The organism is Thermobacillus sp. (assembly GCF_003390775.1).
Classification (GTDB): Bacteria; Bacillota; Bacilli; order Paenibacillales; family Paenibacillaceae; genus Thermobacillus; species Thermobacillus xylanilyticus.
In genome coordinates this window covers 57,672-113,918 of record NZ_QEWA01000035.1, presented here as the reverse complement: position 1 = coordinate 113,918, position 56,247 = coordinate 57,672, and the positions used below count along the sequence as shown (strand labels likewise).

Below are 56,247 nucleotides of genomic sequence, written 5' to 3'. Positions count from 1 at the left end.
ACCAGCGACATCGTGCCCGAAGCAGTGATTCGCGACGAAACGTACCAACGCGCGTTTGACACTATCTACAAGACGGTCGGCAGCCTGATGGACACGCCGGCCTACAGGGGACGCGCATCGACGCCGGATCTCGGGCGGACGTTCCGGGCGCTGTTCGGGGAGATCATTCATGATCTGCTGCAGCGCAAGGACATCATGTACAGTCTGGCCCAAATCCATGTGGCGGACGCTTACCTGTTCCAGCACTCGGTCAATGTGGCCGTGCTCGCCGGCATCATGGGCATGGCCAAAGGATACAACCGGAATCAGATCGAGGAGCTGGGCGTCGGCGCGCTGCTCTTTGACATCGGCATGACCAAGGTGCCGAAGGAGCTGCTGCACAAGACCACACCGCTCACGCCCGAAGAACGGGCCATTGTCGAGAAGCATACGACGGAAGGGTTCGACATGCTGCGAACGCAGCATGACATCTCGCTGCTCTCCGCGCACTGCGCGCTGCAGCATCATGAAAGGTATGACGGCTCCGGCTATCCCCGAGGCCTAAAAGGCAATGAAATACACGAATACGCGCAGATTATCGCGATTGCGGACGTGTATGACGCGCTCACGTCGCCGCGCTCCTATCGCAACCGCTACTCGCCGTCCGAGGCGATCGAGTATTTGTTCGCAGCCGGCAATACGCTGTTTGACCTGGAACTGATCAAGCTGTTCTGCCGGCATGTGTCGGTGTATCCGGTCGCGACGACGGTCATGCTCAACACGGGCCAAATCGCCGTTGTGACGGCCAACAACCCGCTCGCCGTTCACCGTCCGGTTGTGCGCATCCTGCGCGAAGCCGACGGCCGTCCGGTGTCCACACCCTACGAAATCGACCTGAAATACGACATGCAGCTCATGATTGTGAAAGAGCTGTGATCACGTGAAAGACGGCGCAAGCCGGTTTTCTTTTTTTTGTCCCGGGGCCAGAACGAAGGCTTATCCGCATTGTCCGTGTCTTCCCCCGCAGCTTCTGCATACGTTGGAGGCGAGGGGAGGGATCGCGATGCGCAAACCGTCAAAGCCGAAATCCGCGCGGAGATGGAGACTGAATTCCGCGGCGAACCTTCAGAGCCCGAACAGTCCGATTCTGGATCGGTTGACCGTCGTATGGGTGCAGTCGAACGGCGTGCCCTTCGATACGACGGGGTTTATTGCCCGTCTGTACCGAAACGGCGTGCTTGTGCAGACCGCCGCCTTCGACCGCTTCGGCGTCGTCCGGTTCAGCGGCGTCGCCACGCTCACGCGGGTAAGCTATACGCTGCGCGTGTTCGATTCGAACGGGTTCCTGTTCCGCACGCGGACGATACCCGCGGGCGTCGAGACATTCGCCGTCATCGGCTGATGCCGAGCGGCAAGCCCCCGCATGCAGCCGTGCCGGCCCGGACCGGCGCGGCTTTCCCGCCTTAACTGCCTCAACCGCCGAATGCCGAGCGGAACGCCGCGCTGAGCCGCTTCGGTTCCACGTCCCAAAGCGCCGCAATGTCCGGGCAGACGTTCGCTTCCCACCAATCGGCCAGCTTCTTCCGGTTGTCCCGATGCTCGTGAATCCAGAGCAGATTTTCCGCCACCTTGCGAAAATAGAGCTTCTCCGCTTCCTCGACTTTCTCCGCCGGAATGTACCGGTTCAGCCGTTTGATGGTGCGGTACAGTTCAACGCTGCAGGCGCGTCGGATTTTGCGTGCGGAAGGATAGGCGGCTTCGTGCTTGCCTCCCGGCTGCTGCAGTCTCATCAGTCCGATCACCTCGCCATGCTGCGGCTTGCGCCGCTGGTTCAGCCTGAAGCATTGTATGCATGGCGAAAGGCGGCGGGCACATGGCCGCGCCGCCGGGACGCAACATCATTGCACGCGAATGTAGCCGACCATCGGGCCGTTCTGTTCGAGATCCCGGTGCGTCAGGCAAACGATCGGGTAAGTGCCCGCGTGTTCGGGAGTGAAGCGGACGACCGTCGTTTCTCCCTTGCGGACGATGCCGCGGACGCCCAGCCCTTCGATGACGAACGGATGGCTCCCGCCGTTGACGCCGGTGATCTGCAGCTCGACCGGCTGCCCGCGGCTCACGACAATATGGCCGGGGTCCCAGCGGTAAACTTCGATTTTCTGCCCGTTCGGCCCGGTGCTGCTGAACTCGCCCGTCACCAGATGGTAGACGCTGACCTCTTCGGGCTTGCCGCTCGCCAGAATCGCCTGTTCCCATCGCAGGTAAGCCAATGCCAGGATGACCGCCGCCGTCAGCGCGAGCGCCAGATAGAACTTCCGTTTATGAATGAAATAGACTTTGGACATGGCCCGCCACCTCTCGCATAGAATGTTCATGGACAATCTATGCGCGGTCTTGTCCGCGCATGCCTGAGCTGCGGAAAATGCCCGGGCCCCGCGCAACCCCATCGTTCTGGAAGTCTGGTGTGCGGGTGTGATAGAATACGGAACAGATTGCGATTTTCGGAGGTGCTGGCGGATGGAACACTGGATTACCGAATTCATGGAATCATACGGATACTTTGGCATTCTGCTGCTTATCGCGATTGAGAATCTCTTTCCGCCCATCCCTTCGGAAATCATTCTGACCTTCGGAGGTTTCATGACGACGACGTCAAGCATGACGATCTTCGGCGTCGTGCTGGCTGCGACCCTCGGCTCGATGGCGGGCGCCATCCTGCTGTACGGCGTCGGGCGGGTGCTGTCCGCGGAGCGGCTGGAGGCGATCGTCGTCCGCTACGGCAAGATTCTCCGGCTGAAACCCGAGGATATCCGGAAGGCGGACGCCTGGTTCGACCGGTACGGCTCGTGGGCGGTTTTCTTCGGACGGCTTGTGCCGCTTGTCCGCAGCCTGATCTCGATTCCGGCCGGCAGTTCCGGCATGAACTTCACGACTTTTCTCGTGCTTACGACGGCCGGCTCGCTCATCTGGAATACGGCGCTCGTCAGCATCGGCGCCGCCGTCGGCGCATCGTGGGAATCGATCGTGCACTATATGGATGTCTACTCGTATATCGTCTACGCGCTGATTGCTTTGGGCGGTATTGCCTTCATCGTCTGGTTCGTGCGCAACCGCGTGCTGAAAGAGCGCAAGTAGCCTTTCGGACCGGGCCGGGCGGGCGGTTGAGACGGGCGGGCGGCTCTGGTAACATGGATGGAAGATTGAGGGAAGGATGGCGATCCACAATGGCAAAATCGGTGGCGGACAAGCTGGGACGCGGCATCTCGCCGCGCGCGTTCATGGACGGCATGACGCAAAACAAGGAGACGTTCGTCTCGCTCTATGAGCATTTCGCATGGCCGAGCGAGGAAGACCGGGAGTTCTTCGAATCGCTCCGGTTTCGGGACGATCTGCGCTGCCTGATTCTGATGGCGGACTGGTGCGGCGATTGCGTCAAAAACATCCCGCCGGTGTTCCGGGCGCTGGAAGCGGGCGAGGTGCCGATCGACGTGCTGATCAAGGAAGAGCATCCGGATACGATGCAGCAGTTCCTGACGCTCGGCGGCGAGTCGGTGCCGGTCGTCATTTTCGCCGATACGGGCGGCGCGGTGCTCGGCACCTGGGGGCCGCGCCCCGGGCACGTGCAGGAAGTGATGGTCCGCTTCAAGCAGGAAAATCCCGACCGGAACGCGCCCGGCTATCAGGAGAAACTGGCCGCGGTGCGTGAAGAGATCAAGAGGAGGTACGGAGAGGGCACGGGTTACCAGGCGCACGTCCTGAGGGAAATCCGCGAGCTCATCTCCGGTTTCTGACGATGGAAGACATTCGCATTGAGACGTTCACGCTCGGTCCGCTTGAGACGAACGCCTATCTGGTAATGGATGCGGAAGGCGCCAAAGCTTTCGTGATTGATCCCGGCGTCGGTCCGAAGCGGCTGCTGGAGCGCATCGAAGCGCTCGGCGTCAAAGTCGAGGCGATCGTGCTGACCCATGCGCATTTCGATCACATCGCGGGGGTCGAGGAGGTGCGCCGGGCTTGCCATTGCCCGGTCTATGTGCACGACCTGGAGGCGGACTGGCTGACCGATCCGCGCAAGAACGGCTCCGCACGGTGGCCGGACGTGACGCCGCCCGTCGCGGCCGAGCCGGCCGAACACGCGCTTGAGGACGGCATGAGCCTCAAGCTTATCGGCCGCGAATTCCGGGTCATCCATACGCCGGGCCACTCTCCGGGCAGCGTCAGCCTGCTGCACGGCAGCCATCTGTTCGGCGGCGACGTGCTGTTCCGGATGTCGGTCGGCCGGACGGACCTGCCCGGCGGGCGGACGGAAGACCTCGAGCACTCGATCCGGAACAAGCTCTACAAGCTGCCGCCCGAAACGCGCGTCTACCCGGGACACGGCCCGCAGACGACGATCGGATTCGAGATGACGCACAACCCTTACGTTCCGGCGCTGCCGCAAAGTTGATCAGGAACAGGAACCTCGCCGCCCGTCGGGCCGGCGAGGTTCTGCTATATTGCGGGCTTCCCGTTCACCCGCCGCAGCATGAACAGTCCGACCGCGCCGGAGAGGAGAAGGGTCATCCCCGCCAGCGCCGTAACATATGGGTACAGGATCGGGTAGAACAGCGACGGCCAGACATTCAGCACATTTGATTCATATCCGAAGGACATCGGCGTCGCGAAGTTGGCGAGCCGCGTCCGGTAGAGCGGGTGCGTGTGCTCGCCGTATGCGAACGTTTCTTCCTCGACGGTGCCGTCTTCCGACACCAGAAGGACCCGCCAGCGCAGTTCTTCCATCGGGGAAGGCGCGTTGTCCGCATGCCCGTCGATCCGCTGCACAATGGCCAGCCGGACCGTTCCCGTCTTGCGGTCGGTCAGCTCGGCCAGCGCGAGATAGCCGTGGTAACGGTTCGAATCGCGGTAAGCGGGGCGGATGACCGCATCCGCGGCAATGGAATGGTCGCGCCCGTTCACTGTGATGCGGATCGGGCCGTGCCGCCGCTCCCCCGTCGGTTTCGTGAATTCATCCCGCAGTTCGATCCGGTTGCCACGGAAATCGAACACGTAAGCTTCCCCCGTGAATCCGTCGGGCTCGATCGGAATCCGCTGTATCGCATACTGGTTCCTTGCTTTCTCGGCAAGCGCGTATTCCCGATAGTGGGCGTAGAGCATCGGCGCGGAGACGGCCAGGAGCAGCACGCCGACCATGATCATGACCCAGACGCCAATGCGCATGACCCTGTCTGCCTCCTCGTTGAAAGGTAACGATCCTTCGCCTTACATGCCGGGATTGTGCCCCATATGCGTCATCGGCTGGCGCTCGAACGCGACGATCCAGTCTCCCTGAATGGCCGCATAGCCGACATCCCCCTCGACCACGAGGCCGTACAGATTTTTCACATCGAGAAATTCCCGCCGTTCGCCGTTCTCGAATTCCAGCGTGATGTAATAGTCCGTGCGTGAGCCGAAGCCGTGATGGACGGCGCCGTCCGCATGATGATGCATGTTCGAGCTTCCCGTCACCTCCATCCGTTTCGCCGCGACGCGGGCGTAGACGGTCCGACGGGGCGCGCGGGTGTTGCGAATGTGGCGGGCAATTCCGACGGCGACTATGGCGAAGAAGGCGGCGAACCCGATCAGGATGATGACCGGCATCAAGGTGAACATGAAATCGAAACCGCCGAACGGTCCCGGAGAGAACGGATCGTGCATGGACTTCCTCCTGTTTCCGGTGCTGTCATTTATATACGCCGAATGGAGAAAAACGTTTCAGCGGGCTGTCTGTGAAACTTTTCCATTCCGCGCTCGTCTAACTTTGCAAAATCATTCGTTCTCGTAATGGAGGTCCAGGCATGCGATCGAAAAGTTTCGTTCGGTTGTTGTCCGCCTTGTTGGCGCTGTCTGTTGCAACCGCGGGTTACCCGCTCAGGGATGCGGCCGCGGCGGAAAAATTTTTTGCCCGTCACGCCTATACGGACCCTTCGACCGGCGAGGTGTTCTTCGATGTGATCCGCAATTCCGAACCGTACCAGCTCGTCGTGTTCCGCACGGCGGACGGCGAATGGATGCGTCTGCCGGACGGTGTGCGCGGCATCGGGCTTGACGACCGCACGGGCTGCGTCCGCGTATCCACCTATTCGGCTCCGTTCCATGACGTCTGCTATGACGCCGCGGCGGACGCGTTGGTCTACACCACGGCGTTCGAGCCTTCCCCGAGCGGCAAATGGGGACTGAAAATCGTCTCGTTCTACGAATCTTGCGTACCGACGAATGTGCATACCTCAACGCCGCAGTCGAGCATCCATTACGGTTCCCACACCTCGCAGAAACAGCATCTCCTCTTGTTGAAAAACAACGCGACCGGCGAGATCCGGCAGCTTGCCATAAGCGACAGATATCCGGACTATCGTTGGCTGGCGGACGGCACCCTGCTGCTGCAGAAGTTCAGCGAGACGGATCGGCAGAACGAACTGGTGCGCATCAATCCGGCGACCGGCGAGGCGAAGCGGTTCATGCTCGCTTCCCTGCGGGGGTACAACGCGGAGAACAATTTGCTGCTCTATGTGATGAATGAGCCATCGCGGAAGCTGCGAATTTACGATTTCCGGACCGGGAAGTCCCGGCTGGCGAAGGAAGGCGAAACCGAGCTGTTCTATCCCGAGACCGAAGTGTCGCGGGAAGAGCGTCCGGAGCCTCCTTCCTTGCCGGAGGATCTCGATCTTGACGCGCTGCCGGTAGCCGACACGGGGATCCGGCATGACTATGCCGCGGTGCTGACGCTGGACGGTGCGGATGTGCAGCTGCCCTTCGCGTACGTCGGACTGGACGGAGAGGCGTATGTGCCGCTCAAACCGTTCGTTGCACGGGGATGGACGACGCGGCAGGAATCGTCGGATGGCGGCCATGAATATGTCGTCGATACGGGCCGGGGCGAACTGCGGCTGAACCGCGCGAACAGCATATCGCTGAACGACCGGTTGTATCTTCAGCTCCGCCTTATCCGGTCGCTCGGCCATGAAGCCGAATTGAGGTGGCTGCGCTGAAAATTGCAACACTTGGACCGATCTGCGAAAATGGGAAGGAAACTGTCGGCTGACAAGGATGGTGTGCATGAGCAGATCGGACAACGCATGGAATACGGAGAAGGAAAAGGGGGCGGAACTTGCCGAACCGGTCACGGCGCGTGAGGCGGCTTCCGCCGAGGCGCTGACGCCGGAGCAGGAGGCGGCCGAACGCGAACGGATCGTGAAGCTGATCGGCGCCGACCTCGGATTGCCGGCCGGGAAAGTGGGCGCGGCGGTCCGGTTGCTGGACGAAGGGAACACGATCCCGTTCATCGCCCGCTACCGCAAGGAAATGACGGGCGAGCTGGACGAGCAGCAGCTGCGGGACATTGCGGAGAAGCTGAGCTATCTCCGCAATCTGGAGGCGCGCAAGCGCGAAGTGATCCGGCTCATCGATGAGCAGGGGAAACTGACGGACGAGCTGCGGGAAGCCATCGCACGGGCGGTGAAGCTGCAGGAGGTCGAGGACCTGTACCGTCCCTATCGCCAGAAGCGCAAGACGCGGGCAAGCGTCGCGAAGGAGCGGGGGCTGGAGCCGCTCGCGGAATGGCTGCTCAGCCGGCCGCGGCACGGAACGCCGCTTGAGGAGGCGGCAAAGTACATCCATGAGGAGAAGGGCGTTCCGACGGCCGAGGAAGCGCTGCAGGGCGCGATGGACATCATCGCGGAACAGCTCGCGGACGACGCGCAGATCCGCGCCTGGGTGCGGAGCCACACGCAGACCCACGCGGTGCTGGTGTCCGCGGCGAAGGACCCGGAAGCGGAGTCGGTCTACGAGATGTACTACGACTACCGCGAGCCGGTTCGCCGGATGCCGCCGCACCGCGTGCTCGCCGTCAACCGGGGCGAGCGGGAAGAGGTGCTGAAGGTGTCGCTGGAGCTCGACCCGGCACGCATCCTGGACTATATCGGACGCAGGATCGCGCTCGACCGGCAGCCGGAAGCCGTGCGCGATGTGCTGCGCGCTGTGGTCGAAGACGCCTACAAGCGGCTCATCGCGCCGTCCATTGAACGCGAGGTGCGCGCCGAAATGACGGCGCAGGCGGAGGAGCACGCGATCGGCATATTCGCCGCGAACCTGCGCAGCCTGCTGCTGCAGCCGCCGGTGAAGGGGCGGGTCGTGCTCGGCATCGACCCCGCCTACCGCACCGGCTGCAAGCTGGCCGTCGTCGACGAGACCGGCAAGCTGCTGGCGACGGACGTCTGCTACCCGACGCCGCCGCACAACAAGACGGCCGAGGCGGAGAAGCTCGTGAGCGGGCTGATTGACCGTTACGGCGTCACGCTGATCGCGATCGGCAACGGCACCGCCTCGCGGGAGACGGAGCAGTTCGCCGCCGATCTGATCCGCAAGCGGCGCGATGCGGGGCTGGACGCCGGCGGACTGCAATACGTCATTGTGAGCGAGGCGGGCGCCAGCGTCTATTCGGCTTCGAAGCTGGCGGCCGAAGAATTCCCGGACCTCGACGTCGCGGAGCGCAGCGCCGTGTCGATCGCCCGGCGGCTGCAGGACCCGCTTGCCGAGCTTGTCAAGATCGAGCCGAAGGCGATCGGCGTCGGGCAGTACCAGCACGACGTCAATCCGAAGCGGCTGGACGAGAGCCTGGGCGCCGTCGTCGAATCGGCGGTCAACCATGTCGGCGTCGACGTCAACACCGCGTCGCCTCAATTGTTGTCGTATGTCGCCGGCATCAACGCGGCGCTCGCCCGCAACATCGTCGCGTACCGCGAAGCGAACGGCAAGTTCACGGACCGCAGCCAGCTTCGGTCGGTGCCGCGGCTCGGCGCGAAGACCTACGAGCAATGCATCGGGTTCCTCCGCGTGCCGGACGGCGCGCAGCCGCTCGACCGGACGCCGATCCACCCGGAATCCTACGGCGTCGTCGACCGGCTGTTCGCGATGCTGGGGCATACCGTGCACGACCTGGGGACGGAAGCGCTGAACGCGAAACTGCGGGAACTCGATCCTGCCGAAGCCGCCGAACGGCTCGACGTCGGCGTCCCGACGCTGCGCGACATCATTGACAGCCTGCTGCGCCCGGGACGCGACCCGCGCGAGGAGCTGCCGCCGCCCGTCTTCCGGACGGACGTGCTCCGCATCGAGGATCTGACGCCTGGCATGGAATTGAAGGGCACCGTGCGCAACGTGATAGACTTCGGCGCGTTCGTCGACATCGGCGTCAAGAACGACGGGCTTGTCCATATTTCACAGATGAGCGACCGCTACGTGAAACATCCGCTGGATGTCGTGTCCGTCGGCGATACGGTGACGGTCCGCGTGCTGTCGGTGGACGTGAAGCGGGGGCGCGTCAGCCTGACGATGCGCTCGGACGAATGATGGTTCTTTCGTGCGGGAAGCGATTTGTGATAGAATAGAATCAGAGAGTGAAACCATCGGAATACAAGGAGTGAGAGAGATGAGTACTGAACAAGCGTTCCGTCAGGCTGAACGGATTCCCGCCGACTTCGGCGAAGTGATCCGCACGCGCCGGTCCGTCAGGCATTACGATCCGAATTTCGTGCTGAGCCGGGAAGAAATCAAGTCGCTCCTGGCCGACGCTGTGCTGGCGCCGTCGTCGAACAATCTGCAGCCGTGGCGCTTCCTCGTGATCGATCAGCCGGAAGACAAAGAGAAGCTGTATCCGATCGCGTACAACCAGCGGCAGGTGCTCGAAGCTTCGGCCACGATCGCCGTGCTGGGCGATATCGAAGGCTACAAGCGGGCGGGAGAGATCACCCGGATTGCGGTCGAGCGCGGCTATATGACCGAGGAATTCGCCGCGCAGCAGCGGGAGCGGCTCGTCTCGTCCTACGGCTCGATGAGCACGGATTCGCTCAAGCGGATCGCCCTGATCGACGGCAGCCTGGCGTCCATGCAGCTCATGCTGGCGGCGCGGGCACGCGGCCTCGATACGGTGCCGATGGGCGGATTCGATCATGAGCAGTTCATCGAGGCGTTCAATGTGCCGGACACGTATGTGCCGGTCATGCTCATCGCCGTGGGCAAGGCGGCAGCCGAAGGGCGCCCGACGGCGCGGCTCGCGGTCGACGATGTGACGGCCTGGGGCAGTTTCTGATAGTGCGATAAACGACAAGGCCGGCCGGCATCCCTGTGATGCCGGCCGGCCTTGTGCGCGGCAGCGGGTCTGTCACGGAAGCAGGCCCGTCTGCCGGTCACCGTCGTCCTTCAGGGGTTTGGAACGATAGAAGAACCAGCAATCGTTCAGCAGCCGGATCTGCCGGCTGTCTTTCTTCTGGAAAGCCCGCATCAGTTGATTGCACAGCCATTGCGGCATGACGATCGTCCTCCTCCGGATATGCCATGTCTCGTATAACATATGGAGTTGGGCGGATGTCCGTGCAGGTCCCATTTGCAACCGGGCATCATGCCGGCCGGGCTGATGCGGCTTTGATCACGCGCCGTATTCTTCCTCGTACCATTGCTCGAGCTGGGCCAGGAGCGCCCGGATCTCCGTCAGCAGCGAGATGAGCGGATAGGACTGCTCGCGGATCTCGGCGAAGCGCTGTTCCAGCCGGTTCATGAAATCGAGTCCGCTGATGACGGAGGCCGAAGGATCGTGCAGTTCCAGATCGGAGCATTCGGCGGAGACATGCGGAAGCTGCGGCACGTTGTCGGCGGTCAGCTTGCCGATCTCCTTGTGCAGCCGCAGCAGGAGCGCGCTCAGTTGATAGGCGTGGCTCGCCGGCATTTCGACGTATTGCAGGCCGTCCGGTCCGTGCAGAATAACATAGCGCATCGTCGGCATTCGATCGTTTCCTTTCTTCTTCACGGTCGTTCGTTCCATGCTGCCGTCGGGGACGGGGCCGGTGGCAGGCGGTCGGCGGTTTGACGAAACGTGGCAACGCAATTTTCGCCTTTCAGGCATTTTTGAGCTCGCAACGAAAGGATGAATAACGTGTCTAAGTTGCGTTGTGAATTCGATATGCCATCGATTCGGTTAAATAAGTGCTGTCCGTTTCGTTAAAGATAAACCCGCGGCCAAATTGCCGTTGCAGGCAGCCGCAAGGCCGTCGAGCCCCGCCGCCCGGTCCTTAACAGAATGGCAAAACTACTTGACAGTGTAACGCACGGCATCTTATAAATTCAAGTATATTCATGACGGACGGCGCCGCACGAAAGCGCCTGCGGGAAAGGAATGAACCGGTGTGGACGACGATGCGCTGCAGGCATGGGTCGAGCGGATATCGCTGGAAAGCTTCGGCTTGCCGTTCCGCCACCGGGCGACGTTCAACCGCAGACTGCGCTCGACGGGCGGACGCTATTTTCTGAAGACGCACAACATCGAGATCAACCCGAAGCAGCTGGAACAGTTCGGCCCCGAAGAGACGGCCAAAATCATCAAGCACGAGCTGTGCCACTATCATCTGCATTTGATGAACCGCGGATACCGCCATCGTGACCGGGATTTCATGGAGCTGCTCGCCAAGGTCGGCGGCAGCCGGTATTGCCGCCATCTGCCGGGCAGCAGGCCGCGCGTGACGAAGCCGCCGCGCTATATGCTGAAATGCGTCTCCTGCGGGACCGAATATTTGCGGAAACGCCGGATGGATCCGCGCCGTTACGCATGTGGAAAATGCGGAGGAAAATTGCGTTTGTTCATGCTTGACTCGAAAATCGAATCGTGATAAATTATAACTTGTCGCCGCGAAACGTTCCCTGATAGCTCAGTTGGTAGAGCACTCGGCTGTTAACCGAGTTGTCACAGGTTCGAGTCCTGTTCGGGGAGCCATCATCATGGAGAAGTACCCAAGTGGCTCAAGGGGACCCTCTGCTAAGGGGTTAGACTGCGCAAGCGGTGCGAGGGTTCGAATCCCTCCTTCTCCGCCATTCTTTGGTTGATTCGGCGGCAGCCTGACGGAAGACCGTCCGACGGTCTTTTTTGATGACAGCGGCTTTGGCTGCCGCTCACATGTTCGGCCCGTTGGTCAAGGGGTTAAGACACCTCCCTTTCACGGAGGTAACAGGGGTTCGAATCCCCTACGGGTCACCATGAGCCATTAGCTCAGTTGGTAGAGCACCTGACTTTTAATCAGGGTGTCGTAGGTTCGAGTCCTACATGGCTCACCAGTTTTTTTCTTCCGCCGGATCGGCGGACGCGGCATCGAGCCGAATCGAATATGCGGTAGTGGTGGAATTGGCAGACACGCTATCTTGAGGGGGTAGTGGGCATCGCCCGTGGAGGTTCGAGTCCTCTCTACCGCACCATTCGCAAATAAGAAGAACCCGGACAGGGTTCTTTTTTTCATGCTCAGAAGTAATCGTTCAGGATGCGCCGGATCTGGTTCTTGTCCGCAATCTCCGGTCCGAAATGGGCGGCCTTTCTCGCGCCGTTGTTCCACGGGGGGACGCTGAAGGCGTCCGTGTATCCCTTCAGCTTCCAGTACGACATTCTAGTGAACGAAATGCCCGTGTTGTCGGAATGGACATGGTTGATCCAGATCGGCTGACGGACGCAGATGAATTCGCGCGGCAGCGTCAGCGCGCTGCGATAGCCTTGGGACAGCTGAAGCCGCAATCCGGCCCTGTAGGCTTCCGCCGGATAGACGGTGGTCAGGAAGCTCGGCGCCCAGAAGAAAAACCGGGCCATCCGGTTCTGGACGGAATCGTAAGCATAGCCGTACTGCGGAATGAGCACAACCGGCGACTTCTTCGGAACATGGCGCTCCAGCAGGCTGACAAACGATCGATGGTACATGTCGTCGCTCTCGAGATTCACTTCGTACAGCAGATCGTATTCCTTGACAGCCTCCGCCACTTTCGCTTCATAGACCGGTTTCGTGACGAACGATACATGACCGGGGAGCGGAGGATGCTGCGCGAGGGCCGCCTGAATCAGCGCTTCGGACTGCGGGCGATAGAGCACGAACGCCTGAAACCGCTGCGAATCCTGTTTCAGCAGGCTGCGGAGCGTGTACCGCATGAAGATGCCGATTCGGCTGCGGATCCAGTCGGCGGTACCGGCCGCATCGGAAGAGTACCGGTTGTTGAACGGTATGACGAAAACAATTTTCTTCTTCAATGAGCATTCCCCGCTTTGCGTTTTTCGATCATCATATGCAGACAGACCGCCGGGAGGTTGGACACGCGGCTGGAGGTTGTAAGCGGCGGGCGGGGATGGTAGGATAGAGTGGACTGAGGATGAGGAGGGTGAAGCAATGGGTGTGCCGACAGGCGTATGGGTGGCGTCGATCGTCATCCTCATTTTGCTGGCCTGGATGACGTTCTGGGTCACGAACAAGGCGTATTCCCGCAAGTGGGAAGATACCGAGGATCCGAAATTGTAAAATCGGTGAACGATCTCAAGTTCCGCCGTACGGCCCGCCGCCGAGCGGCTTTTTTTGCATGTAGTTGTATGTACAACTTTGTCGAATCCAACTTTATAATTGCCAACTTGTACGAACAAGTGCTACAATGCAAAAAGAAAGCCTTTACAATGAAGGAGGAGATGAGCCGCGCATGCTGGAAGCGCTGAAAGAAGAGGTGCTCGCCGCGAATCTCGATCTGCCGCGGTACGGCCTTGTCACATTCACTTGGGGCAATGTAAGCGGCATTGACCGGGAGAGCGGGCTGGTCGTCATCAAGCCGAGCGGCGTACCGTACGAGAAGCTGAAGGCGGACGATCTTGTCGTCGTCGATCTGGAAGGAAACAAGGTGGAAGGCGCGCTCAAGCCTTCGTCCGACACGCCGACGCATCTGGCGCTGTACCGGGCATTCCCGTCGATCGGCGGGATCGTGCATACGCACTCGCCCTGGGCGACCGCGTGGGCGCAGGCCGGAAGGGGCATTCCGGCGCTCGGCACGACGCACGCCGATTATTTCTACGGCGAAATTCCGTGCACGCGCCCGATGACGGAGGAGGAAATCCGCGGCGCCTACGAACTGGAGACGGGCAACGTCATCATCGAGACGTTCCGGACGCGGGGCATCGATCCGGCGATGGTGCCGGGCGTGCTCGTCCACTGCCACGCGCCGTTCGCGTGGGGCAAGGACGCGCACGAAGCGGTGCACAACGCGGTCGTGCTGGAAGAAGTCGCGAAGATCGGCCACCGGACGCTGCAGCTGCGCGAGGTCGGACCGATGGATCAGGCGCTGCTCGACCGGCATTTCCTTCGCAAGCACGGAGCGAACGCTTATTACGGCCAATCCGGGCCGACAGCCTGAGGAACGGGAGGAGCGGACATGGGGAAAAAATACGCGATCGGCATTGACTACGGCACGCAATCGGGACGCGCGGTACTCGTCGATCTGGCGGACGGGACGGAAGTTGCGGACCACGTGACGCCGTATCCCCACGGCGTCATTGACGAGAAGCTGCCGGGATCGGGCGTCAGACTCGAGCCGGACTGGGCGCTGCAGCATCCCGACGATTACATTGAAGTGCTGCGGCGTTCGGTGCCGGCCGTGCTGGAAATGTCCGGCGTCGATCCGGACGATGTGATCGGGATTGGCATCGATTTCACGGCCTGCACGATGCTGCCGGTGGACGCGCAGGGCACGCCGCTCTGCATGCTGCCGCCGTACAGGGACAACCCGCACAGCTGGGTGAAGCTGTGGAAGCACCATGCGGCGCAGGACGAGGCGAACAAGATCAACCGGATCGCGGAAGCGCGCGGCGAGAAATGGCTCAAGCGGTACGGCGGCAAAATTTCGTCCGAATGGATGATCGCCAAGGTGTGGCAGATTCTGGACGAAGCGCCGGAGATTTATGACGCGGCCGACCAGTTCCTCGAAGCGACGGACTGGGTCATCGCGCAGCTGTCCGGCAACATTCTCCGCAACAGCTGCACGGCCGGCTACAAGGCGATCTGGCACAAGCAGGAGGGCTACCCGAGCCGCGAATATTTCAAGGCGCTCGACCCGCGCCTTGAGAATCTCACGGAGACGAAGCTGCGCGGCGAGATTGTGCCGCTCGGCACGCGCGCCGGCGGGCTGACGCCGGAGATGGCGAAGATCACGGGCCTCAAGGAGGGGACGGCCGTCGCCGTCGGCAACGTCGACGCGCACGCGGCCGTGCCGGGGGTCGGCGTCACCGAGCCGGGCAAACTCGTCATGGCGATGGGCACGTCGATCTGCCATATGCTGCTCGGCACCGAAGAGCGTGAAGTCGAAGGCATGTGCGGCGTCGTCGAAGACGGCATCATTCCGGGATATTTCGGCTATGAAGCAGGCCAGTCTGCGGTCGGGGACATTTTCGAATGGTATGTGGAGGAAGCGGTTCCGGCCTATGTGAAAGAAGCGGCGGAACGCGAAGGTGTCAGCGTGCACGAGTGGCTCGAAGCGCGGGCGGCCAAGCTCAAGCCCGGCGAGTCGGGGCTGGTCGCGCTCGACTGGTGGAACGGCAACCGGTCCGTCCTCGTCGATGCCGATCTGACGGGCGTCATCGTCGGCTGCACGCTGCTGACGAAGCCGGAAGAGATCTACCGGGCGCTGCTCGAAGCAACCGCGTACGGCACGCGCAAGATCGTCGAAGCGTTTGACAGCAACGGCGTCGAGGTGAAAGAGCTGTACGCCTGCGGCGGGCTGCCGCAGAAGAACCGGCTGCTCATGCAGATCTACGCCGACGTGACGAACCGCGAGATCAAGGTGGCGGCGTCCCGGCAGACGCCGGCGGTCGGCGCGGCGATGTTCGCCGCGGTCGCGGCGGGTTCGGCGGCGGGCGGTTACGATTCGATCGTGGAAGCGGCGAAGAAGATGGCGCGCGTGCGGGAGGAATCGTTCAAGCCGATTCCGGAAAACGCGGCGATCTACGACCGGCTGTACAAGGAATACACGGCGCTGCATGACTATTTCGGACGCGGCGGCAACGATGTGATGAAACGGTTGAAAGCATTGAAAGAGGAGGTTACCCGTCATGCTTGAGACGAGAAAATATCGGTTCTGGTTCGCGGTCGGCAGCCAGCATTTGTACGGACCGGAGACGCTGGAGCAGGTTGCGGAGAACGCCCGGGCGATCGTCGCGGGACTGAACGCAAGCGGCGCGCTCGGCTATGAGCTGGTGCTGAAGCCGGTGCTGACGACGCCGGAGGACATCCGGCGCTTCATGATCGAAGCGAACGCGGACGACGCGTGCGCCGGCGTCATCACGTGGATGCACACGTTCTCGCCGTCGAAAATGTGGATCGGCGGGCTGTCGGTGCTCAAGAAACCGCTGCTGCACTTTGCGACGCAATACAACCGCGACATCCCGTGGGATTCGATCGATATGGATTTCATGAACCTGAACCAGGCCGCCCACGGCGACCGCGAGCACGGCCATATCCACGCGCGGATGGACGTCCGCCGGTCCGTCGTGTTCGGACACTGGGAAGACCGCGGGGCGCAGGAGCGGATCGGCGCGTGGATGCGGACGGCCGCTGCCTGGGCCGAAAGCCGGACGCTCAAAGTGCTGCGGATCGGCGACAACATGCGGCAGGTGGCCGTCACCGAAGGCGACAAGGTCGAAGCCGAGATTGTCTTCGGCTGGTCGGTGAACACCTGGGGCGTCGGCGATCTCGCCGAACGGGTGAACGCCGTGAGCGAAGCCGATGTGAAACGGTTGCTCGAAGAATACGGATCGCGTTATGATATCGTCGCGGATACCGAGGAGAAGCGGGAGGCGATCGCCTACCAGGCGCGGATCGAGCTCGGCCTGCGCTCGATGCTCGAGGAGGGCGGTTTCTCCGCGTTCACGACGACGTTCGAGGACTTGCACGGTCTGCGGCAGCTGCCCGGCCTCGCGGTGCAGCGGCTGATGGAAGACGGGTACGGCTTCGCGGGCGAAGGCGACTGGAAGACGGCCGCCCTCGTGCGGCTCATGAAAGTGATGGCGGGCGGCAAAGGCACGTCGTTCATGGAAGACTACACCTACCATCTCGAACCGGGCAACGAGCTGGTACTCGGCGCGCACATGCTTGAGGTGTGCCCGACGATCGCGGCGGACAAACCGCGCATCGAAGTGCATCCGCTCGGCATCGGCGGCAAGGAGCCGCCGGCCCGGATGGTGTTTGGCGCCCGGGCGGGCGCGGCGATCAACGCGTCGATCGTCGATCTCGGCAGCCGGTTCCGCCTGCTCGTGAACGAAGTCGAAGCGGTGCCGGTCGAGCGTCCGATGCCGAAGCTGCCGGTGGCGCGTGTGTTGTGGCGTGTTCTGCCGAACCTCAGGGATGGCGTCGAGTCGTGGATTCTCGCCGGCGGCGCGCACCATACCGGCTTCTCCTATCATGTGACGGCCGCGCAGATGGCCGATTTCGCCGAAATGGCCGGCATCGAGTCGGTCATCATCGGCAAGGATACGCGCCCGGACGCGCTGCGCCGGGAGCTCGTGCTCGCCGATCTGGCGTGGAAGCTGCGCAAGTCGTGAACGGAGGCAAGGCGGTGTCAACGGAATGACGCGCGGCGATCTGCCGAAATATTTGCAATTGAAGCAAGAGATTCTGTCCTGGCTGCACAGCGGCGAATGGAAGCCGCACGAGCTGCTGCCGTCGGAGAATGAACTGGCTGCCCGGTTCGGCATGAGCCGGCAGACCGTTCGCCAGACGTTGAACGAACTGGAGCAGGAAGGCTATCTGTATCGCCAGCGCGGCAAGGGAACGTTCGTGGCGCCGCCGGACTTCATCAAGGCCGGGGCGGCCCAGGCCGCCGTCGGCATGGTGACGACGTATATCTCGGACTACATCTTCCCGCACATTGTGCGGGGAGCGGAAGCGGTGCTGCGCGCCCATGGCATGGGGCTGTACCTGTCGAGCACCGACAACGACAAGCAGCGGGAACAAGGCAGTCTTCAGATGATGATGAACCGGGGAGTCGGCGGCCTGATCGTCGAGCCGACGAAAAGCGCGGAAGGCAATCCGAACCTGGAGCAGTTCCTGGCGTTCCGGTACCGCGGCATCCCGGTCGTCATGATCAACGCCCGCTATCCGGAACTGGACTGCCCGTGCCTGGTCTTGGACGACGAAGCCGGCGGATTCGCGGCGACGGAACATCTGATCAAGCTCGGGCACCGGCGGATCGCCGGATTTTTCAAAACGGACGACCTGCAGGGCACGCGCCGGATGAAAGGGTTTCTGCGCGCCATGAAGCATTACGGCGTGCCGATGCTGCCGGACGGCGTCGTCACGTACGCCTCGGAGAACAAATGGTCCCGTCCGGCCGAGGCGGCAGCCGGGCTGCTGCGGCGGAACGGCCGGCCGACGGCGTTCGTCTGCTACAACGACGAGCTGGCCGTCGCGCTGCTGCCGGCGATCCGAGCAGCCGGACTCGCCGTGCCGGACGATTTGTCGATCGTCGGGTTCGACGATTCGACGCTGGCCCAGGCGGCCGAAGTGAAGTTGACGACGCTGACCCATCCGAAGACGGCGATGGGCGAGCGGGCGGCGGAGATGCTGCTCCGCCTGATGGCCGATCCCTCGGCCGAGGCGGAGGACGTGACCTACGCGCCCGAACTGGTCGTCCGCGATTCGACGCGGGCGATCGGAGAAGAGACAGCGGTATAGCGGGAATGCGGGGACGGGGCTGGTCGAGAGTCGGAATGCGGCTTTTGGCCAGCCCTTGTTTTGTGCCCGCGAAGCTGTAACGCGGATACCGCGTTACAGCTTCGTTTCGAGTCCGGTGGTTGCGTCTGTAACGCGGATACCACGTTACAGTGTCGATTCGAGTCCGGTGGATGCGTCCTGTAACGCGGATACCGCGTTACAAAGTCGGCCCAAGTCGTTGATGCGGTGAATGAGGCTAAAGCCAATGGACCGAGCAGGAGAACGGCAACGGGTCTGGAATATATTCACAACAACTTGAAAAGGTTCCGGACATCGAGAGGAGCACCAGCCGAAAATCCGTTCACACCCATGACCGTTTGGAGGTACGCATGCTGAAATATACCATCTGCTTCATCCAACAAGAAGACCGCTTTCTGCTGCTCAACCGGGAATACCCCGTCTGGATGGGAATGTGGAACGCGCCCGGAGGCAAGCTTGAACCCGGCGAGACGCCGAGGGCGTCGGCCTTGCGGGAGATCGCGGAAGAGACGGGCCTTTTGCTTGATGCCGTCGACTTTCGGGGCATCGTCACCTGGTTTACGGGCGGGCGGGAGTTCGGCGGCATGTACGTGTACCATGCCGAACTTCCTTCCGATGACCGCACGGACATTCCGATCCGAACGCCGGAAGGTATTCTGGATTGGAAGCAGACGGATTGGATTCTGCATCCCGAGAACATGGGGATCACGCCGAACGTGCCGCATTGCGTCAGGCTTTTGACCGCCGGCGACGGTTGTTTCGAGCTTCGCTGCCATTATGAAGGCGACCGTCTGATCCGCACGGAGGAACTGGAGCTCGACCGGAGCTTCGAACACCTGACGGATCGGAAACGAATTGAAGAGATGATTCTCAGCCGATAAGCAATCGGAGGGTAACAAATCACGGCGGCCGCGCCGCGGACAACTTCCGGCGACAAGACGAATGGAGGCGGACCTGCGTGCAAGCGCGGGTGCCGCCTTTTAGCGTTCGGGCACCCCCTCCCCCGTTCATTACGCGTACATAATACTTGTGCTAGAATAGAAGAATATGACACGGACGGGGATGAATATGTCGAAAAAGGTCACGATGCAGCAGATCGCCGATTATTTGGGCGTCTCGAAATTTGTCGTGTCGAAGGCGCTTTCAGGCAAGGACGGCGTCAGTCCCGCGACGAAGGAGCGGGTCATCCAGGCGGCGTCGCAGCTCGGCTATTTCGCCCAGCGGGGCGGCGCCGCAAGACAGGAGAAACCCGGACAGCTTCCCGCGGGCGGCTCGAAGCCGTCCGTGCTCGTGTTGATGCCCAACATCCGTTTTCAAACGAAGGAATCGGTCTACTGGGGACGCATCCTCGACGGCATCTCGATCCGGCTCGAAGAGCGGGGATACGGCATGGTGATCATCTCCGAGTACAGCATCGACGGGCTGCTCCACGTGCTCAACCCGAACGGCCTGCTCGGCATGATCGGCGTCGGCGAAATTTCAACCTCGCTGCTGCTCGAGGTGCACCGCTGCGGTCTGCCGATGGTGCTCATCGACCATGAAGATCCGCTCATCCCGTCGGACACCGTGTTCGTGAATAACTACGACTGCATGTACAAGCTTACCCAGTACTTGATCGGCATCGGACACCGCGACCTGCTGTTCGCGGGCAACATCCGGTTCTCGCGCAGTTTCTTCGACCGCTGGAACGGCTTTCGGGGTGCGCTCGAGAAGCACGGTATCCCGCTGCGCGACGACCATCTGATCGGCCTTGAAGGGATCAGCGGGTACTCCGGACAATTCGCGGACTGGGCGTCCTGCTGCCGCGCGGAAGGCAAGCTGCCTTCCGCTGTCGTCTGCGCGAACGACAGCATCGCCATCGATGCTCTTCAAGCGTTCGGCGAAATCGGGCTGTCCGTGCCGGGTGACCTCTCGCTCTGCGGCTTCGATGACATCGAAGATGCGCAGCGCGTCCGACCCGCGCTCACGACCGTGCACGTGCCGAAGCAGGCACTCGGCCGCAAGGCGGTGGACCGGCTGCTCGAGCGGGTGGCATCGCCCCGCGAACCGCATGAGAAAATCCTGATTTCCGGCGAGATGGTCTACCGCGAATCGAGCCGGGAAACGATCGGACGCAAGAGGAAATGATCCGCACACCAAGCCGTGACGGGAGGCGGGAACGCCGTGCGCAAATGGAATCCGGCAACCAGATTCCGCGATCTGCCGATGGAGCGGAAGCTGATTTTGATTTTCCTTTTTCTGGTTATCTTGCCGATCATGGCGCTCAGTCTGATATCCTATGACCGGTATGCGCGCACCATCGAGGACAACACCACTTCGTACGTGGCGGAACTCGCCCGCAAGCTGATCGTCAGCCTGGACGACTACATCTCCGACATGGAGCGGTTGACCGCGCTGCCGGGCGCCATCGAGGAGATTCAGGACAGCCTCAGGGCGGCCAACGAATTCTATTCTCGTCCCGATCTGGAGATCGGGGACAGCCCTTATATCATTCCGAGCCAGAAAGGCACCGCGCTCGAAATTCAGCGCCGGGTGGAGGAGAGCATCTACTTTCTGAACAGCGTCAAGGAAGGCGCAACGTCGATCTATCTGTTCGACAATTTCGGCAACGGCTATTACCGCGTGCAGGTCGGCGGCGTCCGCTCCGACATCATGACCACCTATCAGCAATGGCTGGAGCGCGCCCGGCGGGAGGGGACGAACGCCGCGCTCGTCAGCACGCAGGAATACACGAGCAATCACAACCGCAAACGCTACGTCTTCACCGTCGTCCGCCAAATCTATACGCCGTCGCTCGAACTGCTCGGCCTCGTCGCCGTCGACGCGAACATCAGCGTCATCGAGCGGTACGTATCCGAATTGGACAGCGTCACCGGCGGGGAGACGATGATCCTCGACGAGAACAACAACGTCATTTACGACAGCGGCATGCGGCATCTCGCCCAGAACCGGTCGAACGATCCGGTCGTCGCACAGGCTGTCGGAAGCCGCGGCACGTTCCGCCACGACGCGGAAGACGGCCAGCGGATCGTCATTTACGACCGCTCGAACAAGACCGGCTGGAAGGTCATCATCTCCGTTCCGGTCGGCGTGCTGATGAAGGACGCGGTGGCGAACCGCAACTTCACGCTGGCGACGGCGCTGCTGACCGGTTTCCTCGCGCTGGCCGCTTCGGTCGTCATTTCGTTCGCCCTGACGAAGCCGCTGCGCTCGCTGATGCAGCTCATGAAACACGTGCAGGCCGGCAATCTCGAGGTGTCGTTCCCGGTCCGGCGGCAGGACGAAATCGGCATGCTGGGCTTTCATTTCAACCGGATGATCGGCCGGATCCGCGAGCTGATCAACGACAACTACCATATGCAATTACGCCGCAAGGAAGCCGAACTGCTGGCTCTGCAGAGCCAGATCAACCCGCATTTTCTGCACAATACGCTGGAGTCGATCCGCATGACGGCCGAAGTCGACGACAATCCCGAAGTGGCGGACATGATCCAGCTGCTCGGCCGGCTGCTGCGCTACAGCGTGAACACGGCTGGCGAGATCGTGCGGCTGGAGGACGAGCTCATGCACCTGGAGACGTTCATGCGCATCGTCGAGTACCGCTATCCGGGCCGGTTCAGGCTCGAGGTCGCCGGCTGCGATCCGTATCGCGAAATGAAAATGGTCAAGCTCCTGCTGCAGCCGATCATCGAGAACGCGGTGCTGCACGGCTATGACGAACGCAAGGAGCGCATGACGATCGTGCTCTCGTGCGAGGCCGAGGGCGATCGCATCTTCTTCCGCATCCGCGACAACGGCGTGGGGCTGGACGCCGAAACGCTGGAGCGGCTGCGCGGCGTGATCGACACGCCGCCGGGCGAAGGCGGCGGCTCGCGCGGCTTCGGCATCGGCCTCCGGAACGTGAACGAGCGAATCCGGCTGTTCTACGGCGAGGGCTATGGCATCGACATCGCCAGCGAGCCGGGCGCCGGCACGGAAGTGACCGTGACCCTGCCGAGCCGGCTGCAGACGTAAGCAGCGTGAAACAGGAGGTCTGACGCATGCTTCGCATCGTAATTGCAGATGATGAAGAACGGATCCGTCGCGGACTGGCCAAGCTCGTCCGCTCCGCATCGGAGGACTATGAGGTTGCCGGGGTCTTCGCGAACGGCGCGGAACTGCTGAAGTTCCTCAAGGAAGAAGGGGCGGATGTTGTCATCACCGACATCCGGATGCCGGTCATGGACGGGCTTCAGGTTGCCGAGAAGCTGCAGGCCGAGCATCCCGGCGTGCGCTGCGTCATCGTCAGCGGATACAGCGATTTCGACTACGCGCGCACCGCGATGCGCCATCAGGTGCGGGACTATCTGCTGAAGCCGGTGGACAAGGCCGAACTGTATCGCGTGCTGCGGGAGATGGCGAAGGAAATCGCCGAAGCGCGAAGGCAGACGAAAATATTCCGGCGGCACAGGCTCGAACGCGCGCTTGCCGGCGAAGCATCCGCGGAGCCGGTCATCCCGGACGATGCGTTCGCGGTCTGGTACGTCGTGCGGACGGAAGCGGCGGTCGGGCTCGATACGCTGGAGGCGGCGGCGAATGCCGAAGACGTCAGATCTTGCGCGATCGCGGTCCGGGACCGGACCTACGGCGTGCTGCTTGAGCTGGACGCCGGCGCTTCGCTGACGTCCGCGCCGGAGCGCGCAGGCTTCGCGCTGGCCGCGGCGCTGACGGAGCACACGGGCGCGGCCATCGGCGCCTCGCTGCCGTTCCGCGGGGCGAAACGTCTGCGGGAAGCGTTCATTGAAGCCGAGCTGGCGGCCGGCAAAGCGTTCTACCGGTTCGAGCGGGCCGTCTTCGTACCGGCATCCGAAGCGGTGTCGCAGCAGGCCAGGCCGGCCCGCCTCAGCGACTGGTACAAATCGTGGGAAACGGAGTATGTCCGCAGCCTGCAGATTCTCGACGGGGAGAAGATCGAGCAGGAACTGAACGCCTTCTTCGAGGAGATGCGCAGGCGGCAGGAAGCGCCCGGCGTTCTAATGGAACTGCTGATCCGGATGCTCGAGCTGGCGGAACGGGAAGTCGGCGGGTTCGCCGAGGAAGCGGAGGAACTGTTCGGTCCGGCGGACCGGCGGCTCGAGGAACTGTCCCGGTTTTTCAAATACGGCCCGCTGCGCCAATGGTTCACGGAACGGATGATCGAGGCGATCGTGCGCATCCGCGAGCGGCGGAGCGGCAGCGTGCGCGCGGTGGATGCCGTGAAGGCGATCATCGCGTCAAGCTACCATGAGGATCTGGATCTCGGGGGACTCGCGGAGCGCGTGTATCTCACGCCGAGCTACCTGAGCCGGCTGTTCAAGCAGGAGACAGGCGTCACGATCACCGATTACCTGATAGGCGTGCGGATCGAGCAGGCGAAGAACCTGCTCCGCAGCCGGCCGGACCTGAAGACGTACGAAGTCGGCGAGCAGGTGGGCTATCCGGATTCGGCCTATTTCACCAAACTGTTCAAGCGGATTGTGGGCATGACACCCAACGAATATCGTCAAATCGTCAGATAGCATCCGGGCGGTTGCGCTATCAATTGTTAGAAAAGTTAGGATAACAGAGGACAAGAAAAGCAAACACGTTGCATTTTTGTAAGCGGTTTTCACCGCTATAATGAAGCCCGGAACCGATCGAAAGCGGCGATTTTGCCGAAGCCGGTCGGCCACAACACGGAAACAGGGGGACTCGCGCATGAAAAGAAGATTCGCCATGATGTTGTCTGTTCTCGTGGCGCTGTCGCTCGTCCTTGCTGCCTGCGGCGGCTCGAAGAACGATGGCAACGGCGGTACGGACAACACCGCGGGCAACGGTCAGTCGAATGCGGGCGGCAACACCGAAATCTCGGGCGAGATTGTGTTCGCGACGCACCGCACGGACCTGGTCGACAACGGTACTTACGACAGGTATGTGGCGGAGTTCAACAAGCAATACCCGAACGTCAAAGTCAAATACGCTCCGTACACGAACTACGAGCAAGACATCCGCGTCAAGCTGACGGCGGGCGACGCCGGCGACGTGCTCATGATTCCGACGAACATCGCGAACTCCGAGCTCGGCGATTTCTTCGCTCCGCTGAATGACCTCAACATCTTCGATCAAGTGCGGTTCGCGGATTTCAAGGCGTATGACGGCAACTACTACGGCGTTGCGACGGGCGCTTCGACGAACGGCATCGTTTACAACAAGAAGGCGTTCGAAAAAGCGGGCATCACGGAAATTCCGAAGACGCTGGACGAGTTCTACGAAGCCTGCCAGAAGCTGAAAGACGCCGGGATCGTGCCGATCTACATCAACTACGGCGCGCAATGGCCGATGAGCCAATGGGGCCGCAACAGCCTGGCGCATTTCTCCGGCGACGTCAACTTCGAGAACAATATGGTGGAAATGGACGCGCCGTTCCAGCTTGACAACGCGTGGGGCATCGGCCTGAACATTGTCCGTACCCTGATCGAGAAAGGCTATACCGAAGAAGACCTGGCTACGAACAACTGGGAAGCTTCGAAGGTAGAAATCGCGACGGGCAACGCGGCAATGTACTTCCTCGGCAACTGGGTCATCAACCAGATCATCGAGCAAGGCGGCGCGGCGCCGGAAGACATCGGCTTCTTCCCGTTTCCGCATGACAACAGCGGCACGGTGAACGCCGTTCTCGGCCCGGACTACTTCATGGGCGTAAGCAAGGACAGCAAGAATCTTGAAGCCGCAAAGGCGTTCGTCAAGTTCATGATCATGGAATCCGGTTACGACGCCGATTCCGGTTTCATCCCGATCAACAAAAACAACGAACCGACGCTGCCGCAAATGGCAGAGTTCATGAGCTACAATCCCAACATTCTCGAATCCGTACCGTCGGATTCCCGGTTCAACGAGATTGCGAACAAGGCGCAGATTCCGTTCACGGGTGAGGAAATCCAACAAGCCGCCGTTGCGAAGGATCTGCAGGCCGAATTCGACAAGTTGAATCAGAAATGGGCCGCAGCCAAGAAAGAACTCGGCTATTGATTCGATGAACGGGTAACCGGCGTGCAGACTGGGGCTGACCGTCAGGGCGATGCGAATCGCGCCTGAAGGCAGCCTCAGGTTTTTCCAATGACTAGACTTATGCAAGCTTCACACTTGTCATCGGCTTGTCATTCACCGCATAACGGATGCGCCTTCCGGGAGGACGGCGCTGACCGTTATGGCTTGATCCTGGCATGAGGAGGCGCGGCGCCTTGAATCTCAGCTACAAAACCCAGCGGATCATCATCATCACCAGTTTTCTCGCCTTGCCGCTCGTTTTGCTGCTCCTTTTCACCTACTACCCGTCTGTCATGCTGGTCTACTACAGCTTCACGGACTGGGACGGCTTCGGCTTTGACGTGAACTTCGTCGGGCTGAAGAACTACAGGGAGATCTTCTCGAATCCGGAATACTTCCAGATTCTGCGCAACAACCTGTACTATTTCATCGGCGGGCTGGTCCAGACGGCGCTGGCGCTGTTCTTCGCCGTCATTCTGAACTCGAAGCTCAAGGGAAGGAATGTGTTCCGGGTCATTCTGTTCCTGCCGTACATTCTGCACCAGGTTGCGATCGCGATCATGTTTCAGACCGTGTACCACACGTCCTACGGCTCGTTGAACAAGCTGCTCGAAGTGCTCGGACTCGAAGCGTGGAAACAGCAGTGGCTCGGCAATCCGGCGATCAACGACTGGGCGCTGGCATTCGTGTCCCTCTGGATGTACATGGGCTACAACATGGTCATCTTCATCGGTGCGCTGCAGTCGATCTCGGATGATTTGTATGAAGCGGCGCGCATCGACGGTGCGAACGCCTGGCAGAGCTTCTGGCACATTACGATGCCGAGCATCAAGAATGTCGTCGAGCTGATGCTCATCCTGACGCTGAGCGGCGCCCTGCAGGCTTTCACCGTGCCGTACATCATGACGCTCGGCGCGAACGACACGTCCACCTTCCTGATGAAGACGCTGGACGTCGCCTTCAAATTCAATCAGTTCGGTCTCGCATCCGCGCTCGCCGTCGTGCTGCTCTTGATGGTCGCCGTCGTCGTGCTCATCCAGCGGCTGATTCTGAGGGAAGGCGGGACGAGAATATGAAGGCGAAACAACTATTTTTCGACACCATGAAATATATCGTGCTGCTCATCGGCACGTTCGTCGTGTTCTTCCCGCTGTACTCCGTCTTCGTCGGCGCGTTCAAGACGCGGCAGGAGTTCTATATCAACCGGCTGTCACTTCCCTCGACCTGGAATTTCGAGAACTTCTCGATCGCATGGGAGAAAGGGGATCTGGCGCTCGGCCTCGGCAACACGCTGTTCATCCTGATCGTCTCGATCGTCGGCAACGTGCTGATCGGGTCGATGTCGGCCTATGCGCTCGGGCGGTTTGATTTCAAGGGGAAAAATCTGATCATCGGTTCGTACCTGGTGGCCGCGGTCATTCCGCTCATCACGACGCAGGTCGTCACTTACTCGGTCATCAAGGCGCTCGGCCTGTACAATACGTACGGCGCGCCGATCGTGCTGTATCTGGGGGCGGACGTCATCCAGCTCGTCATCTATCTCCAGTTCATCCGCAACATCCCGTACGAACTGGACGAAAGCGCGATGATGGAGGGCGCGTCGCTGTTCAAGATTTTCCGGAGCATCATTTTCCCGCTCCTCGGACCGGCGACGGCGACCGTCGTCATCCTGAAGTTCATCAGCATCTACAACGATTTCTACGTGCCGTATCTGTACATGCCGGACAGGGGCTTGCGCACGGTGGCGACGGCGATCCAGTCGTTCGTCGGGCCGAACGCGGCGCGCATGGAAGTGATCTCGGCGTACATTCTGCTGATCTTCATTCCGACGATCGTGATGTTCCTGTTCATGCAGCGCTATATTTTCTCCGGCGTCACGAGCGGTGCGGTCAAATCTTGATCGCGGGCTGAAGCAACAGGCTGTCCCATGGCGGGGCAGCTTTTTTTCTGGGCATTGATGGGGCAGATCAATAAATAAGCTCCGGCGAATCGCTCGCCGGAGCCTTTATACGGCTGACGCTCGTCAGTGCGCGGAGACCAGACGCTCCATCATCTCGAAGCACGCCCGGCCGTTGTGGTACGGGCATTTCCAGGCGTTCACCTTGCCGTGCCCCCGGGTCGGACGGCCTTCGCGGTCCACGCTCCAGAACCATTCACCGTCTTCCTTGTCGATGATGCAGCGGTCGATGAATGCCCAGGACCGGCGGGCGGCGTCCAGATACTTGTCCTCGCCCGTGAGCTGATAAGCATTGTAGAAGCCGACAACGGCTTCCGCCTGCGGCCACCAGTCCTTGTTCGTGTCGATGAGCCCGGTCGCATTCGCTTCGTTCAGCAGGCCGCCGTCGGCGTCCACGCCTTCGTTCAGCGTCGCTTCCGCCATGCGGATCGCCGTCTCCTTCGTCCGCTTGAGAAGCGCTTCGTCGCCGCACAGTTCGGCCGCCTCCGTGAGCAGCCAGCTGCCCTCGATGTCGTGGCCGTAGGAGATGAGGTCCGACTTGCTGTTCCATTCGTCATCGAAGAACAGTTTGAAATGCGCCGTCTCCGGATCGACGATGTGATCGAGCATGACCTCAATCAGTTCCTTGTGCTTCTTGTTCAGTTCCTCCGTCGGCCAGACCCGGTACAGGTTCGTATAGGCCTCGAGCACATGCAGATGCGTGTTCATCGACTTGCGCTCGTTCATGTCGCCGCCGCCGAGGGCGAGCCTGTCCGTCTCCGACCAGTCGCGGGCATGCGCCTCGATATAGCCGCGGTTCGCCGGATCGTAGCTGTGTCGCTCCAGCAGCCGGTACGTTTCGATCGCCTTGTCCAGCGCTTCCTTGCGCCGCGCCGCCCGGTAAAACTCGGAGAGCGCGTAGATCGCGAACGCCTGGCCGTACACCTGTTTCTTGTCCTCCAGCGGGCTGCCCTGCGCGTCAACCATCCAGTAGAATCCGCCATATTCACGATCCGCGAATTTGTCCGTCACGTATCCGTAAGCCCGTTCGGCCACGGCCAGATAGCGGTCGTCCTTGAATACGCGGTAAGCGGCCGAGAACGTCCACAAAATCCGGGTGTTCAGCACCAGACTTTTGGCCGCCTCGTAATCCGGCTGCCGGTCGTCGCCGATCCGCCCGATGAAGCCGCCGTTCTTCTCGTCGACGGTGCGGGTCATCCAGTAGTGAAGGATGTTGTCCTTGAGTTCCCGTTCCATCTCCTCGCGCCACCTGGCTTTCCAATCCGCTCCTGCGCTCACCGCATACGCCTCCCCAATGGCTGTTCTTGAGTGTTTCATGCTGTCGCGTACACGTGTTTACAAGTGCACACTCATCTAGTTAATCGCAATTTCGGGACTGATGCAAGTGCGGCGCCGGCATTCTTGAATCAATAAAAACTCCCGCGTGCGCCACATCGCAGCGGGAGTTTGCTTTCCGTTCGGGGACGGGCATCGCCCGTTCTCCGTTATTTCAGATTTGCGATTTTCTCGCGGATCGCGTTCCGGCGCCAGCGGGAGACCGACAGCCGCTTCGCCTCGGGTCCTTTCTCGCCGAAGTAGAGCACATCGCCGTCCAATTCGCTGACTTTCCGGAGGTTGACGTACGTATCGGGGGCGACCAGACAGAAATTCGGATCCGACCGGAGAAGCGCGATTCGATCGGTGCTCATCCGTCGCTTCATATTGAAGTTTCGTCCATGAAAGCAGACAAGCTCGGGTCCGCCCAGCTTGAAGAAAAGAACGTCGTGCTCCAGCGCAAGTTCCTCATACGGATTGCGGTCAGGCATCACGGCTTGCACCATCGGCATTTCCCCCTTCATGGTTGCTCTTTGTATATTGTGAGCGCTTTCATTATAGCATGAAAATGGGCTTACCGGAAGCGTAAATTGAAAAAAATCGGGTTGGTGGAAACGGAGGAGGCGGAACTTTATAATAAGAGTACATCCATGCCGGCGGCGGATCGGCGATCTTCGGTCGGTCTGCGCGGCGAAGGAGGAATGGTTGTGACGAATACGGATAAACCGGAACAACCGGATAAGCCGGCTTATGAACAGGCGGCTTTTGCGGGCGGCTGCTTCTGGTGCATGGTCGAGCCGTTCGAGGAAATGCCCGGCGTCATCCGCGTCGTATCGGGCTATACGGGCGGCCACAAGCCGAACCCGACGTACGAGGAAGTCTGCTCGGATACGACGGGACACGCGGAAGCCGTTCATATTACGTACGATCCGCAGCGGATGCCGTACAAGCTGCTGCTCGACATTTTCTGGCGGCAGATCGATCCGACCGACCCGGGCGGACAGTTTCACGACCGCGGGTCGTCGTACCGGACGGCGATCTTCTATTATACCGGGGAGCAGCGGAAGCTGGCCGAGGAATCGAAGCGCGAACTGGAGGCGAGCGGGCGGTTCGACCGGCCGATCGTGACGGAGATCGTGCCCGCCGGGCCGTTCTATCCGGCGGAGGAATATCATCAGGCGTACCACAAGAAGCAGCCGTACCGCTACAAGATGTACCGCAAGGCGTCCGGAAGGGATGATTTTATCGATCGGCATTGGCGGATCAGGAAGGACCCCGAGGAACTGAAGCGCCGGCTCACCCCGATGCAATACGAGGTGACGCAGCGGAACGCGACCGAGCCGCCTTTCCGCAACGAGTACTACGACAACGAAGAAGAAGGCATCTACGTCGACATCGTGTCCGGGGAGCCGCTCTTCAGCTCGCGGGACAAGTTCGACGCCGGCTGCGGCTGGCCGAGCTTCACGCGGCCGATCCACAAGGGCAGCATCACCGAGCACATGGACCTGTCGCACGGCATGGTGCGCATCGAAGTGCGCAGCCGGGAAGCCGACTCGCATCTCGGCCACGTTTTCCCGGACGGACCGCCGGACCGCGGCGGGCTGCGCTATTGCATCAACTCGGCGGCGCTGCGCTTCATCCCGAAGTCGGAGATGGAGAAGGAAGGCTACGGCGCTTACCTGGGGCTGTTCGAGCCGGAGAAGTGAGGCGGTAGAGTCGAAGACCGGGATAATAAGCGAAAAAACTTCCTCTATTCCGTCCAAAATCCCGATTTTCGGGCGTTTGGCGGAAAATAGAGGAAGTTTTTTTCTTCTATATTAGAGAATAAAGGCCGAATTCGACAGAATAAGCGAAGATATTTCCGCTATTCGAGTTGGGGGAGTGCAGGCAATCATGGCACCCGGCTGCGCAGCACGGTGAGGGCGCCTTCGATCTCGTACTCGCCGAGATTGGCCGGCACGAGGAAGCAGTCGCCGGGCGCGACCGGCTGCTCGCCGCCATTCCAGCGCAGCGTGCCGCTGCCGTCTGCGGCGATGAGGATGACGAAGCTGTCGCCGGTCGTCGCCAGTTTCACGTTGCCGTCCACGACACCTTTCTCGACGACGAAGTACGGCGACTCCGCGATCTTGAGCCATTCGCCCGGGCGGACGCCGTCCGTCTTCATCCGGGTTGCGCCGGCGCCGTCGTAGGCGATGACGTTCAGCGAATCCTCGATGTGCAGCTCGCGCAGCTTGCCGTCGAGCCCGGGGCGGTTGTAGTCGTACAGCCGGTACGTCGTGTCCGAGTTCTGCTGGATCTCCGCCACGACGACGCCCGCGCACAGCGCGTGCACCGTGCCCGCGGGGATGTAGAACGCGTCGCCCGCTTCCACCGGCACTTCCTGCAGGCATTCCATGATCCGGCCTTCGGCGATGGCCGCTTCCAGCCCGGCCCGGTCGATGCCGTCCTTCAGGCCGTAGATGATCTTCGCGCCCGGCTTCGCGTCGAGCACGTACCACATTTCGGTCTTGCCGAGCTCGCCTTCCGGCAGTCCTTCATAATCGTCCGTCGGGTGCACCTGGACGGACAGGTCGTCGTTGCAGTCGAGCAGCTTGACGAGCAGCGGGAACCGGCCGTTGCGCTCGGAGAATCCCCGCGAGCCGAACCATTCGCGGCCGTAAGTTTCGCGGATCTCGTCAAGCCCCTTGCCGGCGAGCGGGCCGTTCACGACTTGCGTCGTGCCGTTCGGATGGTCGGCGATCATCCATCCTTCGCCGATGGCGCCTTCCGGCGGCGTCAGTCCGAAACGTTCGAGCGCGCGTCCGCCCCAGACGCGTTCCTTGAACTCGGGGGCGAACTTGAGCGGATAAGGTTGTACGGTCATGGCATTCTCTCCTCTTCATCTGTCTGTTGCACATTTGCAGTCTGTTGCAAATCTGCTTTCTGTTGCGAATCTCCCAGCCGCGGCGATGCGGTTTACTTGCGTTCCACCGCGATCAGATACGGCGCCTGCGGAAGCTGCGGCATCCGGTACAGCACGGCCTGTCCGGCGGAAGCGGGCAGGGCGCGGGCCCACGCGTCGACCGCTTCACCCTCTTCGCGGCCGCCTTCATGGCCCGTATAGACAACGACGGTGAGCACGCCTCCCGGGCGGAGGAAGGCGAGCGAGGCGTCGAGCGCCGCCAGCGTCGTCTCCGGGCGGGTCACGACAGTCCGGACGTCATCGGCGCCGGGCAGGTAGCCGAGATTGAACATGACGGCGGAGACGCGGCCCATAAGGCGCGCCGGCAATAGCTCCGCCATCCGGTGGTGGCTCGCGAGAAACAGCTCAAGCCGCGTCTCCGGCGCCTCGGCCGCCACGCGGGCGCGGGCCGCGTCGAGGGCGGCTTGCTGGATGTCGAAGCCGTAGACGACGCCCTTCGGGCCGACGGCCTTCGCGAGGAAGGCGGTGTCGACACCGTTGCCTACGGTCGCGTCGATGACCGCATCCCCCGGCCGAATGCGGTCGGCGGCCAGACGGTGGGCCATGGTCAGCACGGAAGGGAAGCCCATCAGCACCCTCCCGGGCAGCCGCCGGCGCCGGACCGGCTGTCCGCCAGCTCATCCTCTTCGTGATCCGCGCCGCCCGCAAAGTCCGCGAAGGCCGCATCCGATCGGCCGCCGGACAGAACGCTTCCTCCGACCGCGCCGGCCGCACCCGCCGCATTCACCGTATCGGCGGATCCCCGCAGCTTGCCCTGCCACGTGTTCCGCCGCACGAGCTCGGCGTCGATCGCGTTCAACACTTCCCATTTCTTCAGACTCCACATCGGCCCGATGAGCAGCTCCCGCGGCGCGTCGCCCGTCACCCGGTGGACGATCATCTCCGGCGGCAGCATCTCGAGCGTGTCAACGACCAGGTTCACGTACTCGTCCATCTCGAGGAAACGGACCAACCCCGCCTCGTACTGCTTCACCATCGGCGTCTTGCGCATCAGGTGGAGCAGATGGATCTTGATCCCCTGCACGTCCATCTCCGCGACCGCCCGCCCCGTCTCCAGCATCATCTCGCGCGTCTCGAGCGGCAGCCCGTAGATGATGTGCGCGCAGACGCGGATGCCGCGCTCCCGCAGCCGGCGGACGGCGTCGTAATAGCAGGCCGTGTCGTGCGCCCGGTTGATCAGCTTCGACGTCGACTCGTGGATCGTCTGCAGCCCCATCTCGACCCACAGATACGTCCGCTCATTCAGCTCGGCGAGGTAGTCGACGACGTCGTCCGGCAGACAGTCCGGACGCGTGGCGATCGACAGGCCGACGACGCCGGGCTGCGCGAGAATCGTCTCATAATATTCGCGCAGCACATGGACCGGCGCATACGTGTTCGTGTACGCCTGGAAATAGCCGATGTAGAGCGCGTCCGGCCATTTCTTGTGCTGGCGGTCGCGGATCTTGTTGAACTGCTGGGTCAGATCGTCCCGCCGGCTGCCGGCAAAGTCGCCGGACCCGCGCGCGCTGCAGAACGTGCACCCGCCGATGGCTACGCGACCGTCGCGGTTCGGGCAGGTGAAGCCGGCGTCCAGCATCACCTTGAACACTTTGCGGCCGAACCTGCGGCGCATCTCGTAATTCCATGTATGAAACCGTTTGTCGCCCCACAGAAGCGGCGTTTCGCTGCCCGAAGGGCTCGTTCCGGCTGCATTCAATTTGCTGTTCCTCCGTTTTCGGCCGTATGAAGGCCGCGCAATCTGGGAACATTATAGCGAAAAAATTTATTTCGCGCCATGTGCGCGGAAAGGCACGTACCGATCCCGTCCCGCCTTGCCGGAAAAGAAACGTTCGGGTTTCGGAGGCGCCGGAAAACCGGCTGCTCCGGTCCAATTGGCGTATGAAGCAGACCGGTGGATGCGTATTGTTCGGAACCGGACAACTGGAAAGGGAAAAGCCCGTTTCCGGGGCTGCATCTTGCTCAACCTTACATGATATGTTATATTAAAAGTGCGTCAGATCAACAAAAAAACCTTACATGAAAATCATTCTCCGCATTATCCGCAGTCGTCCTTGATTTGGTAAATCTGACAGTGAAAATTTCGAGCGAGGTGATGGACATGAACCAAGTGAAAATCCCGAACGGCGATGAGAAAGTGACGGTCGAACTGACGGTCAAGGAACTGCTGGCGCTGGCCGGCCATAAGTTCCCCCTGGACAAGGGAATCGAGATTTCCGCGCGCAAGAAGCTGAACGAAGCGCTTGAGGACACGTACAGGATCCAGTGACGGCCGGATGCGGCGATTTCGACATGGACCTTCCGGAACGGACAATCCGGAAGGTCTTTTTGCGTTCAGCTTTACATCAAGGCCGCCTTCGGGCACAATGGGGAATGGTGTGCAAGGGAGCACAAGGGAGGAATGGAAGCATGCGACTGCGCGGAAGAAAAGGAATCCGCGAAGAGATCGAAAGCCAGCCGGAACTGGTGGTGCTGGATCCCGCGCCGTACAGGGGACGCTGGCACGAGCGTTTCGGCAACGACCGGCCGATTCACGTCGAGCTCGGCATGGGCAAGGGGAAATTCATCAGCGAGATGAGCGTGCGGAATCCGGAGATCAACTACATCGGTATCGACATGTTCGACGAGCTGATCCGCAGAGCCAGCCTCAAGGCGCGGGCGGCGTGGGAGCCGCAGGGCGCGGAAACCCCGCCGAACCTGGCGCTGGTGCGCGCCAACATCGAATATCTGGAGACGTTCTTCGCGCCCGGGGAAGTCGAGCGGATCTACCTGAACTTCAGCGATCCGTGGCCGAAGAAGAAGCATGCGAAGCGGCGGCTGACGCATCCCCGCTTCCTGCGCAAATATCTTGAAATTCTGAACGAGAACGGGGAGATCCACTTCAAGACGGATTCCCGGCTGCTCTTCGAGTTTTCGCTGAACAGTTTCTGCGACATGGAGATTCCGCTGCGGAACATCTCGCTCGATCTGCACCGGGACGGCCTGCGGGAAGACCTCGTCTTGACCGAGTACGAGACGAAATTCGCGGAGCAGGGCATGCCGATCTACCGCCTGGAAGCCGTGGTCGGCGAAGCGGCGCTCCGCCGGCACCGCGAGGCCAAGGAAGCCGGGTTGAGCCGCATCCGGACATCTAGACCGGCATCCAGCCAACCGATGTGACGACAAGCGCGGTCACCGTGCCGATCAGCGCGCCGGCAACCACGTCCGAAGGGTAATGCAGCCCGAGATAGATGCGCGACCAGCCGACCGACGCCATGACGATCAGCCCGGCAGGCAGGAGCAGCGGCAGCAGCCGGGCGTCCGCCGCCAGAAACGGAATGACGAACGCGAAAATCGCCGTCGTGTGCCCCGAGGGAAATGATGGGTCGGTGAGCGGCTTTTTCGTTCCGGTGACGATTTCCTTGAGCGCCTGGTACGGCCGGAGTCTGCGGAATTTGCGTTTCACGATGTACACCGGGACATGGCTGACCGTGACGGCCGTCAGGCTCTGCCAGCCCGCCGCGCTCCACGGAGCGGGCGCGAAGAGCGCGGCAGCCAGCGAAGCCGCCAGCGTGAAGACGGCCCCGCCGGCATGCGTGATCGTCCGCAGCCAGACGCCGAGCAGCTTCTTCACTCCCCTGTCGAGATGTCTTTTGTTCGCCCACAGCACAAGCCGTTTCTCCTGTGCGATGAGCCATGCGCGCAGCCGTCCGGCCGCTTCTTTCCATCCGCGTTTCATCCGAATCCTCCGGTCCTGCGACTCTTTTCCCGCTTGAAAAAAATTTTCTCATTTTGCATCATACCATATGACGGACCCACAGCACCTCCGTTTTGCGAAGGATTTGTTTGGGCGAGGCTGCTGCGAGTCCGGTCCGTTTTTTGCCGCCAGGGATGAAAACGCCGCCGAATGGAAAGGTTATACGACAAACCGCCGGTTTACCATCCTGAAAAGATTGCGTTGCAGACAGAGACAGACAGAAAAAAGACAGGGTTATCAATAAGGGGGCACAATCGCATATGGTCAACGCTTTTCTGATTGCCGCGCAGATCATCGTGGCATTCATCGGCGTGTATCAGTTTGTCATCTCGCTGTTCGGCCTGATGAAACGTCGCAAACCGCGCCGGCGGCATGAGCCGAAGCACTCGTTTGCCGTCATCGTCGCCGCCCACAACGAGGAGCAGGTGATCGGCGCGCTGGTGGAAAACTTGCTGAAGCTGGATTATCCGCGGGAGTTGTATGACATTTTCGTCATTTGCGACAACTGCACCGACGGTACGGCGGATGTCGTCCGCAGCTACGACGGCGTTCACGCATTCGTGCGGCACAACCCGCAATTACGCGGCAAAGGCCATGCCATCGAATGGATGCTCAATGAACTGTGGAAAATGCCGAGGTCGTACGACGCGGTCGTCATGTTCGATGCCGACAACCTCGTGAATCCGGACTTCCTGCGGCTGATGAACGACGATTTGTGCGAAGGGCATCGGGTCATCCAGGGATATCTGGACACGAAAAATCCGAACGACTCCTGGGTGACGGCCGCTTACGGCATCACGTACTGGTACTGCAACCGGCTCTGGCAGCAATCGCGCACGAATCTCGGCATGGCGAATTTTCTCGGCGGCACCGGCATGTGTTTCGAAACGCGCCTGTTGAAAGAGATGGGATGGGGCGCGACCAGCCTTGTCGAAGACCTCGAGTTCACGATGCGCTGCATCAAACGTGGCATCTACCCGGTGCTCGACTACGACGCGAAAGTGTACGACGAAAAGCCGCTCACGTTCCGGGCGTCCGTCCGCCAGCGGCTCCGCTGGATGCAGGGGCATTTCAACGTGGCGCGGCGCTACTTCATTCCGCTGCTGCGGGACAGCATCAAGGAGCGGAACTTCATCAAGTTCGACGCCGCAATCTATTCGGTCACGGTGTACAACGTGCTGATCGCGTTCATCGCGACGGCCGCGCTGTGGATCGACAATTTGCTGCCGGCGGCGAACCGTTTCACTTCGATATACGAAGCGCTGCCGGCATGGACGGTCGGCATGGCGATGACGATTTCCGCCATCCAGTTCCCGGCCGCGCTCCTGCTGGAGCGGGTGAAGGAATGGCGCATGTACGCCCACCTGCTGACGCTGCCGCTGTTCCTGCTGTCGTGGTGGCCGATCACACTGTACGCGTTTTTCACGCAAAACAACAAGCAGTGGAGCCATACGAAGCATACGCGCGTCATCCGGCTGGAAGAGGTGCAAAGCAAACAGGTTTGAAGTCGCTTTTTCCCGCCTTGGTTTGGCGCGAGCCGGGTGATGCTTGCACACGGCGTGTCAACTCATATAAAAATGTTACCGAAGGGCCAATGGATCACTCACGTAATTTTGTTACCCAGTGGGGCTGTTATACAGCCTCCACGGGTTCTGCTGTGTCGGTGGAGGACGGCACAGGGCGGGAGAGCATCATCTCTAATTGGTTATGTAAGGTGAGCGGATCTTGGGAAGACGGGTATGCCTGCAACCGTTGGGTTTGTTCCGATGAGAGCACGCCCGATTCGATTAACCGCGCAACGGGTGTTTTGGCCGTATCGAAGGTTTTCTTGACACGCGCCCCGCGCCTCTCCTTGCCGATCAGCTTGCGAGTGGGCAGGCAGAAATTGAAGTACCGGTCATGCAGGGCATAGATGGAGTTGAGCCACTCCACTTGTTCCGGGCGGTCATAGCGTTCGTAGCCGACCAGCTGGCGGACGAGAAAACCGTTTTTCTGCTCCACGTGAGCATTGTCGTTTTTGCGATAAGGGCGGCTGCGCGTGAAACGAATATGGTTCGAAGCACAGAAGGTTTTCAAATGGGCGTTTAAAAACTCTTGGCCGTTGTCACTGTGGATCCCCCAAGGCTGCATGGGCCACTTGGCGATGATGTGCTTGAGCTCACGAAGCACGGCAAGTTGGGATTTGCCGAGCGTTCGACTAAATCGATTTCCAGCGCGCCCGGACGCGTTTCATCCCAATCGTAGGCGATCATGGGCACTTGTGCACGAAGCTCAGCTAACGGCTTCCGCTTGCTCACCGTCGGTCTGGCCTTCGGAGAGCGGAGTGCGGATAATCTGCGAGCCAGTGTCGGGCGGCTAATCTCTTGCAACTGCGATATGACGGAATCGGTAAGGCGTAGGTGACCGTGTCGGGCAAGGGTCTGAGCTGTTTCGAGCAGAACAGGATGCAATCGCTCGGCACAAGGATAATCCAGCGCTTCCCAAACGCGCTCAATGACGGGCATCGCCTCCTGATAAGCTACGGGCCGATGACGTTTCGATTTGGTTGGCGTTAGCGCAGGAGGGTTCGCGAGAGTGCGGATAGCATGCTTCCGATGGCAACCCAGCACCTTCACAGCGTTGTCGAGGATTGCAGATTTCTCATTTCGCGATTTCGCTTTCTTGTATTGATCAGCCAACATACGGATCACTTCACGTCGTGTTTTCATGGACATTTTCAAAACACTTCCCTTCGGTAACATTTCGACGTGAGTGATCCGATCCCCCTTCGGTAACATTTTACCTGAGTGATTGCGCGCTGTTGACAAACCGGTTGCTTGTGTGATAATATTCATCAAGCATATTTCAAAGTGGCACAAGCAGAAGCGCCCGCTTCTCACCTGACCGGCAGCGGCCGGCTGGTTCTCGCCGTCCGATAAGGTTCCGTACCGCTCCGGGCATGCCGGTGTGGCGGGCCGATTGCAGACTGGTCAAGGAATGCGGGTCCATGCGGCCCGCATTTTTTAATGAAAGATAAGGATTCGGCTTATCTTTCGACGCAAAACGGATGCGCCTGCCTGGAAGAAGACGGCGCGAGCCGTTTGACTTGCAAGGGGATCGCCACGCGATTATCTGGAGGTGGAACATTATTAGCCGAGATCATCAGATCAACGAGGAGATCCGGGCGAGGGAAGTTCGCCTGGTCGGTCCGGACGGCGAGCAGATCGGAATCAAGCCGTTCCGCGAAGCTTTGCAAATGGCGATCGACATGGACATGGATCTCGTGAACGTCGCGCCGATGGCGAAGCCGCCGGTTTGCCGGATCATGGATTACGGCAAGTTCCGTTACGAACAGCAGAAGAAAGAGAAAGAAGCGCGCAAGAACCAGAAGATTGTCGACGTCAAGGAAGTCTGGTTCCGCGCCAACATCGAGGAGCACGACTATCAGGTGAAATACCGGAACGTCGTCAAGTTCCTGGGCGAAGGCAACAAGGTGAAGGCGTCGGTCCGTTTCCGCGGCCGTGAGATCACCCACGCGGAGATCGGCCAGCGCATTCTTGACCGGCTGCGCAGCGAAGTGGCGGACCTCTGCGTCGTCGAGCGTGTGCCGAAGCTGGAAGGCCGCAGCATGGTCATGATTCTGGCGCCGAAGAACAAGGACAAAGACTGACGCGTCATCCGGCGGGCCCGTCCCGGCGTTCCGCCGAAACCACAAGCGATGGAGGATTAATGGTTATGCCGAAGATGAAAACGCACAGCAGTCTGAAAGACCGCTTCAAGATTACCGGCACCGGCAAGGTGAAACGGTACAAAGCCTACAAGAACCATCTGCTTTACGGCAAATCCGGCCGCCAGAAGCGCGTGCTGTCAAACCAGCCGCTCACGTCGAAAGGCGACGTCGCCCGTCTGAAGCAGGGACTCGCCCAACTGCGATAATCAGCATCGCGCCGGACATCTGACAGAATCAACGGGAGGTTATCCATATGGCAAGAGTGAAAGGCGGCTTCGTCCGCACGCGCCGCCGCAAGCGGATCCTGAAGCTCGCGAAAGGTTACTACGGTTCCAAACACCGCTTGTTCAAGACCGCCAAGGAACAAGTGATGAAATCGCTGCTGTACGCGTACCGTGACCGCCGTCAGCGGAAGCGCGATTTCCGCAAGCTGTGGATCACGCGGATCAACGCTGCCGCTCGTCAGAACGGCCTCAGCTACAGCAAGTTCATGCACGGTCTGAAACTGGCCGGCGTCGAAGTGAACCGCAAGATGCTCGCGGACCTCGCGGTGAACGATTCGAACGCGTTCAACGCGCTGGCCGGCATCGCCAAAGAGAAGATCAACGCTTAATCCGAAACGTGCTTCCGTTCAAGCATGGCGCTTGACCGGAAGCCTTTTTGACATCCGGTGCATTTTTGCGCCATATTTGGCGGGTTGGCGCGGATTTTGGCGGATATGGTGCAAAATGCACGATATGGGTCTTTTTTGCATCGGACGAGCTTATGTAGTGCAGATTTGCACCATAAGGTTTGAACCGCCGGACCGAGGTGCGGGGCGCGTACGGCATGGAAAGTGCGGAGCATGCGCCGGCTGGCGGGAAGAAGCGGGGTTGCTGCGCGGGAGGCATTGCTTTTTTCAGATATCAGGGAAGAGCGGTTTGTACAATTCCCGGCAGCGGAGCGACGGCCAATACTGGATGGCCCGGTATCCCGCGCGCAGATAAAACAGGTGCGCCCGGTCGTTGCCCTCGTCCACGAAGAGTGACGCGGCCGTGCAGCGGCGGGATCGTCCGTAGAGCTCGGCTTCCCGGAGCAGCGCCGAACCGATTCCCTGTCCCCGGCTGTCCGGCTCCACCGCAAGCATGTCGATCTGAAGCAGAGCGGGCACGTTTGGCCGGCTGGTCACCATGAAATGAACGAATCCTTTGACTTCGCCATCCTGGCCGTCCGCGACCAGCGTCCGTCCCTGCCGGATGCGCGCGGTGAGCGCGCGGTCCGTCAGCGCTTCGCGCCCGATCGGCGTGTGCGACAGCGGCACGAGCTCGCGGCGAATCAGCCGCAGGATGGCGGCGGTGTCCTGCCGGTGCCGGTATGGACGGATCGTGTAGGCGGCTGCCATGGCGGTCGCTCCTTGCCGAACGTTGCTGCCGGGCGGCGCCGCCGCTCCGGCATACCATTCTATGCTGCCCGGCCGTCGGAAGACCGGGCGGGCTGGCAGACTCAGGCGCGAGGTTGCGGCGCGAAATAACGGCATTTCGTGCCGTTAGCGCATGTTCGCAGGCGGCTCCAAGCGCGAATAACGGCACGTGGTGCCGTTAAATGCGGCGCAGGCCGGCGCGCGGGATGCTGCGGCGCGAAATAACGGCATTCCGTGCCGTTAGCGCACGTTCACAGGCGGCTCCGAGCGCGAATAACGGCACGTGGTGCCGTTAAATGCGGCGCAGGCCGGCGGAAGACCGGCGTACGGACGGAAAATTGGTACCGGCCGCGGATAGCAGCGCATCCAGCTGTACATCATATTCATATACATCATATTCATATTGACGATCGTCCCGGCCGGGTCTATAATATACGTTAAGTCTAATATTGACATCGGCTATGATGAGGAGAAAGCGTCAGGGCTCTTTCGCCCAGAGAGCGGACGGAATATGCTGCAACCGCCGCCGAAATCCCTGTACCGCGAATGTCGCCTCGGAGCTGTTCCCTTGAACGACGATGCATACGGATCCGGCGTCCAGTAGAGGGAATCGCACGGCAAGCGTTACCCTGCCCAAGGTCGGATTCGGCGTCTTTTGCCGGATTTGTACCTGCCGAGGCCTTATGCCGCGAGGCATAGGGTAAATCAGGGTGGTACCACGGAAGTGTCAAGCCTTTCGTCCCGGAATGCGCATCTGCGCGTTCGGCGGCGGAAGGCTTTTTTGCTGGCTGGAGCTTGCATGCCGATGCAAGTTTGATTGCAGATAGAAGCTTGTTGCCGACAGGAGCATCAAGCCGCCCGACACGTACTTGATTGCCGGCCCACGGCAATGCTTGAACCATGCAATACGCAAGGGAGGATGGGAACATGAGCACGCAACCTGCCGCACTGCGATCCAAGAGTGAATTGATCGAGAAATGGTCCAAACCGGAAGTGATCACCGGTTCGGAAATGCTGCTTCGCAGCCTGCTGCTGGAAGGCGTGGAATGCGTATTCGGCTATCCGGGGGGCGCCGTTCTGTACATCTACGACGCGATGTACGGCTTTACGGATTTCCACCACGTGCTGACGCGCCACGAGCAGGGAGCGATCCACGCGGCTGACGGCTACGCCCGGGCCACGGGCAAGGTCGGCGTCTGCATCGCGACGAGCGGTCCGGGGGCGACGAACCTTGTCACCGGCATCGCGACGGCTTACATGGACTCGGTGCCGCTGGTCGTCATTACCGGCAACGTCGTACAGAGCGCCATCGGCACGGACGCGTTCCAGGAAGCCGACATCATCGGCATCACGATGCCGATCACGAAGCACAGCTATCTCGTGCGCAAGGCCGAGGACATCCCGCGCATCATCCATGAGGCGTTCCACATCGCGAGCACCGGCCGCCGCGGCCCGGTCCTGATCGACATCCCGAAGGATGTTTCGGCGGAGAAGGCGCTGTTCAAGCCGGCCACCGAAGTGAACCTGCGCGGCTACAACCCGACGGTCGTGCCGAACAAGCTGCAGGTCGACAAGCTGCTGAAGGCGATCGCCGAAGCGAAGCGCCCGGTCGTGCTCGCCGGCGGCGGCGTCGTCTACTCGGGCGCCCACGAGGAGCTTCTCAAGTTCATCGAGACGACGCAGATTCCGATCACGACGACGCTGCTCGGACTCGGCGGCTTCCCGAGCGGACACGAGCTGTGGATGGGCATGCCGGGCATGCACGGCACCTACACGGCGAACAAGGCGATCCAGGGCTCCGACCTCCTGATCAACATTGGCGCCCGCTTCGACGACCGGGTGACGATGAAGCTGCAAGGCTTCGCGCCGAACGCGAAGGTCGCCCATATTGACATCGACCCGGCCGAGATCGGCAAGAACGTCCCGACCGACATCCCGATCGTCGGCGACGTCAAGACGGTGCTCGAGATTCTGAACCGCGAGGCGAAGCGGACCGATCTGGCGGACGAATGGCGCGCCCGGATCGCGGCCTGGAAGCGGGAAGTGCCGCTCCGCTACGAAGATTCGGACACCGAGCTGAAGCCGCAATGGGTCATCGAGATGATTTACGAGACGACGAAGGGCGAAGCGATCGTGACGACGGACGTCGGCCAGCATCAGATGTGGGCCGCCCAGTTCTACAAGTTCAGCAAGCCGCGTTCGTGGATCACGTCGGGCGGTCTCGGCACGATGGGCTTCGGCTTCCCGTCGGCGATCGGCGCCCAGATGGCGTTCCCGGACCGGACGGTCGTCTCGATCAACGGCGACGGCGGCATGCAGATGTGCGCCCAGGAGCTGGCGGTCTGCGCGATCAACAACATTCCGGTCAAAGTCGCGATCATCAACAACCAGGTGCTCGGCATGGTGCGTCAGTGGCAGGAGATCATCTACGACAACCGCTACAGCCACATCGACCTCGCCGGCAGCCCGGACTTCGTCAAGCTGGCCGAAGCTTACGGTGTCCGCGGATTCCGCGCGACGAACAAGGAGGAAGCGCGGGCCGCGTGGGAGAAGGCGCTGGCGCATGACGGCCCGGCGGTCGTCGAGTTCGTCGTCAGCAAGCATGAGAACGTCTATCCGATGGTCACCCAGGGCAATACGATCGATGACATGATTCTGGGGGATGCGTGAGATGAAACGGCATACGATCTCGATTCTCGTCAACAACCAACCCGGTGTGCTGCAGCGCGTCGCCGGCCTGTTCGGCCGGCGCGGCTTCAATATCGAATCCATTACGGTCGGCACCAGCGAGGAGCCGGGCCTGTCCCGGATGGTCATCGTGACGACCGGCGACGAAAAGACGATTGAACAGGTCGGCAAGCAATTGTACAAACTGATCGATGTCATCAAGGTTGTGGATCTTAGCTTGAGTCCGATGGTTGCCCGGGAGCTTGCGCTCATCAAGGTGCATGCGGAACCGGCGGCCCGGCCGGAAATTCTCGGCGTTGTCGAGACGTTCCGGGCGTCCGTCGTCGACATCGGCGCTTCGACGATGATCGTCCAGGCCGTCGGCGATACGGAGAAGATCGACGCGATCATCGAGCTGCTCAAGCCGTACGGCATCCGCGAGCTGAGCCGGACGGGCGTGACCGCGATGACCCGGGGCAGCATGAAGTAATTCCGCCGTTCCCGCGAAAAAACCGGCCGGCATTGCCGATTGGGGGATGCAACCGGCGGCAATATGAGGTAAGATGAAAGATGTGCATATTTTGAAGGAGGCGCTCATTCGCAATGGCAGTCAAACTGTACTACGAAAAAGATGCAGATCTCAGCGTCCTGCAGAATAAGACGGTCGCGGTCATCGGCTACGGCTCCCAGGGCCACGCGCAAGCGCAGAACCTGCGCGACAGCGGCGTGCGGGTCGTCATCGGCCTTCGGCCGGGCAAATCGGCGGAGAAAGCGAAGAACGACGGTTTCGAAGTGCTCTCCGTCGCCGAAGCGGTGAAGATCGCCGATGTCGTGCAAATTCTGATGCCGGACGAAACGCAGGCGAAAGTGTACCGCGAGGAGATTGAGCCGAACCTGAAACAAGGCGCCGCGCTCATGTTCTCCCACGGCTTCAACATCCATTACGGTCAAATCGTGCCGCGTCCGGACATGGACGTCCTGCTCGTCGCTCCGAAATCGCCGGGCCACATGGTGCGCCGGACGTATGTGGAAGGCTTCGGCGTTCCGGGCCTGATCGCGATCGAACAAGACGCGACCGGCAACGCGCTGGCGATCGGTCTCGCCTACGCGAAGGGCATCGGCTGCACGCGCGCCGGCGTCATCGAGACGACGTTCCGCGAAGAGACGGAGACGGACCTGTTCGGCGAACAGGCCGTACTGTGCGGCGGCACGGCCGCGCTCGTCAAAGCCGGATTCGAGACGCTGGTTGAAGCCGGCTACGCTCCGGAAATGGCCTACTTCGAGTGCCTGCACGAGCTGAAGCTCATCGTCGACCTGATGTACGAAGGCGGCCTCGCCGCAATGCGCGACTCGATCTCCAACACGGCGGAATACGGCGACTACGTCACCGGCCCGCGCATCATCACGGAAGAGACGAAGAAGGAAATGAAGCGCGTGCTCGCCGACATCCAGTCCGGCAAGTTCGCCCGCGACTTCATCCTCGAGAACCAGTCGAACCGCGCGATGCTGACGGCGATCCGCCGCCGCGAAGCCGAGCATCCGATCGAGCAGGTCGGCAAGCAGCTCCGCGAACTGATGCACTGGATCAAGAAATAAGACCGGTCAATGACAAGGACGGACGGCGCCTTGCCCGCGCTTCTCGCGCGGGCAAGGCGCGCCGTGCTGTCCGGAAGCGTTCGGCCCCGCGGCAGACATGGAGCGGTGATCTGACGAAGGCGGGCGTCATGGAGGTGCAATATGCGGAAAATTTACATTTTCGATACGACGCTCCGCGACGGCGAGCAGTCGCCGGGCGTCAATCTGAATACGCAGGAGAAGGTCGAGATCGCGCTGCAGCTCGAGAAGCTGGGCGTCGACCGGATTGAAGCCGGTTTCCCGGCTGCTTCGCCTGGCGACCTGGCCGCCGTGAATGCGGTTGCGCGGGCGGTCAAGAACGCGACGATCATCGGCCTTTCCCGTTCGCGCACGCAGGATATCGACGCCGTCCGCGAAGCGCTCAAAGGCGCCGAGGATCCGTGCATCCACCTGTTCCTTGCGACTTCGCCGATCCACCGTCAGCACAAGCTGCGGATGTCGAAGGAGCAGGTGCTGGAGACGGCGGAAGCGGCGATCCGGTACGCGAAGCAATTTTTCAGCAAGATCGAGTTTTCGCCGGAAGACGCCGGCCGCACCGAGCTGGACTTCCTCTGCGAAGTGACGGAGATGGCGATCCGTGCGGGCGCGACCGTCGTCAACATTCCGGATACGGTCGGCTACATGACGCCGGTTGAGTTCGGCAACATTTTCAAAACGCTGCGGGAGAAAGTGCCGGGCATCGAGAAGATCCAGCTGAGCGCCCACTGCCACGACGACCTCGGCATGGCGACGGCCAACGCCCTTGCCGCCATCGAGAACGGCGCCGAGCAGATCGAAGGCACGATCAACGGCATCGGCGAACGGGCGGGCAACACCGCGATCGAGGAAGTCGCGCTGGCGCTGGAGACCCGGTTCAACTATTACCAGGCGAAGACGACGCTGAACCTGAAGGAGATTGCGCGCACGAGCCGGCTCGTCAGCAAGCTGACGGGGATGCCCGTGCCGGGCAACAAGGCGATCGTCGGCGCGAACGCGTTCGCGCACGAATCGGGCATCCACCAGGACGGCATGCTCAAGGAGAAGTCGACCTACGAGATCATCTCGCCGGAGACGATCGGCCTGGTCGAATCGAAGCTTGTCCTCGGCAAGCATTCCGGCCGCCACGCGTTCCGCGAGAAGTTGATCGATCTCGGCTACGAGCTGGATGACGAGGCGCTCAACGAAGCATTCGCGAAGTTCAAGGATCTCGCGGACAAGAAGAAGCAGGTAAGCGACGAGGACATTCGCGCGCTGCTCGAGGAGAAGCTGGTCGGCACGCCGGAAGTGTACCGGCTTGAGAAGCTGCAGGTCGCCTACGACAACCGCTCGGTGCCGAGCGCCGTCATCGCGGTCAACGTGCAGGGCGAAGGCGTCAAGGAACAGCGGGCCGAAGGCAACGGTTCGGTCGACGCGATCTACAACGCGATCGACGCGCTGACCGGCGAGCAGGTCGAGCTGGAAGACTATGCGATCAAGTCGGTGTCGCAGGGCAAGGACGCGCTCGGCGAAGTGTACGTCGTGCTCGGACAGAACGGCGTTTCGGCGCAGGGCCGGGGCTTAAGCACCGACATTCTCGAGGCGAGCGCCCGCGCGTACATCGACGCGCTGAACCGGTTGATCGAACGGCGCAAGTCGCCGCGTCGGCGCGACCGGATGAGCCTGATCTGACGGGGAGGAAACAAGCTGCATGGCGGATACGAAGAAAATCGCGGTCATCGCCGGCGACGGCATCGGTCCCGAGGTGGTCGCGGAAGCGATCAAAGTGATGAAGAAGACGGAAGAACTATACGGGCTGAGCTTCGAATTCGAGCACGGCCTGTTCGGCGGCATCGCGATCGACGAGAAAGGGACGCCGCTGCCGCAGGAGACGCTCGACATGTGCAAGGCGGCGGACGCGGTGCTGCTCGGCGCGGTCGGCGGTCCGAAGTGGGACAACAACCCGAAGGAGCTTCGCCCGGAGACAGGGCTGCTCGGCATCCGCAAGGCGCTCGGGCTGTTCTCGAACATCCGTCCGGCGAAAATTTTCGACTGCCTGAAAGACGCGTCGACGCTGAAACCGGAAGTGCTCGAAGGCACGGACCTGATCGTCGTGCGCGAACTGACCGGCGGCATCTACTTCGGCGACAAATTCCGCCGCGAAGGTGCGAATGGCGAAGAAGCGGTCGACACGTGCGTCTACAACGTGCATGAAGTCGAGCGCATCGTGCGCCAGGCGTTCGAAATCGCCCGCACGCGCCGCAAGAAGCTCGCTTCGGTCGACAAGGCGAACGTGCTCGAGACGTCCCGCCTCTGGCGCGAAGTCGTCAACCGGATCGCACCGGAATACCCGGACGTCGAGCTCGAGCATGTGCTGGTCGACAACTGCGCGATGCAGTTGCTGCGCCGTCCGGCGAGCTTCGACGTCATCGTGACGGAGAACATGTTCGGCGACATCCTGAGCGACGAGGCGGCCATGCTGACCGGCTCGATCGGCATGCTGTCCTCCGCTTCGCTCGGCGAAGGCGCATTCGGCCTGTACGAGCCGGTGCACGGCTCGGCGCCGGACATCGCGGGCCAGGGCATCGCCAACCCGATCGCGACGATTCTGTCCGTCGCGCTGATGTACCGACTGACGTTCGGCTACCATGAAGCCGCACAGTCGATCGAGGACGCCGTAGCCAGCGTGCTGGACGCCGGCCATCGGACGGCGGACATCGCGACCGACCGGAGCAAGGCGGTCGGCACGCAGCAAATGGGCGATCTGATCGTCTCCGCGATGAAATAATCCAATACGAGGCGCAAGAACACCGGACAAGCCGTGTCCGCCGCAAGGCGGATGCGGCTTTTTTGGTACAACGTGCCCAGATAAGCACGCATCTTCTAGCCGGTGAAAGTCCGGTCACGGGAGGGGCCAAGCCCCCGTGTAGCCAGGATACCTGCGTATGGCGAAATCTGTGCGTAGAAACGTATCGACGAAAGTACCTGTCAGAGACAGGGCGAGCAACCTGCCAGGCCGTAACATCAAGTGAATCCTGCCGCGTCGTCAAAAAGGCCTCGCAAGAGGGAAAAGAGAAAGCCGAGTCTCGCGTACATGGACAAAGGCCACGGAAGCTGCTCAGAACTTGGAGCGGCCGCGAAGAATCCTCCGGCGTAGAGGGAGCGGCATGGTATGAAAGAGGATGCAGTGAACGGGGGGAGGCCCTCCCCTGCACGGAACAATTCCGTAAAGAGGCACTCTATAAGCCCAAAAGGTGAAGTGAGCAGTCTGCAGTAAGGGAGTCCGAGGGGCTCATACCCAAAGGAACAGGTCTGCCGGCTGAACGTCTTATGGGAAGCAAGACGGAGAGTCCCGGGCGAATAAAGGCACGGCGGGAGTGGATGGGCAGACACTGGCAGACATCGAGAAGCAATGGAAAAAGAACTTTGTGCTCGAATGCCAGCGTCTCCTGAGGGAAGACAACTACCATCCCCAACCTGTAAGACCGGCCCGTCTCCAGGGAGCAACGAATTCGGGAATTGAACCAGTACATGGTGGGCTGGATTGGACACTTCCGACTGGCTTCGGCGAAAACGCACTGCACGACGTTCGACCAATGGATTCGCCGACGGCTGCGCATGTGTCTGTGGAAGCAATGGAAACGGGTATGGACACGTCAACATGAACTCCGGGCGTTGGGTGTGCCGGAATACTTCGTCCATATCATGGCTAAATCATGGCTAATTCTCGCCGTGGCCCATGGGAAATGTCCCGCAACCTAAACAATGCCCTTGACACCCGCTATTGGCGGGCGCAAGGGCTTGTCTGTCTGCTTGATCGCTATATGGCGTTTCGTTAACCTTTCGGAACCGCCGTATGCGGACCCGCATGTACGGTGGTGTGAGAGATCGGGGGCTAGCCGCCCCCTCCTACTCGATCCTTGAGGACGATTTTTATATTGACACTGATAATCATTATCAATACAATAATTTCATGTGAGAATGATTATCATATTCACTCACATTCTATAATATTTTCTCACGGGGAGGAGACTGTCTTCATGTTCCGCAATCGAATCGTGATCGCACTCATAACATTGGCGCTGCTGTTTTTCGCCGTTCCGGCCGACGGTGCCGGCCGGGCCGCCGCAGCCGAACGGCCAATCAAGGTGTCGCTGGACGGCCGCACGCTGTCCCTGAGCGCGGATCCGGTCATTGCCAATAATCGCACGCTCGTGCCGTACGCAAGCCTGGTGTCCGCCCTGGGCGGCAAGGCCGAATGGAACGCGCAGAGCAAAACGGTTACGGCGACCAGCGGCGATGTGACGGTGAAGCTGACGATCGGTTCCAGGACGGCGACGGTGAACGGCCAATCGGTCACGCTGGACGCCGCGCCGGTGATCCTCAACGACCGGACCTACGTGCCGCTCCGGTTCATCTCCGAGTCGTTCGGCAAATGGGTGTCCTACAGCAAGACGGCCGGCGTCGTCATCGAGAGCACGCGCACGATTAAGGCCAGCTCGGGCACCGTGACGCTCAAGAAGAAGCCGAGCCGCATCGTGACGCTGTCCACGGCGGACACGGAAATCGTGTATGCGCTGGGCGGCTCGGTCGTCGGCAGACCGACCGCCTCCGGCCCCGTCTATCCGCCGCAAGCCGCATCCGCTGTTGAAGTGGGGACGGCGCACGGCATCAACTTCGAGAATCTGGCTTCCGTGAAACCGGATCTGGTCGTCGCGAGCGAGGCGCTCAGGCAGCATGAAGGCACCATTCGGTCGCTCGGCGCCGAAGTCATTTTCAATTCGCACAATACATACCCCGAGATCCAGAACTCGGTGCGGATGTTCGGCACGATTCTCGGAGCGGAAGAGAAGGCCGAGGCCATCATCAAGGAGATGGACCAGAAGCTCGCCAAGCTTTCGAAACCTAAGCAAACGGTCAAGACGCTCATTGTCTACGGCGCGCCGGGAAGCTTTGTCGTCGCGCTGCCGGGCAGCTATCCGGGCAATTTCCTGGAGCTGGCGGGCGGCAAGAACGTGGCGGAGTCGTTCCCCAAGATGCAGAACATGCCGAATTACGCGGAACTGAGCCTGGAACGGGTCATCGCGGCCAATCCGGACCTCATCCTGTTCATCACCCACGGCGGCGATCCGGATGAGATCAAGAAGAGTTTCAAGAAGCAATACGAGTCGAACCCGGCGTGGGCCGGGTTGAGCGCGGTGAAGAACGACCGGTTCGAAGTGCTGCCGGCGAACCTGTTCGCAGCCAATCCGGGCATCCGGGCGCCGGAAGCGATCGAGGTCATCAACAAGTTTTTGAATCAGGTGAAATGATGCATGGCAACGACCGTCTCTCGTCCATTGACGGCGAACTCCGGGGTCAAGGCTTATGCGAAGAACGGAGCGGTACTGATCGGCAGCATCGTCTTGCTGCTGCTGGCCGTCCTCGCCGGCCTGATGAGCGGGGCGATCACGATTCCGGTGCCGGAAGTCTGGTCGGCGCTCACGAGCACATCCGAGACGGAGGCGCGGATGATCGTGTGGAATCTCAGGCTCCCGCGCGTCCTGACCGGCATGCTGGTCGGCATTAACCTGAGCATCGCGGGCGCGTTCCTGCAGGGCATTTTCCGCAATCCGCTCGCGGATCCCGGCATCATCGGCGTATCGTCCGGAGGCGGCCTCGCGGCCGTCATCATCATGATCCTGATGCCCGCACAGATAGGCTGGCTGCCGCTCTCGGCCTTCGCCGGCGCGCTCGCGGCCACGGTCGTCATTTACCTGCTGGCGTGGAAGGGCGGCGCATCGCCGGTCCGACTCATCCTGGCCGGCGTGGCCGTCAACGCGCTGCTCGGCGCCGCCATGTCCGGGCTCTTGATCCTGAACAGCGAGAAGGTGCAGTCCGTGTTGCCCTGGCTGTCGGGCACGCTGAACGGCCGCGGCTGGCCGCAGTGGGACACGCTGCTGCCGTACTCCATTGTCGGCGTCATCGCGTCGTTCTTTCTCATCAAGCAGGCCAATCTGCTCTCCCTGGGCGACGACACGGCCATAGTGCTGGGCGTCCGGGTGGAGAGCGGCAGGCTGCTCATCATCGTCGTGTCCGCCTTCCTGGCAGGGGCGGCGACCAGCATCGTCGGCATGGTCGGCTTCGTCGGCCTCGTCGTGCCGCATATCAGCCGGCTGCTCGTGGGGAACAATTACCGGATTCTGCTGCCGGTGTCCGCCATCCTCGGCGGAGCGCTGGTCGTCCTGGCGGATACGGCCGCACGCACGCTGTTCGATCCGATCGAGTTCCCGGTGGGCATCCTGCTCGCGCTGCTGGGCGCGCCGTTCTTCCTTTATCTGCTCCGCAAAGGGGTGAGACGATGACGCACGTGCTGGAGACGTCGGAGCTGATCTACGGCTATGATGCGAATCCGGTGGTCCAAGGGTTCAATCTGCGTGTCGAAAAGGGCGAGCGGATCGGCATCGTCGGCCCGAACGGTTCCGGCAAGTCGACGGTGCTCCGCATGCTCGCCCGGCTGCTCGTTCCGCGAAGCGGGGAAGTGTTCCTCGACGGGCAAAACATGGCGCAAATCCCGACAAAGGCGATCGCCCGGAGGCTGACGATGCTGGCACAATCCCGTGACGCGATGCTGGAGATGACCGTGCGGGATCTGGTGCGCCGCGGCCGCAATCCTTTTCTGAAGTGGTACGAGGAATGCAGGGGAGTGCACGAGATCATCGTCGACTGGGCGATCCGGGTGACAGGCCTCGCTGATCTGCAGCACCGCTCGCTGGCTGAACTGTCGGGCGGAGAGCGGCAGCGCGCGTGGCTTGCGATGTGCATGGCGCAGACGCCGACCATCCTGCTGCTGGACGAACCGACGACCTATCTCGACATCGCCCACCAACTGGAACTGATGGAGCTCGTGCGCAAGCTGAACGCGGAAAACGGCGTGACGGTGGTCATGGTGCTCCACGATTTGAACCAGGCCGCCCGCTATTGCAGCCGCATCATCGCCGTGAAGGAGGGCGCCGTCGTACGGGACGGCAGTCCGCGGGAGGTGTTTCAGCCGGATTTTTTCCGCGAGGTGTTCGGTGTGGAAGCGGAAGTCTGGCTGGATGACGGCGTGCCCGTTTTTCTGCCGAAAGGTCTTGCTCCCGCCGGAGCGTAATAGAAGGAGGAAGCGATATGCCGGTCAGGCAGCTTTCGCAGGAATTGGTGAGGTCGTTCGTGGCGGCGGCGCATTACGATCTGGAGAAGGTCAAGACGATGCTTCAGGAGGAGCCGGGGCTGCTGCATGCCGCGATGAACTGGGGCGACGACGATTGGGAGACGGCGCTCGGAGCCGCTTCCCACGTCGGACGGCGCGACATTGCGGAGTGGCTGCTGTCGCAGGGGGCGCGGATGGATATTTTCGCGGCGGCGATGCTGGGCGAGCTCGACATCGTCAAGGCGCTCATCGAGCGCTACCCGTTCATGGCGAAGGCGAGGGGCCCCCATGGTATCGGCCTGAAGCAGCATGCGATCATGGGCGGCGACAGGGCGAAGGCCGTGCTGGAGTATCTGAAAGCTTTCGATGATCCGGAGGAGGGATTCAGCGGCATGATCATGGTGGAAAACCGCATTGAAGTGAAACCCGGAACGGCGGATCTCGTGCTGGATCGGTTCCGCAAACCGAAATCCGTGCATACGTTCAAAGGCTTCGTCCGCATGGATGTGCTGCATTCGGTCAACGAGGCGGGGAACGAAGAGATCCGCGTCTGCACCACCTGGGAGTCGGAGGACGACTTCCGCGCCTGGTCGGAGAGCGATTCGTTCCGCAGCGCCCACGCCCGCCGCGCCGCGGCTGCGCAGGAGAAAGGCGAGCGGCAGGACGGGCCGATCATCGGCAACAAGGTGACGATTTACCAAGTGGTGGCGTCCCATCTGCCGGCGGAGACGGCGGCTGCGAAGGAGGCGGCAAGTTCATAAGATCAAGGAAAAGCCCTTCCGGATTCCGGTCGGAACCCGGGAGGGCGACGCATTGGATAACGGAAGATTCGCCCGTTTCCGTCCATTTTTCGACACGGTAGCGCAACCCTTCTCCGGGAGACGTGAAGTAAAAGAGCGTTTCGTTGATTTTGTCGCTTTCTTGAAAATTGATTTCAATATCCCGGCACACAGAACCGATACGAAAGGTGCAGCGATCAGAGAATGAAGAAGCGAATCGTGAAACAGCTCCTTCGTCACGTCAGGGAGAAGGGCCGCAGCTGGCCGAGAAAGAAATAAAACCAAATTTTCTTTGGTACTTTCAATCGAAAAAAATGACGAAAGCAGTCGAATTTCCTCGCCCGGATCCATTGCTCTCAAATATTTTTTGCCGGCGGCGTGAAGGAATTCGGGCTGGCGGCGGCGAATACAATGGGGCAAGGGAAGGATGATTCGGCTGAATCGGAGGTGACGTCGATGAGCTTCTGCTGCGGCGCGAGCATGATTGGCACGAGGGGGACGATGAAGCATTTCCGCACGTTCATCCACAATGTGCCGATTCTGTTCTGTCCGGTCTGCCATCGTGTCGAAATCCATCACCTGGTCGAACAGGAATACGAATTGCTCGCGGAATACGCGCACGGAGACGGCGCTTCCGAGGTTGATTTCCGCGACTATGTCGATCAGGATCGCGAAGAGCTGCTCGCGAACTGCGTCAATCACGAGGACGAGGATCCGATGGAGATCGTGCTGAACCAGATCGACATGGCGCTCGATCTGCTGGCCGTCGCCAAACGGCTCGGCGATCAGGAATGGGAAGAGCAGCTGAAGCGGCGGCTTACCGCCCTGAACAACCGGCGCAACAAGCTGGCGCAGCGGCGGCCGAGCGGCCGGCGCACTTGACTTCGTCGTCATCCGTTACGACAGCCTCCCGCAAGGAGGCTGTTTTTTTGCTCCGGGAGATGGTACGCCTTCCAAAGCGGACGTCGACAGCCGTTTTTTGCATGTACCCTCCGAAAAATGGACGGGCCCGCGAAGATTGTCTGATTAGAGGTGGAGCGGTTGTTACTTCTACTGATCAAGCGGCTGTTCGGCAAGCCCGGATCCGGCGGAAGCGCGCGGGATGGCGCGCAGGCACCGCCGGAGACGGTCGTGGCCCGCATCCGGGCAGGGGACGACGCGCTCCGCGAATCGTTCATCGCGGACTACCGCCCCTATATCGCCAAAGCGGCAAGCCGCTTCTGCAAACGATATATCGATCCGTCGCGCGATGACGAATACAGCATCGCCCTTGCCGCGTTCAATGAGGCGATCGACGGCTATGATGACAACGCCGGAAAATCGTTCCTCGGCTTCGCCGACACGGTCATCCGCAGACGTCTGATCGACTATGTCCGCAAGGAGCAGCGCCACGCCCGGTCTCTGCCAATGAGCGCCTTCGAAGGCGAGCAGGGCGGCGAATCGCCCGTGAACGCCGCGGAGACGGCAGGCGCGATGGACGCGTATGTCTCCGAGCGGCTGTCGGAATCCCGTCGGCTGGAGATCGAAGCGCTGGCCGAGCGGCTTGAGCGATGCGGCATCTCGTTCACCGATCTCGCTGACCGGTCGCCCCGGCATGCCGACTCCCGCGCCATGCTGCTCGGCATCAGCGCGGAGCTGGCGAGCCGGCCCGAACTGATGGCCGTCATGGAGCGGCACGGCCGTCTGCCGATCAAGGAACTGATGGAATACTGCCAGGTATCGCGCAAGACGCTTGAGCGAAACCGGAAATATATCATGGCGACCGCCCTGATTCTGTCGGGCGACTTTCCGTTGTTGCAGTCCTATTTACAGCCGGCCGTGCAGGAAGCGGCGGCATCGAGGGAGGTGGGATCGTGAGAAGGGGAATCGTCATGGCCGCGAATCGGCGCAGCCTGGTCGTCCTGACGCCGGAAGGCGAATTCGTGGAAGTGCCCGGCAGCCCGGGAGAGGTCGGCGAGGAGATCGGCTTTTCGCTGCTGCGCCGAGAGGCATTGCACCGACGGCTCCTGCTTACCGCCACCGCGGCCGCCGTTCTGCTCCTTATGGCTTTCGCGCTGCCGAGGCTGTCGATTTTCGACGAACCGAAGGTCGCGGCCTATGTGGCGATCGACATCAATCCGAGTGTCGAGATCGGCGTGGACAAGCGCCGCAGCGTCGTTGAGCTCCAAGCGCTCAATCCGGACGGCGAGCGGGTGATCGAAGGCGTCGAATACAGGAAAAGGCCGGTCGGCGAGGTTGCGGCGGACATCATTCGCAACGCGGAGGAAGCGCAATATTTGCAGGACGGCGGCGAAGTGTTCGTCACCAGCATGGCGGCGGGCACGGCCGAGCATTTCGAAGAGGAACTGATGCAGGAGATCGATCAGGCCGTCCATGCGGCGGCGCAGCGTTCCGTCGCGAATGAGGGGACGGTCACAGCCGGGACGGTTGCTGAAGATCCGGGATCGGATTACGGATCAGATTCCGGATCGGGATCCGGATCGGGATCGCAAGCGGGATCGGGAGCGGCTGCGGATGCACCCGATGCAACGGGTCCGGCCTTGAGGAGCAACCCGGATGCGGCTTCCGCGCAAAACATTGAGGTGACGATCGTTCGCGCTCCGGGCGAACTGCGGGAGACGGCGCAGGCGAACGGCGTATCGCCGGGCAAGATGGCGGTCTATCTGCTGGCGGAAAAACAGGGGCTGCCGATCTCGCTGGATGACCTCAAGAAGGGATCGATCCGGCAGGCGGTCGAACCGTACGGCGGCATCTCCGGCTTGCTCGGCGACGGGCAGTCGGACGAAGAGCGGAAACGCGAACTCGCCGAACTGCTGGCCAAAGAGGCGGTGAAAGCGCAGAATAATTCCGCGGGTTCAGGCAATGGAAAGGCGGCATCGGCGAACGCCGGGAAGAAGGCTTCCGCGGACGCAGGCAATAAGGCGTCGCCAAACGCCGGCAAGAAGGACAAGCAGGCATACCGGTCGAATGAGAAGGCCGGCAAGGCGAAGAAGTCCGTGGAGAAAGCGGAGAAAGTCCGGCAGTCCGCGGGACAGTCCGCATGGCTGGCGGCCTGGAAGGCGGAGCAGACGGCCGGCCGGAATCAGCGCGACACCGTGTCGAACGATCGCAAGCCGGAACGGCAGACGCCGGATTGGCTGCAGCGCGAGGCATCGTCGTCCGCGCGCACAGCGGAGCAGCAGACAGCCGGCCGGAAGCAACAGAAGCAGCAGGAGGAGAAGATACAGCAAGAACAGAAAAAACAGGAACATAAGAAGCTGCAAGAGCTGAGGCAACAGCAGGAGCGGGAGAAGCGTCAGGAACAGAAGAAACAACGGGAACAGCAGGAACAGATGAAGCAGAAACAGCAGGAGCAGAAAAAACAGCAAGAGCAAAAACAGCAG

At 61.1% G+C, this 56,247-nt stretch carries 55 protein-coding genes, 5 tRNA genes and 3 pseudogenes (2 of these 63 running past the window's edge); 48 read left to right on the top strand and 15 right to left on the bottom strand.

Annotated features, from left to right (window positions below):
• Window positions 1-915, top strand: partial view of an HD-GYP domain-containing protein gene (locus C6W55_RS08400; protein WP_286892316.1) — the 3' portion only. The gene continues 168 nt to the left of window position 1, outside the view; the window shows 915 of its 1,083 coding nt (coding positions 169-1,083); the start codon falls outside the window, past its left edge; the stop codon is at window positions 913-915.
• Between the two features lie 127 nt (window positions 916-1,042).
• On the top strand, window positions 1,043-1,381 hold the full coding sequence (locus tag C6W55_RS08395) for a hypothetical protein (protein WP_015253911.1): 339 nt from the start codon (window positions 1,043-1,045) through the stop codon (window positions 1,379-1,381).
• Between the two features lie 70 nt (window positions 1,382-1,451).
• Here the strand turns inward: C6W55_RS08395 and C6W55_RS08390 are convergent, their stop codons facing one another.
• Complete coding sequence (locus C6W55_RS08390; RefSeq protein WP_015253912.1) at window positions 1,452-1,769, bottom strand: hypothetical protein; 318 nt, start codon at window positions 1,767-1,769, stop codon at window positions 1,452-1,454.
• A 108-nt stretch (window positions 1,770-1,877) separates the two neighbouring features.
• Complete coding sequence (locus C6W55_RS08385) at window positions 1,878-2,324, bottom strand: cupredoxin domain-containing protein (protein WP_015253913.1); 447 nt, start codon at window positions 2,322-2,324, stop codon at window positions 1,878-1,880.
• A 172-nt stretch (window positions 2,325-2,496) separates the two neighbouring features.
• Here C6W55_RS08385 and C6W55_RS08380 point away from each other — a divergent pair, with 172 nt between their 5' ends.
• The 3 genes from C6W55_RS08380 (at window position 2,497) to C6W55_RS08370 (ending at window position 4,426) form a co-directional block, all read left to right on the top strand.
• On the top strand, window positions 2,497-3,114 hold the full coding sequence (locus tag C6W55_RS08380; protein ID WP_015253914.1) for a DedA family protein: 618 nt from the start codon (window positions 2,497-2,499) through the stop codon (window positions 3,112-3,114).
• 89 nt (window positions 3,115-3,203) lie between these two features.
• Window positions 3,204-3,770 carry a thioredoxin family protein gene (locus C6W55_RS08375; protein ID WP_015253915.1) on the top strand — a complete coding sequence of 189 codons (567 nt, stop codon included), beginning with the start codon at window positions 3,204-3,206 and terminating at the stop codon, window positions 3,768-3,770.
• A gap of 2 nt (window positions 3,771-3,772) precedes the next feature.
• Window positions 3,773-4,426, top strand: a complete 654-nt coding sequence (locus C6W55_RS08370) for an MBL fold metallo-hydrolase (protein WP_286892315.1) — start codon at window positions 3,773-3,775, stop codon at window positions 4,424-4,426.
• 44 nt (window positions 4,427-4,470) lie between these two features.
• On the opposite strand, the gene C6W55_RS08365 is transcribed toward C6W55_RS08370, so the two are convergent.
• Window positions 4,471-5,196: a hypothetical protein gene (locus tag C6W55_RS08365; protein WP_286892314.1), complete on the bottom strand. Its 726-nt coding sequence runs from the start codon at window positions 5,194-5,196 to the stop codon at window positions 4,471-4,473.
• A 42-nt stretch (window positions 5,197-5,238) separates the two neighbouring features.
• Complete coding sequence (locus C6W55_RS08360) at window positions 5,239-5,673, bottom strand: DUF2500 domain-containing protein (RefSeq protein ID WP_286892313.1); 435 nt, start codon at window positions 5,671-5,673, stop codon at window positions 5,239-5,241.
• Window positions 5,674-5,813: 140 nt separating this feature from the next.
• Here C6W55_RS08360 and C6W55_RS08355 point away from each other — a divergent pair, with 140 nt between their 5' ends.
• From C6W55_RS08355 to C6W55_RS08345, 3 genes are all read left to right on the top strand, one after another.
• On the top strand, window positions 5,814-7,004 hold the full coding sequence (locus C6W55_RS08355) for a hypothetical protein (protein ID WP_286892312.1): 1,191 nt from the start codon (window positions 5,814-5,816) through the stop codon (window positions 7,002-7,004).
• Between the two features lie 67 nt (window positions 7,005-7,071).
• Window positions 7,072-9,363 carry a Tex family protein gene (locus tag C6W55_RS08350; protein WP_286892311.1) on the top strand — a complete coding sequence of 764 codons (2,292 nt, stop codon included), beginning with the start codon at window positions 7,072-7,074 and terminating at the stop codon, window positions 9,361-9,363.
• A gap of 79 nt (window positions 9,364-9,442) precedes the next feature.
• On the top strand, window positions 9,443-10,102 hold the full coding sequence (locus C6W55_RS08345) for a nitroreductase family protein (RefSeq protein WP_286892310.1): 660 nt from the start codon (window positions 9,443-9,445) through the stop codon (window positions 10,100-10,102).
• A gap of 72 nt (window positions 10,103-10,174) precedes the next feature.
• Here the strand turns inward: C6W55_RS08345 and cmpA are convergent, their stop codons facing one another.
• Window positions 10,175-10,321, bottom strand: coding sequence for a cortex morphogenetic protein CmpA (cmpA, locus tag C6W55_RS08340; RefSeq protein WP_015253922.1), 147 nt, complete (start codon window positions 10,319-10,321; stop codon window positions 10,175-10,177).
• Between the two features lie 117 nt (window positions 10,322-10,438).
• Window positions 10,439-10,792: a hypothetical protein gene (locus tag C6W55_RS08335; protein WP_015253923.1), complete on the bottom strand. Its 354-nt coding sequence runs from the start codon at window positions 10,790-10,792 to the stop codon at window positions 10,439-10,441.
• A 400-nt stretch (window positions 10,793-11,192) separates the two neighbouring features.
• Between C6W55_RS08335 and C6W55_RS08330 the strand changes: the two genes are divergently transcribed.
• The 6 genes from C6W55_RS08330 (at window position 11,193) to C6W55_RS08305 (ending at window position 12,252) form a co-directional block, all read left to right on the top strand.
• Window positions 11,193-11,672, top strand: a complete 480-nt coding sequence (locus tag C6W55_RS08330; RefSeq protein ID WP_015253924.1) for a SprT family protein — start codon at window positions 11,193-11,195, stop codon at window positions 11,670-11,672.
• Window positions 11,673-11,700: 28 nt separating this feature from the next.
• Window positions 11,701-11,776, top strand: a tRNA-Asn gene (locus C6W55_RS08325).
• 7 nt (window positions 11,777-11,783) lie between these two features.
• Window positions 11,784-11,874, top strand: a tRNA-Ser gene (locus C6W55_RS08320).
• 88 nt (window positions 11,875-11,962) lie between these two features.
• Window positions 11,963-12,037: transfer RNA gene (locus C6W55_RS08315), tRNA-Glu, on the top strand.
• 1 nt (window position 12,038) lies between these two features.
• Window positions 12,039-12,114: transfer RNA gene (locus tag C6W55_RS08310), tRNA-Lys, on the top strand.
• 52 nt (window positions 12,115-12,166) lie between these two features.
• Window positions 12,167-12,252 (top strand) — tRNA-Leu (locus C6W55_RS08305).
• A gap of 43 nt (window positions 12,253-12,295) precedes the next feature.
• Here C6W55_RS08305 and C6W55_RS08300 read toward each other — a convergent pair.
• Window positions 12,296-13,066: a hypothetical protein gene (locus C6W55_RS08300; protein WP_286892309.1), complete on the bottom strand. Its 771-nt coding sequence runs from the start codon at window positions 13,064-13,066 to the stop codon at window positions 12,296-12,298.
• A 136-nt stretch (window positions 13,067-13,202) separates the two neighbouring features.
• Here C6W55_RS08300 and C6W55_RS08295 point away from each other — a divergent pair, with 136 nt between their 5' ends.
• The 12 genes from C6W55_RS08295 to C6W55_RS08240 all read left to right on the top strand — a co-directional run bounded on the left by C6W55_RS08295 (window position 13,203) and on the right by C6W55_RS08240 (window position 27,480).
• Complete coding sequence (locus C6W55_RS08295) at window positions 13,203-13,331, top strand: hypothetical protein (protein ID WP_015253926.1); 129 nt, start codon at window positions 13,203-13,205, stop codon at window positions 13,329-13,331.
• A 172-nt stretch (window positions 13,332-13,503) separates the two neighbouring features.
• Window positions 13,504-14,208 (top strand): L-ribulose-5-phosphate 4-epimerase, encoded by a 705-nt coding sequence (gene araD, locus C6W55_RS08290; RefSeq protein ID WP_015253927.1) that lies wholly within the window; start codon window positions 13,504-13,506, stop codon window positions 14,206-14,208.
• Between the two features lie 18 nt (window positions 14,209-14,226).
• Window positions 14,227-15,906 (top strand): ribulokinase, encoded by a 1,680-nt coding sequence (locus C6W55_RS08285; protein WP_286892308.1) that lies wholly within the window; start codon window positions 14,227-14,229, stop codon window positions 15,904-15,906.
• On the top strand, window positions 15,899-17,386 hold the full coding sequence (gene araA, locus C6W55_RS08280; RefSeq protein ID WP_286892307.1) for an L-arabinose isomerase: 1,488 nt from the start codon (window positions 15,899-15,901) through the stop codon (window positions 17,384-17,386). The genes C6W55_RS08285 and araA overlap by 8 nt, the downstream gene beginning before the upstream one ends.
• 25 nt (window positions 17,387-17,411) lie before the next feature.
• The gene (locus C6W55_RS08275) at window positions 17,412-18,518 is read left to right on the top strand and encodes a GntR family transcriptional regulator (RefSeq protein ID WP_286892306.1); all 1,107 of its coding nucleotides are present in this window, start codon (window positions 17,412-17,414) and stop codon (window positions 18,516-18,518) included.
• A gap of 368 nt (window positions 18,519-18,886) precedes the next feature.
• Window positions 18,887-19,417, top strand: coding sequence for an NUDIX hydrolase (locus tag C6W55_RS08270; protein ID WP_286892305.1), 531 nt, complete (start codon window positions 18,887-18,889; stop codon window positions 19,415-19,417).
• Window positions 19,418-19,604: 187 nt separating this feature from the next.
• Window positions 19,605-20,663, top strand: coding sequence for a LacI family DNA-binding transcriptional regulator (locus C6W55_RS08265; protein ID WP_286892304.1), 1,059 nt, complete (start codon window positions 19,605-19,607; stop codon window positions 20,661-20,663).
• 36 nt (window positions 20,664-20,699) lie between these two features.
• Window positions 20,700-22,550: a cache domain-containing sensor histidine kinase gene (locus tag C6W55_RS08260; protein WP_286892303.1), complete on the top strand. Its 1,851-nt coding sequence runs from the start codon at window positions 20,700-20,702 to the stop codon at window positions 22,548-22,550.
• 26 nt (window positions 22,551-22,576) lie between these two features.
• Window positions 22,577-24,073: a response regulator transcription factor gene (locus C6W55_RS08255; RefSeq protein ID WP_286892302.1), complete on the top strand. Its 1,497-nt coding sequence runs from the start codon at window positions 22,577-22,579 to the stop codon at window positions 24,071-24,073.
• Window positions 24,074-24,251: 178 nt separating this feature from the next.
• Entirely contained in the window at window positions 24,252-25,562 is a 1,311-nt protein-coding gene (locus C6W55_RS08250; protein ID WP_286892301.1) for an ABC transporter substrate-binding protein, read from the top strand.
• A 212-nt stretch (window positions 25,563-25,774) separates the two neighbouring features.
• Window positions 25,775-26,656, top strand: a complete 882-nt coding sequence (locus C6W55_RS08245) for a carbohydrate ABC transporter permease (RefSeq protein WP_015253936.1) — start codon at window positions 25,775-25,777, stop codon at window positions 26,654-26,656.
• On the top strand, window positions 26,653-27,480 hold the full coding sequence (locus tag C6W55_RS08240; protein ID WP_015253937.1) for a carbohydrate ABC transporter permease: 828 nt from the start codon (window positions 26,653-26,655) through the stop codon (window positions 27,478-27,480). The genes C6W55_RS08245 and C6W55_RS08240 overlap by 4 nt, the downstream gene beginning before the upstream one ends.
• Window positions 27,481-27,603: 123 nt before the next feature.
• Here C6W55_RS08240 and C6W55_RS08235 read toward each other — a convergent pair whose 3' ends face one another.
• Both C6W55_RS08235 and C6W55_RS08230 read right to left on the bottom strand, forming a co-directional pair.
• On the bottom strand, window positions 27,604-28,815 hold the full coding sequence (locus tag C6W55_RS08235; protein WP_286892300.1) for an AGE family epimerase/isomerase: 1,212 nt from the start codon (window positions 28,813-28,815) through the stop codon (window positions 27,604-27,606).
• A 206-nt stretch (window positions 28,816-29,021) separates the two neighbouring features.
• Window positions 29,022-29,357 carry a hypothetical protein gene (locus tag C6W55_RS08230; RefSeq protein ID WP_015253939.1) on the bottom strand — a complete coding sequence of 112 codons (336 nt, stop codon included), beginning with the start codon at window positions 29,355-29,357 and terminating at the stop codon, window positions 29,022-29,024.
• 201 nt (window positions 29,358-29,558) lie between these two features.
• Here C6W55_RS08230 and msrB point away from each other — a divergent pair, with 201 nt between their 5' ends.
• Window positions 29,559-30,557 (top strand): peptide-methionine (R)-S-oxide reductase MsrB, encoded by a 999-nt coding sequence (gene msrB, locus C6W55_RS08225; RefSeq protein WP_015253940.1) that lies wholly within the window; start codon window positions 29,559-29,561, stop codon window positions 30,555-30,557.
• A 185-nt stretch (window positions 30,558-30,742) separates the two neighbouring features.
• Here msrB and C6W55_RS08220 read toward each other — a convergent pair whose 3' ends face one another.
• The 3 genes and pseudogenes from C6W55_RS08220 to mnmL form a co-directional block, all read right to left on the bottom strand.
• Window positions 30,743-31,714, bottom strand: a complete 972-nt coding sequence (locus tag C6W55_RS08220) for a type I phosphomannose isomerase catalytic subunit (RefSeq protein ID WP_015253941.1) — start codon at window positions 31,712-31,714, stop codon at window positions 30,743-30,745.
• A 92-nt stretch (window positions 31,715-31,806) separates the two neighbouring features.
• Window positions 31,807-32,382 carry a tRNA 5-(aminomethyl)-2-thiouridylate-methyltransferase MnmM gene (gene mnmM, locus C6W55_RS08215; RefSeq protein ID WP_015253942.1) on the bottom strand — a complete coding sequence of 192 codons (576 nt, stop codon included), beginning with the start codon at window positions 32,380-32,382 and terminating at the stop codon, window positions 31,807-31,809.
• Between the two features lie 179 nt (window positions 32,383-32,561).
• Window positions 32,562-33,512: pseudogene (gene mnmL / locus C6W55_RS08210) on the bottom strand (tRNA modification radical SAM protein MnmL/YtqA); the annotation flags it as partial.
• A 402-nt stretch (window positions 33,513-33,914) separates the two neighbouring features.
• Here mnmL and C6W55_RS08205 point away from each other — a divergent pair.
• Together C6W55_RS08205 and trmB are read left to right on the top strand one after the other, a co-directional pair.
• Entirely contained in the window at window positions 33,915-34,082 is a 168-nt protein-coding gene (locus C6W55_RS08205; RefSeq protein WP_015253944.1) for a hypothetical protein, read from the top strand.
• Window positions 34,083-34,222: 140 nt separating this feature from the next.
• Window positions 34,223-34,972 carry a tRNA (guanosine(46)-N7)-methyltransferase TrmB gene (trmB, locus tag C6W55_RS08200; protein ID WP_015253945.1) on the top strand — a complete coding sequence of 250 codons (750 nt, stop codon included), beginning with the start codon at window positions 34,223-34,225 and terminating at the stop codon, window positions 34,970-34,972.
• Here trmB and C6W55_RS08195 read toward each other — a convergent pair.
• Window positions 34,944-35,531 carry a phosphatase PAP2 family protein gene (locus C6W55_RS08195; RefSeq protein WP_286892298.1) on the bottom strand — a complete coding sequence of 196 codons (588 nt, stop codon included), beginning with the start codon at window positions 35,529-35,531 and terminating at the stop codon, window positions 34,944-34,946. The two genes, trmB and C6W55_RS08195, sit on opposite strands and share 29 nt — an antisense overlap.
• Window positions 35,532-35,809: 278 nt before the next feature.
• Here C6W55_RS08195 and C6W55_RS08190 point away from each other — a divergent pair, with 278 nt between their 5' ends.
• Window positions 35,810-37,054 carry a glycosyltransferase family 2 protein gene (locus tag C6W55_RS08190; protein ID WP_015253947.1) on the top strand — a complete coding sequence of 415 codons (1,245 nt, stop codon included), beginning with the start codon at window positions 35,810-35,812 and terminating at the stop codon, window positions 37,052-37,054.
• A gap of 127 nt (window positions 37,055-37,181) precedes the next feature.
• On the opposite strand, the gene C6W55_RS08185 is transcribed toward C6W55_RS08190, so the two are convergent.
• The gene (locus C6W55_RS08185; RefSeq protein WP_286892297.1) at window positions 37,182-37,718 is read right to left on the bottom strand and encodes a hypothetical protein; all 537 of its coding nucleotides are present in this window, start codon (window positions 37,716-37,718) and stop codon (window positions 37,182-37,184) included.
• Between the two features lie 916 nt (window positions 37,719-38,634).
• Between C6W55_RS08185 and infC the strand changes: the two genes are divergently transcribed.
• The 3 genes from infC (at window position 38,635) to rplT (ending at window position 39,871) form a co-directional block, all read left to right on the top strand.
• On the top strand, window positions 38,635-39,198 hold the full coding sequence (gene infC / locus C6W55_RS08180) for a translation initiation factor IF-3 (RefSeq protein WP_015253948.1): 564 nt from the start codon (window positions 38,635-38,637) through the stop codon (window positions 39,196-39,198).
• Between the two features lie 65 nt (window positions 39,199-39,263).
• On the top strand, window positions 39,264-39,464 hold the full coding sequence (gene rpmI, locus C6W55_RS08175) for a 50S ribosomal protein L35 (RefSeq protein WP_015253949.1): 201 nt from the start codon (window positions 39,264-39,266) through the stop codon (window positions 39,462-39,464).
• 47 nt (window positions 39,465-39,511) lie between these two features.
• A complete protein-coding gene (rplT, locus tag C6W55_RS08170; protein ID WP_015253950.1) occupies window positions 39,512-39,871 on the top strand; it encodes a 50S ribosomal protein L20 in 360 nt (119 codons plus the stop codon).
• A 285-nt stretch (window positions 39,872-40,156) separates the two neighbouring features.
• Here rplT and C6W55_RS08165 read toward each other — a convergent pair whose 3' ends face one another.
• Window positions 40,157-40,639 carry a GNAT family N-acetyltransferase gene (locus C6W55_RS08165; RefSeq protein WP_015253951.1) on the bottom strand — a complete coding sequence of 161 codons (483 nt, stop codon included), beginning with the start codon at window positions 40,637-40,639 and terminating at the stop codon, window positions 40,157-40,159.
• Window positions 40,640-41,584: 945 nt separating this feature from the next.
• Here C6W55_RS08165 and ilvB point away from each other — a divergent pair.
• From ilvB to C6W55_RS08090, 15 genes and pseudogenes are all read left to right on the top strand, one after another.
• Window positions 41,585-43,327 carry a biosynthetic-type acetolactate synthase large subunit gene (gene ilvB / locus C6W55_RS08160; RefSeq protein ID WP_286892296.1) on the top strand — a complete coding sequence of 581 codons (1,743 nt, stop codon included), beginning with the start codon at window positions 41,585-41,587 and terminating at the stop codon, window positions 43,325-43,327.
• A gap of 1 nt (window position 43,328) precedes the next feature.
• Entirely contained in the window at window positions 43,329-43,814 is a 486-nt protein-coding gene (gene ilvN / locus C6W55_RS08155) for an acetolactate synthase small subunit (protein WP_286892295.1), read from the top strand.
• A gap of 113 nt (window positions 43,815-43,927) precedes the next feature.
• On the top strand, window positions 43,928-44,920 hold the full coding sequence (gene ilvC, locus C6W55_RS08150; RefSeq protein ID WP_286892294.1) for a ketol-acid reductoisomerase: 993 nt from the start codon (window positions 43,928-43,930) through the stop codon (window positions 44,918-44,920).
• Between the two features lie 141 nt (window positions 44,921-45,061).
• A complete protein-coding gene (locus C6W55_RS08145; RefSeq protein ID WP_286892293.1) occupies window positions 45,062-46,606 on the top strand; it encodes a 2-isopropylmalate synthase in 1,545 nt (514 codons plus the stop codon).
• 19 nt (window positions 46,607-46,625) lie between these two features.
• Entirely contained in the window at window positions 46,626-47,702 is a 1,077-nt protein-coding gene (leuB, locus tag C6W55_RS08140; protein WP_286892292.1) for a 3-isopropylmalate dehydrogenase, read from the top strand.
• 698 nt (window positions 47,703-48,400) lie between these two features.
• Window positions 48,401-48,753, top strand: a pseudogene (locus tag C6W55_RS08135) (group II intron maturase-specific domain-containing protein); the annotation flags it as partial.
• A gap of 201 nt (window positions 48,754-48,954) precedes the next feature.
• The gene (locus C6W55_RS08130) at window positions 48,955-50,226 is read left to right on the top strand and encodes an ABC transporter substrate-binding protein (RefSeq protein ID WP_286892290.1); all 1,272 of its coding nucleotides are present in this window, start codon (window positions 48,955-48,957) and stop codon (window positions 50,224-50,226) included.
• A 3-nt stretch (window positions 50,227-50,229) separates the two neighbouring features.
• On the top strand, window positions 50,230-51,258 hold the full coding sequence (locus C6W55_RS08125; RefSeq protein WP_286892289.1) for a FecCD family ABC transporter permease: 1,029 nt from the start codon (window positions 50,230-50,232) through the stop codon (window positions 51,256-51,258).
• Complete coding sequence (locus C6W55_RS08120; RefSeq protein ID WP_286892288.1) at window positions 51,255-52,046, top strand: ABC transporter ATP-binding protein; 792 nt, start codon at window positions 51,255-51,257, stop codon at window positions 52,044-52,046. The genes C6W55_RS08125 and C6W55_RS08120 overlap by 4 nt, the downstream gene beginning before the upstream one ends.
• Window positions 52,047-52,063: 17 nt before the next feature.
• Window positions 52,064-52,441 (top strand): annotated as a pseudogene (locus tag C6W55_RS08115) (ankyrin repeat domain-containing protein); the annotation flags it as partial.
• A gap of 36 nt (window positions 52,442-52,477) precedes the next feature.
• Complete coding sequence (locus C6W55_RS08110) at window positions 52,478-52,846, top strand: antibiotic biosynthesis monooxygenase (RefSeq protein ID WP_353682023.1); 369 nt, start codon at window positions 52,478-52,480, stop codon at window positions 52,844-52,846.
• Between the two features lie 52 nt (window positions 52,847-52,898).
• A complete protein-coding gene (locus tag C6W55_RS08105) occupies window positions 52,899-53,072 on the top strand; it encodes a hypothetical protein (RefSeq protein WP_286892287.1) in 174 nt (57 codons plus the stop codon).
• A gap of 248 nt (window positions 53,073-53,320) precedes the next feature.
• Entirely contained in the window at window positions 53,321-53,746 is a 426-nt protein-coding gene (locus C6W55_RS08100) for a hypothetical protein (RefSeq protein WP_286892335.1), read from the top strand.
• Between the two features lie 159 nt (window positions 53,747-53,905).
• Window positions 53,906-54,721 carry an RNA polymerase sigma factor SigI gene (gene sigI, locus C6W55_RS08095; protein WP_286892286.1) on the top strand — a complete coding sequence of 272 codons (816 nt, stop codon included), beginning with the start codon at window positions 53,906-53,908 and terminating at the stop codon, window positions 54,719-54,721.
• Window positions 54,718-56,247 carry the 5' portion of an anti-sigma factor domain-containing protein gene (locus C6W55_RS08090; protein ID WP_286892285.1) on the top strand. It continues 273 nt past the right edge of the window, so the window shows 1,530 of its 1,803 coding nt (coding positions 1-1,530); its start codon is at window positions 54,718-54,720; the stop codon falls past the right edge of the window. The genes sigI and C6W55_RS08090 overlap by 4 nt, the downstream gene beginning before the upstream one ends.

Excerpts from the sequence above, each read along its gene's own strand:
- C6W55_RS08395 (WP_015253911.1), top strand. The coding sequence starts at position 1,043 with ATGCGCAAACCGTCAAAGCCGAAATCCGCGCGGAGATGGAGACTGAAT.
- C6W55_RS08390 (WP_015253912.1), bottom strand. The coding sequence starts at position 1,769 with ATGAGACTGCAGCAGCCGGGAGGCAAGCACGAAGCCGCCTATCCTTCC.
- C6W55_RS08385 (WP_015253913.1), bottom strand. The coding sequence starts at position 2,324 with ATGTCCAAAGTCTATTTCATTCATAAACGGAAGTTCTATCTGGCGCTC.
- C6W55_RS08380 (WP_015253914.1), top strand. The coding sequence starts at position 2,497 with ATGGAACACTGGATTACCGAATTCATGGAATCATACGGATACTTTGGC.
- C6W55_RS08375 (WP_015253915.1), top strand. The coding sequence starts at position 3,204 with ATGGCAAAATCGGTGGCGGACAAGCTGGGACGCGGCATCTCGCCGCGC.
- C6W55_RS08370 (WP_286892315.1), top strand. The coding sequence starts at position 3,773 with ATGGAAGACATTCGCATTGAGACGTTCACGCTCGGTCCGCTTGAGACG.
- C6W55_RS08365 (WP_286892314.1), bottom strand. The coding sequence starts at position 5,196 with ATGCGCATTGGCGTCTGGGTCATGATCATGGTCGGCGTGCTGCTCCTG.
- C6W55_RS08360 (WP_286892313.1), bottom strand. The coding sequence starts at position 5,673 with ATGCACGATCCGTTCTCTCCGGGACCGTTCGGCGGTTTCGATTTCATG.
- C6W55_RS08355 (WP_286892312.1), top strand. The coding sequence starts at position 5,814 with ATGCGATCGAAAAGTTTCGTTCGGTTGTTGTCCGCCTTGTTGGCGCTG.
- C6W55_RS08350 (WP_286892311.1), top strand. The coding sequence starts at position 7,072 with ATGAGCAGATCGGACAACGCATGGAATACGGAGAAGGAAAAGGGGGCG.
- C6W55_RS08345 (WP_286892310.1), top strand. The coding sequence starts at position 9,443 with ATGAGTACTGAACAAGCGTTCCGTCAGGCTGAACGGATTCCCGCCGAC.
- cmpA (WP_015253922.1), bottom strand. The coding sequence starts at position 10,321 with ATGCCGCAATGGCTGTGCAATCAACTGATGCGGGCTTTCCAGAAGAAA.
- C6W55_RS08335 (WP_015253923.1), bottom strand. The coding sequence starts at position 10,792 with ATGCCGACGATGCGCTATGTTATTCTGCACGGACCGGACGGCCTGCAA.
- C6W55_RS08295 (WP_015253926.1), top strand. The coding sequence starts at position 13,203 with ATGGGTGTGCCGACAGGCGTATGGGTGGCGTCGATCGTCATCCTCATT.
- araD (WP_015253927.1), top strand. The coding sequence starts at position 13,504 with ATGCTGGAAGCGCTGAAAGAAGAGGTGCTCGCCGCGAATCTCGATCTG.
- C6W55_RS08285 (WP_286892308.1), top strand. The coding sequence starts at position 14,227 with ATGGGGAAAAAATACGCGATCGGCATTGACTACGGCACGCAATCGGGA.
- araA (WP_286892307.1), top strand. The coding sequence starts at position 15,899 with ATGCTTGAGACGAGAAAATATCGGTTCTGGTTCGCGGTCGGCAGCCAG.
- C6W55_RS08275 (WP_286892306.1), top strand. The coding sequence starts at position 17,412 with ATGACGCGCGGCGATCTGCCGAAATATTTGCAATTGAAGCAAGAGATT.
- C6W55_RS08270 (WP_286892305.1), top strand. The coding sequence starts at position 18,887 with ATGCTGAAATATACCATCTGCTTCATCCAACAAGAAGACCGCTTTCTG.
- C6W55_RS08265 (WP_286892304.1), top strand. The coding sequence starts at position 19,605 with ATGTCGAAAAAGGTCACGATGCAGCAGATCGCCGATTATTTGGGCGTC.
- C6W55_RS08255 (WP_286892302.1), top strand. The coding sequence starts at position 22,577 with ATGCTTCGCATCGTAATTGCAGATGATGAAGAACGGATCCGTCGCGGA.
- C6W55_RS08250 (WP_286892301.1), top strand. The coding sequence starts at position 24,252 with ATGAAAAGAAGATTCGCCATGATGTTGTCTGTTCTCGTGGCGCTGTCG.
- C6W55_RS08240 (WP_015253937.1), top strand. The coding sequence starts at position 26,653 with ATGAAGGCGAAACAACTATTTTTCGACACCATGAAATATATCGTGCTG.
- C6W55_RS08230 (WP_015253939.1), bottom strand. The coding sequence starts at position 29,357 with ATGGTGCAAGCCGTGATGCCTGACCGCAATCCGTATGAGGAACTTGCG.
- C6W55_RS08220 (WP_015253941.1), bottom strand. The coding sequence starts at position 31,714 with ATGACCGTACAACCTTATCCGCTCAAGTTCGCCCCCGAGTTCAAGGAA.
- mnmM (WP_015253942.1), bottom strand. The coding sequence starts at position 32,382 with ATGGGCTTCCCTTCCGTGCTGACCATGGCCCACCGTCTGGCCGCCGAC.
- C6W55_RS08205 (WP_015253944.1), top strand. The coding sequence starts at position 33,915 with ATGAACCAAGTGAAAATCCCGAACGGCGATGAGAAAGTGACGGTCGAA.
- trmB (WP_015253945.1), top strand. The coding sequence starts at position 34,223 with ATGCGACTGCGCGGAAGAAAAGGAATCCGCGAAGAGATCGAAAGCCAG.
- C6W55_RS08195 (WP_286892298.1), bottom strand. The coding sequence starts at position 35,531 with ATGAAACGCGGATGGAAAGAAGCGGCCGGACGGCTGCGCGCATGGCTC.
- C6W55_RS08190 (WP_015253947.1), top strand. The coding sequence starts at position 35,810 with ATGGTCAACGCTTTTCTGATTGCCGCGCAGATCATCGTGGCATTCATC.
- rpmI (WP_015253949.1), top strand. The coding sequence starts at position 39,264 with ATGCCGAAGATGAAAACGCACAGCAGTCTGAAAGACCGCTTCAAGATT.
- rplT (WP_015253950.1), top strand. The coding sequence starts at position 39,512 with ATGGCAAGAGTGAAAGGCGGCTTCGTCCGCACGCGCCGCCGCAAGCGG.
- C6W55_RS08165 (WP_015253951.1), bottom strand. The coding sequence starts at position 40,639 with ATGGCAGCCGCCTACACGATCCGTCCATACCGGCACCGGCAGGACACC.
- ilvB (WP_286892296.1), top strand. The coding sequence starts at position 41,585 with ATGAGCACGCAACCTGCCGCACTGCGATCCAAGAGTGAATTGATCGAG.
- ilvN (WP_286892295.1), top strand. The coding sequence starts at position 43,329 with ATGAAACGGCATACGATCTCGATTCTCGTCAACAACCAACCCGGTGTG.
- ilvC (WP_286892294.1), top strand. The coding sequence starts at position 43,928 with ATGGCAGTCAAACTGTACTACGAAAAAGATGCAGATCTCAGCGTCCTG.
- C6W55_RS08145 (WP_286892293.1), top strand. The coding sequence starts at position 45,062 with ATGCGGAAAATTTACATTTTCGATACGACGCTCCGCGACGGCGAGCAG.
- leuB (WP_286892292.1), top strand. The coding sequence starts at position 46,626 with ATGGCGGATACGAAGAAAATCGCGGTCATCGCCGGCGACGGCATCGGT.
- C6W55_RS08130 (WP_286892290.1), top strand. The coding sequence starts at position 48,955 with ATGTTCCGCAATCGAATCGTGATCGCACTCATAACATTGGCGCTGCTG.
- C6W55_RS08125 (WP_286892289.1), top strand. The coding sequence starts at position 50,230 with ATGGCAACGACCGTCTCTCGTCCATTGACGGCGAACTCCGGGGTCAAG.
- C6W55_RS08120 (WP_286892288.1), top strand. The coding sequence starts at position 51,255 with ATGACGCACGTGCTGGAGACGTCGGAGCTGATCTACGGCTATGATGCG.
- C6W55_RS08110 (WP_353682023.1), top strand. The coding sequence starts at position 52,478 with ATGATCATGGTGGAAAACCGCATTGAAGTGAAACCCGGAACGGCGGAT.
- C6W55_RS08100 (WP_286892335.1), top strand. The coding sequence starts at position 53,321 with ATGAGCTTCTGCTGCGGCGCGAGCATGATTGGCACGAGGGGGACGATG.